Below are 56,938 nucleotides of genomic sequence, written 5' to 3'. Positions count from 1 at the left end.
CCCGCTGCGCGCCCGTGCTGCACCCGCCTTGGAGCCGCTCACGCCGCGACCGTAGTCGCAAGGCGCCGGTCGGTCCACGTCCGAGCGTCCTCGGGCGCCGCGGCGCGCCGAAACGCCGCTGCGTCCGAGAATTTATGGCGGGAGCGGTGCTAGGATCAGCGCCGTCGATGGAGCCGTCCCCCGCGAAGAGCTGCCCCTCGTGCGGCGAGCGCTACGACGCGGGCGTCCTCTACTGCCCGCGCGACGGCACCCCGCTCGCGAGCTCGCGCAAGAGCCCCACGTTCGGCGCCGCGGAGCGCGACCCGTACGTGGGCATCACGCTCGGGGGGCAGATCCAGACCCGCCACCTCATCGGCATCGGCTCGATGGGCCGCGTCTACCGCGCTTTCCAGGCCGGGATCGAGCGCGACGTGGCCGTGAAGATCCTCCACCGCGAGCTCAGCAGCAACGCCGAGCTCGTGAGCCGCTTCCACCGCGAGGCCAAGATCTCGAGCCGGCTCGTCCACCCGAACGTCGTCCAGGTCCTCATGACCGGGAGCGTGCCCCCCGCGGCCGACCCCCGGATCGGCGGGGAGCTCTACCTCGTCATGGAGCACCTCGACGGCATCTCGCTGCTCTCCGCGCTCGCCGCGGCAGGGGCAGGCGGCGAGAGCGAGGCGCTGCCGCTCCCGAGGGCGCTCCACATCGCCCTCCAGGTGTGCGACGCCGTCGGCGAGGCGCACGCGCAGGGGATCGTCCACCGGGATCTCAAGCCCGAGAACATCATGCTCGTCCGCCGCGGCGAGGACCCGGATTACGTGAAGGTGCTCGACTTCGGCATCGCCCGCCTCGACTGGGCCGACAAAGCGATGACCACCCAGGCGGGGCTCATCTTCGGCACCGCCAAGTACATCTCGCCCGAAGGCGCCGAAGGGCAACGGGTCGGTCCGCCGGCGGACGTCTACTCCATCGCGACGATGCTGTACCAGTGCCTCGCGGGGCGCGCCCCGTTCGAGGGCGACTCGCCCGTCGCGCTCCTGGTCCAGCACACGCACGCCCCGCCGGCGGACCTGCGCAGCATCGCGCGCTCCAGCTACGTGCCCGAGCCCATCGCGCGGATCGTGATGCAGAACCTCGCCAAGAAGCCGTCGGACCGGGCCCCCGACGCGCGCGCCCTCGGCCGCGACCTCGCCCTCGCCGTCCGGGCGAGCGGCCTCGACCCCGATGAGATCGCCGCCCAGCCCGGGCTCCTGCGCGCCAGCGCGGTCATGAAGCTGGCCTCGAAGTCGCGCACCAAATCGCTCGATCTCTCCCCCGCGCTCGCCGCCCAGATCGGCGGCATCGCCGCGCCGACGCTCGAGAGCGCCCACATCGGCGACCTCGATCCCCGCCTCCCGGGGGGCGAGGCAGCGCGCTACAGCGACCCCGCGTCGCACCGCCGCGAGAGCGACCCCGCGTCGCGCCGCCGCGAGGAGGAGCGCTCCTCCTCGAGCGGCGTCGAGCGCGCTTCGTCCAGCTCGATGAGCTCGGCGCCCTCCTGGACCACGCCGCTCGCAGCGCCGTCCCAGGCCGAGCGGCCTTCGAGCGGCGCGCGGTTCGGCGGCGCGTTCGCCGAACCGGTGGAGCGGCTCGACGCCGGAGCGCGCGCATCGTGGAGCGCCGCTCGCCACGGCGGCGCGGCGGACGAGCCCGCGCGCACGGCGATCGGCCTCGGCATCGATCCCATGCGCGACGCTGCGCCTGTCCCGTCGACCATGCAAGGCGTCGAGTCCGCGGCGCGGCCGCTCCCCCGCCGGGCGATGATCGCGCGCGCGACCGCCCTGCTCGCGTGCGCCAGCGCGGTGGCGTTCGTCGTGTTCCTCGGCGGGCGGCACCTCGGCGCCTTCGGGGGGCCGGCCGCGCGCGACACCCTCGAAGCACACATCGAGCGCGCGCGCGACTGCATGGGCAGGCACGCCTGGGACACCCCGCCCCGCGAGAACGTCAAGGAGATCGTCTCGCAGGCGGTCGCGCGGTGGCCAGGAGACGCGCGCCTCGCCGAGCTCCGCCGCGAGTCGTCCGAGCGCATCGTCGCCGACGCCCTCGGGCGGAAATATGCCGGCGACAGGGCCGGCGCCATCCGGCTCGCGAAGCTCGCGCTCGAGCTGCAGCCGGCGCTCACCACCGCCCAGCACCTCGTCGCCGAGCTCTCCGGCGGCCCGCCGGGCGCCGCCCCGGCGCCGCCCCCTCAGGTCGCCCCGCAGAGCGCGGGGCCGCAGGCCACAGGCGCCGACCGCAGGCCTGCGCCGCGCCGCCCCGCGCCGGCCGAGGTCCGCGGCGCTCCCCAGGGCCAGCCGCCGGCGCCCGTCCCCCGGGGCGCGCCGGCCCCGCCCCCGGCGCCGGGCGGCGCGGGTTCGCCCGACAGCACAGGCGCCGCCTCGCCGCCGGCCAGCGCCGCACCTGCGCCGGTCCTCCCGCCCTCGCCGCCGCCGCTGCCCACGGACGCCGCCTCGCCGCTCCCCTCGTCGACGGGTCCTTGGTTATAATCCAGAGAAGGTGAGTCCAGCCGGCCGGTACCCGATGTCGCAAGCGCCCGCCAACGCCCGCGCCGGGCAGGGCGGCCGGGCAGCGCCGGCGGGGCGTGGCAGCGCGCGATCGCCGAGCGCGCGCGCGCTCGGCGCCGCATGCGCCGCCGCGCTCGCCGCGCTCCTGATCTCCGCCCCCGGCCGGGCCGACGAGAGCAGGGCCGCCCGCCGCGCGGTCGCCGCGCGCGAGCGTGGTTTCCCCTACACCATGGTGGAGGTGAGCAGCGGCGTGATGACGCTCCCGGGCGCCGACGTCTGCCCCGTTTCGCTGTCTCCGGGCGCCTGCGAGCAGGGCGAGACGAGCGTCTCCCTCGGCATCCACAACCTCTACCGCTGGCGCGACATCGGCTTCGGCGCAGGCATCTTCTGGGCGGCGACGCTGACCTCCGACGCCGCGCGCGGCGCGCGCGGCCTCGAGCGCGATCACGCGCGCAGCTACTTCATGCTCGACGGGCTGTTTCGCTACTACGCCCTCCGCATCCGCAGCTCGGAGTGGTGGGCCGGCGTGACGGTCGGCGGCGTCATCGTCAACGACTCGTGGTCGGTCGAGGCCGATCGCAACCCGTACTCGGACACGGCGTATGTCGGGCCCAGGGCGGCGACGATCGGCACCGAAGGTGTCGCCGCGGGGCTCGCGATCGGCGGCGACTGGGCCTTCGCCGACAACTGGAGCGTCGGGAGCCACATCCGCTACTCGAGCTGGTTCCTCCCCGAGCAGCGCAAGGTCTCCCCGACCGGCGATCTCGCCTCGCTCTCCGAGCGCGTCGACATGTTCAACATCGGCGTCCTGATCGCGTACCGCCTCGCGCTCTGACGCCGCGCCAGGCGCCGCCTGCGGCGCCTCACGCCCTGACGCCGCGCTCCGCTCGGCGGGCGGCAGTTGACGCGACATCGCCAGGTCGGTACGCCTGCCCGGCCGTTTCCATCCTGCGAGGAGCCCCCGATGCCGCTGAATCTCTCGAAGGTCGGCTACACGACCCAGCCCAGCGCGTTCACCTTCAACTGGAAGACCCTGGCCACCTACGCGCTCGGGATCGGCGCCAAGCGCGAGGAGCTCGAGTACCTGTACGAGGGCACGCCGGGAGGCATGAAGGTCTACCCCACGTTCGGCGTGATCCCCTCCCAGGGGACCGTGTTCGAGGCGCTCGAGGTGGCCGGGGCCGAGCTGGCGCTCATCGTCCACGGAGGGCAGACGCTCCGGGTGCACCGCCCGCTCCCGACGAGCGGGACGCTGTTCACGACCGCCACGCTGGCGGCCATCTACGACCTCAAGAAGTTCGCGCAGGTGATCGTCGAGACGAAGACCACGCTCAACGACGAGCCGCTCTTCGACACCGTGTGGTCGATCATCGTGCGCGGCGTCGGTGGCTTCGGCGGGCCGCGCCCGCCGCACGCCGAGTCGGAGGCCCCCGTGCCGAAGGACCGCGAGCCCGACTGGGTCGTCGAGCAGGCGACGGCGCCCGAGCAGGCGCTGCTTTACCGGCTCTCGGGCGACGAGAACCCGCTGCACGCCGATCCGGAGGTCGCTGCGAAGGCGAGCTTCACGCAGGGCCCCATCCTGCATGGCCTCTGCACGTACGGCTTCGCGGCGCGCGCGATCATCCAGAAGGCGGCGGGCGGCGACGCGAGCCGGCTGCGGGCGTACGGCGCGCAGTTCCGCAAGCCGGTGTGGCCGGGCGATACCCTCATCACGCGGGGCTGGGCGCTGGCCGGCGGCAAGGTCGCGGTGGTCACCTCTGTCAAGGATCGCCCCGATCCGGTGCTCACGAGCGCGTGGGCGGAGATCGGCTGACGGCCGGCGTGGTCGCGTGCTAAGGGCCGAGGCCCGGATCAGGGAAGCGTTATGAGCAAGACGAGCGAGAAGGACAGGGCCAAGGACGACGAGGACCTCGACGAGGCCGGGTCGACCGACGAAGGCAACGACGACGGCGAGGAGGAAGAGGCGAAGGCCACCGCGGTCCGCGGCCGTGGCCACGGCCACGGCCACGCGCACGACGACGACGACGCTGAGGACGACGGCGCCGAGCCGGAAGATCCGTACTGGTGGGCGCCGCACGCCGTGCTCAGCGCGCTCGTGCTGATCGGGCTCCTCGGCTTCTTCGGCATGTTCAACAAGACGCCGCTCGCCCGCCTCGCGGCCCCCGTCGCCCCGGAGCCCGACGAGCACGAGCACGCGACCGCCGCCGCTCCGCCGCCCGCTCCCACGCCCCGCCCGGCGCAGTCGGCGCAGGCGCCGAGGGAGATGTTCGGCGCGAAGCACCTGCTCGTCATGTACAAGGGGAGCCGCCGAGCGCCCCCGACCATCGAGCGCACGAAGGACGAAGCCAAGGCCCGCGCGACCGAGGCCATGACGAAGGCCAAGGCCGATCCGAGCAAGTTCGCGGACGTCGTGAAGGAGTACTCGGACGAGCCGGGGGCGGACAGGCGCGGCGGGGACCTCGGCAAGTTCCCGAAGGGCGCGATGGTCCCGGAGTTCCAGGCGGGCCTCGAGAAGATCAAGGTCGGCCAGGTGAGCGACCTCGTCGAGACGGCGTTCGGCTACCACGTCATCCTCCGCACGCAGTGAGCGCGCGGCGCCGCCGGGGCCGCGGCGCCGCAGCGTCGCGAGCCCCGGGCGGCTCGACCCCTCCCGCTGCGGTCAGCGCGCCGGCGCGGTGACGAGCTTCTTCAGCCTCGCCGTCTTCTCTTCCTTGGTCAGCGTCAGCTTGGCGTGCTCGTCGGCCGTCATGCCGTTGCGGAGCACGCGGGCCTCGTCGCCGATGCCGTAGACGGTCTTGTCGGCGCGCGCGAAAACCCACTCGGTCGCGGAGCCCTCGCCGTCCTTGTTCATGAGGCGCACCGAGCCGTCGCCGATGCCCTTCTCCCTGGCCGCGCCCGGCAGCTTCGCCAGCGTCGACACCACGTCCTTGGCCTGGTCGACGTCGTCGCGCACGACCGCGACCACCCGATAGCGCTTGTCGACCTCCTTGTAGTAGCCGAACGCGCCGGGCCCAGCGCCATCCACCCCGAGCACGTCCTTGGTCTCGTAGCGGATCCCGAGCTGGATCATGTTGTCCCTGGGCAGCGCCGCCGCGGCAGGCGGCAGCGACGGCTCGCCGGGCAGCTTCGCGCCCATCTCCTTCACGAGCCCGGGCAGGACCTTCTCGCTCGACGACTTGAGCGCCGCCTCGGCCAGCGCCTCGTCGTTGTAGGTGATCTCGGCGAGGTACTGTCCGCGCCAGAGGTACGCGTTCCCGACCCCCATCGCGGCCGCGCCGCCCCCCTCGATCGCGCGGGGCGTCGCCTCGTCGGCGGGGTCACCGTCGCCCACGGTGCGCTTCGTGAACATCCCGTAAGCGCCCTCCGTGGATCCGAATTTCGAGAGGTGGACGTCGACGGTCGCGGAGCCGCCCTCGCCGCTCACGTACCGCGCCTCGACCACCCGCCGCACGCCGAATCCCTTGTAGATCTCGCACTCCCCGTCGAACATGTCGCAGATGCTGTCGAGCGGCAGGGGCGCCGATTCTCCGAACGTCTTCTCCCCGCCGTTCGGGTCGAGGCAGAACCCGCCCGTCGTGCGCGGGAAGAACGGCGCGCTCGCCGCGTCGCTGATCGTCCCTCCGCCGCCAGCGCAGGCGGCCGGCTTCGCGGCCGGCGGAGGCGGCGGCGGCGCGCCGAGGGGCTCTTCCTTCTTGCTGCAGCCCGAAGACAGCGCGGCCACGAGCGCGCCGGCGAGCAGCGCGCAGCGCCACGCACGGGAGCGCAACGGCCTCCCGGGGCACGCGCGCGTCGCGCGGGTCGCGCGAGTCGCAGCTGACACGCTGTGGTCCAATGGGCCTCTCGGTGAACACCTTTCGGGCGGGAATCGCATGGCCTGTTCGCCTTGCACCTTTTTTCATAGCGCCGCAATCGTTAGCGCCCGCGGCGAATCGCTTTGAGAGATTCACCATGAAGTTCCATGGCTTAGCGCCCCATGTCGAGGGCATGCAGCTTGCCTTTGCCGACCCTTTGGTGCGTCCTCCCTCCTGTTCGCGACCTCCTCCTCGTGATTCCGATCGACCGCGGGCTTGCGCTCCGGGGCAGCGCGCGCTGCGCCGCCGTGGCGCGCGCGGCTTCACCCTGCCGGAGCTGCTCGCGGTGGTGGTCCTCATCGGCATCCTGGCCGCAGCGGCGTCGCCGAGCTTCGTGAGCGGCATGCGCGACCGCCGCGTGAACCGCACCGCGATGGAGATCAGCGGCATCTACCGGCTCGCGCGCTACCAGGCGATCGGGCGCGGGGCGGCGGTCCTCGTGCGGTGGACCGCCTCGACAGGCGCGTTCCAGGTGCGGCAGGCGCAGGTCGATGACATCGCCGCCGGCTCTCTGATCGCGACGAGCTGCCTCAGCATCGCCGACTGGATGAACCCGGCCCAGACCCAGCCGGTCACGACGTTCCACACCGAGGGCATCGAGCTGGCGGCGATGCAGCTGCTCGATCCCACCGGCGTGGCGCACGACAACGCCGACGTCTGCTTCACGCCGCGGGGGCGGACGTTCGTCCGCTACGACCCCGCCGGGGCGTTCGCGCCGCTGCTCGGCGCGCTCCGGGTGGATGTGACCAACACCAGGACCGGCCTCCTGCGCTCGGTCTTCGTCCCGCCGAACGGCGTCGCGAGGCTCGGGCTGTGAGCGCGGCGCGTGCGAGGAGGGCGGCGAGCCGCGGCTACACGCTCATCGAGGTCATGGCGGCGCTCGGCGTGCTCGCGATCGGCGCCACCGGGGTGCTCGCGCTGCAGAAGGCGACGCTCATCAGCAACACGAACGCGCGCAACCTCGCGATCGCCAACAGCATCGCCATGACCTGGGCAGAGCGGCTGCGGGTGGACGCGCTCCAGTGGAACGATCCCATGCGGGTGCCCGACATCAACAGCGACACGGACTGGCTCGCGCTCAGCACCACCGCCCCGTTCACGAAGGTGACCCCCACGGAGATCACCGCGCTCGGGTCGCCGAGCGCCGACGTGCTCGGGGCCGACATCTACGCGGGCGACACGTCGGCGTCCGCGTTCTGCACGCACGTGCGCTTCCGCGAGTTCACCGATCCCGTGTCGGGCACGCGGATCTGGGACAGCCTCCTCCGCGCCGAGATCCGCGTCGTCTGGGAGCGCAACGGGGACCCGATCAACTGCGGGATCCTCCCGCTCGACGTCGACGCGGCCCCGGGGCGCTTCGGCGCCGTCTACCTGACGACGGGCGTGCTCCGGAACACGAGCGAGGACAGGCGATGACGACGAGCCGACGCACCACCCGCCCGCGCGCGCGGGCCTCAGGACAGCGAGGCTTCACGCTCGTGGAGCTGCTCGTGGCGATGGCGGCCGGCCTCGTCGTGTCGCTGGCGGCCTTCCTGCTCTCGAAGAACGCGACGCGCTTCTTCCAGAACGAGGCAAGGGCCTCCGCCTCGCACCTCGCGGCGACGCTCGGGATGAACCGGCTCACCGCGGACCTGCAGCGCGCCGCCTATCTCTCGTCGGCCAACATCCTCGATGACCCGGAGGTCTGCCAGGTCCCGGCCTCGCCCGTCGGCCTGCGGCGCCTCGCCGGGATTTCGATCCTGCGCCAAGGGTCGGAGTTCCTCCATGCGACGGAGCTCAACCAGAGCATCGCCAACGGGCTGCACCCTGACTCCATCATCATCGGCGGCAGCTTGAACAGCACCGAGCTGTTCGAGTTCAGGAAGATCAGCGATGAGTCGGGCGACTGGGTCGTCGAGCTCAACCCGAACAGCTCCGCCGTGCAGCGCACGCTCGCGCGCGCGCAGGGCGGCGGGCAGAGCCTGACCCAGATCTTCGCGCCTCACCGCTTCCTGCGCATCATGGTCCGCGGTCAGGAGAAGTTCCTGTATGGCGTCATCGACCAGGTCAACGTGATCGGCAACCCGCCCACCCAGATCGACATCACGCTGAGGGCGGATCCCGGCCTTCCGACGCTGGTCGGGCTCGCCGATTGCGGCGTGACCCCCGGCGGCTCCACCGGCGACGGAGGATGGGTGAACGTCGTCTCCCGCGTCCGCTACGACATCCGGAGCCTCGTCGGCAAGGGGACGGCCTACGACCCTCTCGTGGCGCCCATCACGACGGAGCTCGGGACGCTCATCGGCGACAACGGCCGCACAGAGCTCGTGCGGGTCGAGCTCGACGAAGAGGATCAGGAGATCCCGGGCACGCTCGAGCTCATCGCGGAGTACGCCGTCGATCTGAAGTTCGGGATCTCCACCGCAACGGAGGGCACCGTGCCCGGGGTGACCAATCCGCAGATCACGCGGTTTCCGATCACCGCGATCGACAACGCGTCCGTGTACACCAACGCCGCCGCAAACGACCAGCCAGGGGCCAATCCGGAGCGCGTGCGGTCGGTCCAGGTCCGGCTCTCGACCCGCACCCGCGCGCCCGATCGCGACGTCGGCCTCCCCGTCCCCGTGGGCCCGGATGGCCGCAGGCTCAGGTTCCTGATCCCCGGCATCGCCGCGGGCGCCAACACCTATGGGAACACGGCGCCCTCCGGATCGCCGCCAGTCTACGCCCGGATGCGCACGCTCTACGCCGACATCGCGCTCCCCAACCAGGCCTACGTCCCATGGTGAACACAAGCATCGCCCGGTCCCACCGGCGCTCCCGCGAGCGGGGCGCCGCCGTCTTCATCGTCGTGCTGGTCATCACGATGCTCACCGCGATCGGCCTGTTCGCGGCCCACGCGGCCACGCTGTCGACCATCGCCAGCGGCCACGAGCGCCGGATGACGCAGACCCACTATCTCACCGAGTACGCGATGCAGCTCGCGATCGCCGAGATCGAGCAGAAGGGCGGCCTCGAGATGATCCCCAGGTCGACGAGCTGCTCGGTCATCACCGACGCGTGCTGGCCGCTCCTGCCGCACACGTTCGACGCGGCAGAAGAGCTCCTGGAGCCGCCCGCGGCCGGCCCGCCGGAGACGCCCGGGAGCCTTGGTCGCGCCGACGTCCAGTGGATCGCCAAGGTGGAGATCACTGATAAGATAAGGCCTGCGATAGGGAACCGCGCCGGCAGCGACATGGGCGGCCCGAACCCGGTGAGCGTCGATTACTGCACGGTCACCATGAGCGCGCGTCTCATCGCCTGGCCCGGCGGCTCCGCCATCGCGACGGCGGGCAGCCAGGAATCCATGTCCGTCGTTGCCGATATCCTCTGCTCGAAGTGACGAACCGGAGCGCACGATGCGAAACCTGACGAAGGTCCTTGTCACCATGAGCTCCGCGGCGACGCTCGGCCTCGTCGCGGGGCGTGCACGCGCGCAGGCGATGGATGTGGAGCCGCCGCTGCCCAACGTGCTCTTGCTCGTCGACACGTCGGGCTCGATGGAGAAGACGGTGGCGGGCGGGGAGCCGGACTGCAACCCAGGCACTCCCCCCGCCTCCGAGGCCCTGAAGAGCCGCTGGACGAAGCTCGTCGAGTCGCTCACGGGCCCGATCCAGGACTTCAGCTGCGTCGCGCAGCCCCGCACGGGCACCGCGTTCGTCAACGAGTTCAGCCTCGGGGGAGAGCCGCCCTACGACAGGAACTACTACATCCCGTTCCATCGCATGATCTCGGGCCACTGCACGAAGGGCCCGGGGGCGACCTACGATCTGGTGGGAGAGCATCGCTGGGACAACGCGGCCACGCCTTGCACGACGCCGTTCACGCAGCTCAACTCCGGCCTGCTCGACGTCTATCAGGATCGGATCCGGTTCTCGCTCATGACGTTCGACACGCTCCCCGACGCGAGCACCGGGCTGCTCTCCGGCGCTCCCGATCCCGTGGGCGGCATGGCGGGGATGTGGAGCTACTTCCTCGGGTTCGAGCCCGGCCCAGGATACCCGGCGCGGGGCAACCCGCCCGCCTGCGCTGCCGCGGACATGGAGGTCGGCGCCAGGAACCCGTCCGCGCCGCTCTGGGAAGGGCCGCTCATCCCCTTCCCGACGTACACGGCGGATACCACCGAGGTCCGCAGCGTGAACGAGAGCATCCAGAACGCGCTCATCGCGATGCGCCCCTACGGCGCGACGCCGCTCGCCGGGATGCTGTCGGACGCACGCGACTACATCCTCAACGACGGCTCGCCCTGGAAGAGTCGGCCGCTCGGGCCGCGCGACGATCCGTTCATCAGCGGCGGCTGCCGCAAGACGTCGATCGTGCTCATCTCCGACGGCGAGCCGAACCTCGACCTGCGCCCGACCTGCGCGCAGGGCACCGGCCCCGGCCCCGAAGGGACGGGCTGTCCCTACGAGGAGCCGCAGGTCATCGCCCAGTCGCTCAACTCCCACACCAACCCGAACCGGCGTGTGCCGACCTATACTGTCGGGTTCGGCCTTACCACCCAGGCGCGGCAGGAGCTCAGCGATCCGACGTTCAATTGCGAGACGATCTCCAGCGCTGATTTCCTGCCCGCCGGGCGCTGCGACAACGCCGCTGGCGCGGTCAAGGCGTGCTGCACGCTCTCGCGCATCGCCATCGAGGGCGGGACCGATCGCGGCTATTTCCCGGACGACGCCAACGAGCTCTCCGCGGTGATGTCGAGGATCTTCGCGCAGATCGCCGCGAACTCGACGAGCCGCACCCTCCCCGTCTTCGCCAATGCGACCACGACCGCGAACAACGGCAGCACCGACGAGGGGGTCGCCTACCAGTTCGCCTCCTCGTTCAGCCCGCCGCCGGACGGCTCGCTCTGGAGCGGCAACCTCGAGCGCAAGCGCTTCGTCTGCGAGCCCGTGAGCGGCGTCATGACGACGCAGCTGAAGGACATCGACCCCGGCAAGGGCGATGACTTCGCGGCCAACGTCAACTCGAACACCGGGCAGCCGCGGCAGTTCTTCACCGTGATCGGCGAGCTGGACACCACCGCGCAGCGCATCTGGTCGAGCCGAAGCATCCGCCCCGCCACCGTCGCCACGGACGGGCTGGGCAGCTACACGGGCACGGTGACCGGCAGCGGCGCGCCCGCGCAGGCGACGGCGTTCGCGACCGATCTCTCCAGCGCGTCCCGCGCGCTCGACCTCGATCCCAGCGCGGCCGTCCCGCCGCAGTGCTCGGGCGGGCTGCAGGCGACCAACGCCGCGGACTGCGCCCGGCGCCTCATCGAGTGGGAGGTCGGCCAGCCGATGCCCTCGGGCGTCGCCTCCCGCGACGGCAACGAGCTCGGCAGCATCTATCACTCCACGCCGGTCGTCGTGGGGCCGCCGAACGACTACATCCCCGACGAGTCCTACCGGGCCTTCGCGGAGCACCCCGATCAGGCGACCCGGCCGCTCGTGCTCTACACGGCGACGACCGACGGGCAGCTGCACGCCTTCCAGGTGACCGCGGCGACCGCGTCGGACGCGCTCAAGGTGGACAAGGTCGAGAACAACGAGCTCTGGTCGTTCCTGCCGCCCCACGTGCTCCCCCGGCTGCTCGCGACGTTCAACCAGCAATCGCTGCTGCTCGACGGCGCGCCCGTCGTGAAGAACGTCGTCTTCGAGCGCACGTCGGCGCAGGTGAGCAGCGCCAACGCGACCTGGAACACCGTGCTCCTCGCCAGCGGCGGCGCGGGCGGCAGCTTCTACTACGCGCTCGACGTGACGAACCCGAAGGCGCCGCGGTTCCTCTGGCAGCTGTCCACCGACGACGCCGGCACCCCGCTGTTCGGCGAGGCGACGCCGACGCCGGCGATCGGCATGGTGGAGATGGAGTCCGGCGGCCAGATCAAGGAGATCGCGGTCGCCATCCTGCCCGGCGGCTCCGCCCCGCTCGATACGAGCCAACCCGCGTGCAACCGGAAGAACACGGCGCACCCGCTCTTCTATCCGACGGGCACCCTGGCGGTCCGCGACTCGGTCCGGTGCTGGGGCAGCGCGGGCACCGGCGGCCCCGTCGGGCCGTCGCGCTCGCTCACGATCGTCCGGCTGGACACGGGCGAGATCCTCCGCACGTTCCGCGGCCTCCCCTCCGAGGCCCCGGCCGGGATCGCCTCGCGGACCACCGAGGTCGACTTCGACTCGCCGATCACCGGCATCCCCGTGCCGTTCCCGGCGGGCGTCGGTGAGGTCGCCGAGCGCATCTACGTCGGCGACGCCGACGGGACGCTCTGGCGCGTCAGCCTGACGAGCACCAACCCGGACAACTGGACCGTGGACCTCGCCTGGGACGCGTACTCGTTCCCGACCGACAGCGCGGCGAGCAGCCAGCCGATCCAGACGACGCCGATCGTGAGCACCGATCCGCTCGGCAACAAGGTCATCCTGTTCTCCACCGGCGATCAGGAGGCGTTCACGGCGAGCGGCGCCATCGAGACGCGGGTCTGGTCGATCACCGAGCGACCGCACAACACCAGCCTCCGCTTCAGCGAGAACTGGGTCGTCCCCTTCACGGGCGGCCAGCGCGTGACCGGGCCCATCTCCCTCTTCAACGGCTGCGCGTACTTCGCGACGTTCACGCCCGTCGCGCCCGGGACCTACGCGTGCGCGGACGGGCGCGGCGCGATCTGGGGCGTCGACTACCTGCTCGGCAACACGGACACGCCGGCGTACCCGCACGCTTGCCTCATCGTCGATCCGGCCGCTCCTCCGGAGCACTTCGAGCTGCAGTCGCCGGGCACGATCGTCTTCGGCGTGGCCGTGACCCAGAAGCCGACGTGCGTGGATACGACGGACTACATCGATGAGTACTTCGGCCCGCAGACGATCGTCCGGCACTCCACCCCGCCCGAGTACCAGCTCGTGTTCCACACCGGCGCCGCCGGCGACGCGGACGCCCAGGGGGGCGCGACGCGAACGAGCACGAGGACGCTGCAGCGGCCGCGCAAGGTCGTTAAGATCGACTCGTGGGCCACCCTCATCGAATGACGCGAGCCAGCCTGTCGCGCGCCGGCGGCGCGCTCGCCGCGCTCGTCGCGTGCGCTTCGGCCGCGCCCGCCTGCCGTAGCGACGTCAGCGCGCCGGCGCCGGCGCCGCAGGCGAGCGAGGCCGCGGCGCCGAAGCCGCCGGTCGACCAGGCGCTGCCGGGCGAGCTCGCCGAGGGGACCGAGCAGGCGTTCGGCCTGCCCATCCCGCGCCGCATGAAGGTGCGCGCGCGCTTCGCCGATGCCGTCTTCGCCATCGGGGAAATCCCTGCCGAGCGGGTGGCGAACTACGTGCGCACGCGCGTCCTCGCCGGAAATGTCGAGACCGGGCCTGCGAAGACGATCTTCTCGCGCGCCACGGTGAAGAGCGCGCCGCAGCGGATGATCCGGATCGAGGTGGTCTCGCGCGCGCACATCTCGGAGCTCGTCATCCGCGACGAGACCCGGGCGCCCGCGGAGCAGGGCCTGTCGGTCGAGGAGCGCTGGCGTCGCAGCGGGCTCACGCCGGACGGCAGGGTGATCGATCCCACCCGCCTCGAGTGAGCGCGGCGGCGGCGGCCTCGACCTCCAGCGCCGCGGGGCCGCTGCGCCAGTCGGCGCCAGTCGACATCTTCGACCTTTCGAAGTAGATCGCGGCCGTGTCGACCAAGCCGCTCCCCACCGCTCCGCTCCGAAGGACGCCGCTCTACGACGAGCACATCAAGCTCGGCGGCCGCATGGTCCCGTTCGCCGGCTGGGAGATGCCGGTCCAGTACAAAGGCGTCACCGAAGAGCACAAGGCGGTGCGCTCCGCCGCCGGGCTGTTCGACGTCTCGCACATGGGCGAGATCATCCTGAGCGGCGAGCACTCCGGACAGGTGGTCGACTACCTCGTCACGAACGACGTGAAGAAGCTGGAGGACGGACACGCGCTCTACACGTGCGCGTGCAACGAGGCCGGAACGATCCTCGACGACCTCATCGTGTACCGGATCGACGCGCGGCAGTGGCTCATCGTCTGCAACGCCTCGAACCGCGACAAGATCGCCGCCCACATCCGGGGCGCGGCGCAGGGCCACTGCAGCTTCGAGGACGCGTCGGATCGCACGGCGATGATGGCGCTCCAGGGGCCGAAGGCGCTCGACATCGTCGCGCTCGCGGGCGGCGACGGCCCCGCGCTGCGCGAGCTCGCGCCGTTCCACTTCCGCGACGCGACGCTCGCCAACGTGCGCTGCACCGTGGCCCGCACCGGCTACACCGGCGAGGACGGCATCGAGATCTTCTGCTCGCCGTCCGACGCGCAGCGGCTCTGGCGCGCGCTCGTCGAGCTCGGCGGTCCGCTCGGCCTCGAGGCGACGGGCCTCGGCGCGCGCGACACGCTCCGCCTGGAGGCGCGCCTGTCGCTGTACGGCAACGACATCGACGAGACGACGAACCCCATCGAGGCGGGCCTCGGCTGGGTGGTGAAGCTCGACAAGGGCGATTTCGTGGGGCGCGCCGCGCTCCAGCGCATCAAGGACGAGGGCCCCGCGCGCAAGCTGGTCGGCTTCGAGATGACGGGGCGCGGCATCGCGCGCCACGGCTACCCGCTGCTCGACCAGAGCGGCGCGAAGGTCGGCGTCTGCACGAGCGGCAGCCCGGGGCCGACCGTCGGCAAGAACATCGGGCTCGGCTACCTGCCGGCGCCGATGGCGGCGGTAGGGACCGCCTTCCAGGTGGACTGCCGCGGGCGCACGGTCGAGGCGGTCGTGGTCAAGACCCCGTTCTACAAGCGGGCCTGACCCGCGCCGAGGCGCGCCGCGGCGCGCCGATCCGAGCGACCGCACGCGGCGACCAGAGATCCAGGTTGGCAAAGGGAGAAGAAGTCACATGGCGAGCGACAATGTCCGAACGGACCGGCGGTACACGAAGGACCACGAGTGGGCCAAGCAGGAGAACGATCTCGTCGTGATCGGGATCACCGCCTTCGCGGTCGAGCAGCTCGGCGACATCACGCTGGTCAACCTCGACGTGAAGCCGGGCGACACGATCACCGCGGGCACGGCGTTCGGCACGATCGAGAGCGTCAAGACGCTGAGCGATCTGTTCGCGCCGGTGAGCGGCAAGATCCAGCGCGTGAACTCGGATCTCGAGAGCCGCCCCGAGCTCGTCAACGACGACTGCTACGGCAAGGCGTGGATGATCGAGGTCGTCCCCTCGGACCAGGGCGAGCTCGGCACGCTCATGGATCCCGACACGTACAGCGAGCTCCTGAAGACCGCGGCGCACTGAGCGCCGCGCCCCTCCGCGTTCCGCATCACCCTTCCCGTTTCCCGCTGCACAAGACCATGCGCTACCTGCCCCACACGCCCGAGGAAATCAGCGAGATGCTGCAGGCCGTCGGCCTGTCGTCGCTCGAGGAGCTCTACAGCGCGATCCCGAAGGAGGCGCGCCTCACGCGCCCCCTCTCGATGGAGCCTTCGCTCGACGAGGCCTCGCTCATGCGGCACCTCGAGGAGCTCGCCCAGAAGAACCGCGCAGGGCGCATGCTCTCGTTCCTGGGGGCCGGCGCCTACGAGCACCATTTCCCGCCGGCCGCCGATCAGCTGCTGCTCCGCAGCGAGTTCTACACCGCGTACACGCCGTACCAGCCCGAGGTCTCCCAGGGCACGCTCCAGGTGATCTTCGAGTTCCAGACGATCGTGAGCGAGATCCTCGGGCTGCCGATCGCCAACGCGTCGATGTACGACGGCGCGAGCGCGCTCGCGGAGGCCGTGCTGATGGCCCGCCGGCTGACGGGGCGCGAGCGCACGGTCCTGTCCGGGGGCGTGCACCCCGACTACGTCGGCACGGTCGAGACGTACGTGCACGGCATCGGGACCGGCAAGGCGTCGCTGGTCGGGGTCGACGTGGGCCGCGACGGCACGGCGGACGTCGAGGCGCTGACGCGGGCGATCGACGAGACGACCGCCTGCGTGGTGGTCGGCTATCCGAATTTCTTCGGCGTCGTGGGCGATATCCGGAAGGTGGCCGAGGTGTGCCACCAGAAGGGCGCGCTGCTGATCACGGTCACCCTGGACCCGTACGCGCTCGCGCTGCTCGAGTCGCCGGGCGCGCTCGGCGCCGACATCGCGGTGGCGGAGGGCCAGCCGCTCGGGCTGCCGCCGCAGTACGGCGGCCCCAACGTCGGTCTGTTCGCGTGCCGGAACGACCGCAAGTACCTCCAGCAGGTGCCCGGCCGGCTGGTCGGCGAGACGGTCGACAAGCACGGGACCCGCGGGTACGTGCTGACGCTCGCGACGCGCGAGCAGCACATCCGCCGCGAGCGGGCGACGAGCAACATCTGCACGAACAGCGGCCTCTGCGCGACGGCGGTCACGATGCGGATGTGCATGCTCGGCAAGCGCGGCTTCGTGGAGGCGGCGAAGCAGTGCCTCGCGAAGGCCGAGCACCTGAAGCGGGAGATCGCGCGGCTCGACGGGTACTCGCTGCCGATGTCGGCGCCGACGTTCCACGAGTTCGTCGTGAAGGTCCGCGGCGGGGACGCGGGGAGGCTCACGCGGGCGCTGGCCGAGCAGGGGATCATCGCGGGGCTGGATCTCCGGCGGATCGACGCGCGGCGGCGGGACGAGCTGCTCGTCGCCGTGACCGAGCGGCACAGCCGCGCGGATCTCGATCGGCTCGTGGAAGGGCTCGCGGGGTTCACGGGCTGAAGCGGCAGGCGGGGGCGGGTCGGGGAGTGCCGAGCTGCCCCGCCCCGGCCGAGCCCGGAACGCACCGGCGTCGCTGCGTTCAGAGCACGTCAGGCGCAGGCGGCGCGGCGGGGCTCGGCTTGACCTTCGCCTTCGTCTTGCGGTGCGCCAAGCCGAGCCGGACCAGGAAGTCGCGCCGGGGGCGGGAGCGCCTCATCGGGCCGATGCGCCGGGGATCCGCCCGGCTCGCTCCACTCGGTCACCTGCTCGAGCACCGGCTTCGCCGTCGCGATCTCGTCGACCGGGAACTCAAGCGTCCGCCCCCCAAGGGGCTGTCGTAGGCGACGCACACCTTGAGCTCCGGCATGCCGGTTAGCACGTCGAGCTTGGTGAGCGCGATCCCGTCGAGGCCGTTCACCCGCGCCGCGTAGCGCGGCGCCGGCAGATCCAGCCACCCGGTCCGCCGCGGCCGGCCCGTCACCGAGCCGTACTCGCCGCCCACCGACCAGAGCCGCTCGCCGAGCGGGCCGTCGAGCTCGGTCGGGAACGGCCCCTCGCCCACGCGCGTGCAGTACGCCTTCGCCAGGCCGAGCACGCGGCGGATGCGCGTCGGGCCGACCCCGGCGCCGACGCACGCGCCGCCCGCGATCGCCGAGGACGACGTCACGAACGGGGACGTGCCGTGATCGAGGCGATGGCTCGGAGGCGGCGCGCCTGCGGATGCACTGAAATCGTGCTGGGGAGCGGGCGGATCTGGCGGCTTTTGTGGCGGGGTCGCGCTGTCTGTTATCGGCTGTAATTGCTATTTACTCGTCGCTCTGGTCCCTTCGCGCCCGCGGAGGAAAGCAATGACGCCGGGATGGGTGAAGTGGAGAGCGCTCGCGTGCTGCGCACAGATGCTCCTCGTAGGGGGGCATGTAGCTCCGGATCGTCGGACGATGAGGGGCTGCGCGGTACGGCGAAGCTCGCGGCGGGCGCCGAGGACGCGACCTGCGTGACGATCCAGCGCGGTACGGCCGGCGCGGTGGAGGACGGGACGATCTGGGAGACGTTCACGACATGGATCGACTCGACCGTGCTCCTCCGGACGGGCGCACTAGCCGGCTTTGGCGTGCGGCACGCCCGTCTCCTTCTCGACCAGCTCCACATCGTGCCGCGCCGCTGCGGGCAGCTCCATCACGGAGCGGGCGCTGTCGATCGGCTCGCTCCACTCGGCCACAATTCCAGCGCCGGCTTCGCGGTCGTGATCTCGTCGCTCTGGAGCTCCCGTGCGCGCCCCGATGGCGGGATCAGGCGCGCGCGATCCGACACAAACAGGCGCCCCCTCGTTAGCATTCGCAGGCGACTCCACCCGGCTTGGCTGCCTGTCGCGACGCACATCAAATATCATCACCGGACTTATGCTCAGACAAATTCGATGACGCCTGTGGATGCGGCACCAAGACACTCGGATTCGCTTCGCATGACAAAACGTGGAGTTCAGTTTTTGAATGTGGAGCTCCCAGGTGGCCCCTAAGGTGCGCCATCAGTCCTGCTCGGCGCAATGCCGTTCAGTATAAAAAATCAATAACAAGGCACAGGGCGACAGCGCTTGGTTGGTAATGCTTTGCGGTTCAACGCGTCCGCCATCCAGCGGTGACGCGCAGCAGTTCTCTTTTCTCTTCTTCAATAATGATCTATTGAGTGAGACATCATGAGCCATCATCCCTTCGACCACTAGAACGGCAAACATGTTGAAAGCTGCATGATTTCAAACATTTACGCCGCCTCCTGGATCAGCCGCTGCGCCGCCTCGAGATTCTGGATCGCTGCTGCGCGCCGGAGGTCGAACAGATTTCTCCTTGCGCCGATGTAGCGCGCATTGTGTCCTTTGCGCGCCGCGATGTGTGCGAGGGCATGCTCCACAGCTACCCGCTTCCGTAGCACGGCGCGTCCTGGGCCGGTCTGCTGCAGCTTCCGGAATTTGCGCTGCAAAGCTTCGTCCTCGGCGATAGACACGGTCCGCCCTCGTCCCGAGGCGGCTCGGGTGCATTTCGCTCGGAGGGGACACGCACCACACTCCTCGGGATCAAACTCGACCGTGTCGCCCGGCTCGAACAGTTCGACCTGTCCTGCGGGACACGTGATTGTCTTGGCGCGCAGGTCGATCTTGAAGTCGCGCTTGCTGAACAAATCGGGGCTACGAGCCCGCTGCCCCCAAGGCGTCGAGAACACCCGGCCGCCCGCGCCGATCACGTCGCCAACGACGGGACTGTTCACGTAGGCGCGATCGATGTGCAGCTCGACGAGGCGTAGCCCCTGATGCTGGACGTCCTTGGCGATCGGCGCGGCCCCCTCTTCTTCGGGCCGATTCGCTGGCGTGACCGCACAGGCGACGATGACGGGAAGATCAAGGTCGCGCGCGATATGTTCTTTGTACCCGTCGAACCGCTTCGAGCGACTCTTGCGGCCATGGCGCATCTCGGCGTCCTCGATCGATACACGGCGCTCAGGCGCAACGCCTTGCCGGATGCGAACGGTCCCGTCGTCGGCGGTTTCCAGGTCCTGGTCTCGAACCTGCGTGAGCGCATCCAAATAGGTGCGCAGCGGCTGCTCGACGACGTCGTCCAGATGGCGGTCGACCCATTGCTGCAGCGACGAGACCTGCCGCTCCAGGATCTGAATCGCCGCCGCCTTCTGTTTCGGGTCGCTCCAGTCCAGGTCGAGCCCGGCCTTGATGCTGGGAGCCAGAAGCAACGGGATGCCCGCCTTGCGGCAGATCTCCTCGGGCCGACGCTCGGTGATCTTCGACATGACGCGGACGATGCTGCGGGCAGCATGGCCGAGCAGGTTGATCGTGTCTTCAACCCGCCCGGCCCCCGCTAAAGGGCGGCTATCGATCGCCACGCGCAGCGCTTTGGACACCGCGCGCCTCTCGCCCTCCGTCATCGCGCCGGACCGAACGAGCGCCACGGTCCGCTCCAGCAGCACCCGATCCATCTCGTGCGCAACCATCCGCTCCCGAAACGCTTGCAGCGCGCCCTGCGAGAACGCGGGCGTGGCCGCACCCAGGCAGCCGAGCACCATTTGCCAGCGCAGGTCGACGACGGACAGTTCCACCGCCTCGGCATCCGATGCGCCGACGTAGCCTGCAGCAGTGTGACCATGCACATCAGCGCCGGCGAATGCGGCGGCTCGCCTGCGCCCGTCGTCCGGTACATGCCCTCAAGCTGCTCCTGGAAGGTCTCATCGAATAGCTCGTGTCGGTGTAGCCTGAGAAATCCGAACAGTGCTCTCACGCGTGTCAACCGCTTCATGAGCGCCTGTTCGTGCCGCGACAGCTCCACCGGCGGCAACCATCGTTCCATCCGTGCACCTCCGGACGCGCACGAGATCATGACCCGGCGAGTCCGTCGAGCGTTGCATCGAAGCGCCCGAAATTCTCACAAAATCAACCTGATAGATGGGATGAGGCAGCCCAAGCGGCGCCTGGACCCACGATGCCGACCGCACCGACGCGACCTTCTGCTCGACGCGTTCGCGCGGCGGGGCCTGCGAAGACAGCCCGCAGCACCGTGGAGGTCGGCCCATCGGCAGCAGCAGAGCGTGCTGGAGTGCTCGGGGGCGTCAAGGGTTCGCGAGCGGAGCTCGACCTACCGAATCCTGACCGATCACCTCGGCAGCCCGCGGCTGGTCGTGAACACCGCGACGGGCGCCGTGATGCAGCGGATGGATTTCGACGAATTCGGCCGCGTGCTCCTCGACACCAATCCGGGCTTCACGCCGTTCGGGTTCGCCGGCGGGCTCTACGACCGCGACACGGGGCTCGTGCGCCTCGGGTCGAGGGATTACGACGCGGAGGCGGGGAGGTGGACGGGGAAGGACCCGATCCGGTTCGGCGGCAGGGACAACAACCTCTACGCCTACGCGAGCAACGATCCGGTGAACTGGACCGACGTCACCGGTCACTCGAAGTTCGACAAGCTGTACGGGCTATCCAAGAAATTCTGGAACTGGTACCATAGGCAGGTCAAGCGCAATGGCGACGCGGATCTCAGCAAGGAGGAGGCGGAAGACCTCTACAGGGAATGGAAGGAGCTCGGCGAGCCTGGTCCGGACAGGAAGAAGGGCAGCAGGGGTGACGGCGACGGCGGTCTCGGCGGCCTCGGCGACCTCTTCGACTGGCTGATCCCGTTCCCGCCCGTGCCGATCTGCCTGCTCAATCCTGAATCGTGCGGATGCCCGCTCGAAGCTTAGGTGCCAGTATGACCACGGTCGTGCTCAGAGTTCAGGGTGAACATGTCGATGTGGATCAGTGCCTGACGTGGATTCCAGAGACCGCGCTCGAGAAGGTCTGGCGCGCGGGCGAAAGGCGACACGGCGGCGAGATCAGCGCGACATCCGGATGCAACATCCTGCTGTCGGAGAACGAGGACACGTCGCTCGCCGTCGAAGAGGCGATGCGGGTGTTTCTCTCGCTTGCGCCACGGATTGCCGCCCTGGTGCAGTCCGGGGCGACGGCCGTGGTCGACTTCGCGCTGTTCATCGAGGAGATGGGCGCCAGAACCATCCAGCTCGATCCGGGCGTGCTGCGCTCGGTAGGACAACACGGCGTGAGCATCGTGGTCAGCGCGTATCCCTGCGACGACCCATGAAGACCCTCCGACGCGCCTTGCCTGGGCGCGCGCCCGCCAGCCCGGCACCGTAACGCGCCGACCGCTCCTATCCAATTCCGACCACAGAGCCCCCACGGAATCGATCCGCCTGCCGCCGCGCCCGTGACGTGACGCGGCGGCGGTCGTCGCTCCTCCCGGTCTTTCAGCTGGGAAGCCAGCCCCGACCCCCTTTTCCCTCAGTGCTCGCCTGCGATCGCTGGCGAACACTGTTCAGGCCGGCGTTCCGGCGGTCGAGGCTGCGGGTTATCGCGCGCGATCCGGTGAGCCTAGATCCCGCCCCCTCACGCAAACGCGTTGCGCCGCACGATGGTCGCGTCGCGGTCCGCGCCGACCGACACCACGTTGACCGGCACGCCGGTCTCCTTCCCGACCAGCTCCACGTAGTGCCGCGCCGTCGCGGGCAGCTCGGTCATCGACCGCGCGCCGTCGATCGGCTCGCTCCACTCGGCCACCGACTTCAGCACCGACTTCGCCGTCGCGATCTCGTCGACCCTCCGCGCGTGACATCCGATCCGGCGAGGCGCCACGGGAATGAACGCGAGGAGGAGGATGGCGAGCGCGGCGACGACATCCCTGACGCCTTCCTGGCCGCACCCTACCGGGGCACGACTTCGCCGGTCAACCGGCGTCAGCGGCGCCAATGCGCGTCGCGCGCCCGATCCTCGACCGCCCACTTCCCGGCTCGATGGCTCCCCATCGTGTCCGGAGAGACGCTCGCGCGCCCTTCAGCGCGAGGCCACGTCCTGCCCGCGCTGCTGCGCGGGGAACGGGTTCGGCCACAGCGGCAGGAGCGACTGCCGGTAGACGGTGAGACGCAGCAGGTCGATGCCCGCGATGGCGGCGAACGCCATCGCATTGTCGGTCCCGTAGCTCCCCTGGAGCGAGAGGCTGATGCCGAGCGGCGCGCCCAGCGTGAGCGCGCCGGCCACGCCCGTGGAACCTGCGCCCCAGAAGCGGCGGTAGCCGCCCGCGTCGAGGGCAAGGCCCAGCTGGCCAGCCTGGAAGCCGCGCGTCGCGACCCGGGCGAGCAGCGCGAGATCGATGCCGCTGTCGAGGATCGGCGTCGCGCGCATCAGGCCGCCGACGATGACGGGCGCGTCGGGCGTGGTCCCGACGCCGACGTCGCACGACAGCGCGCCGTCGAAGACGAGATCGCTTTCGCCCTGCTTCCAGCCGACCGCGCCGGCGCCAACGAAGGTCCACGCGGAGGCGTCCGCGCGCGAAGGCGAGGACCAGGCGAGCGGGGCGATCAAGGCCCCGAGGGCGGCGAGGCAGGCGATGGGCGAGCGCACGCGAGCGAGCTACCACGAAGCGCCGAGCGGGGATAGGTCAGCGCGCGGGGCCGCGCCGCTCGACGATGCGCCGCGCCACGAGCGCGGCCACCTCGGGATCGAAGAGGAGCGTGTTGTGCCCCCGCCCCTCCATCACCCGCACCTCGCCGCCCGGCAGCGCGTGCGCGATGGGCGAGCGGACCAGCGTGTCGGCCCCCGCGACGATCGACAGGTGCGGGATGCTCGACCGCGCCGTCCCGAGGAGGACGCGCCGGAGGACCGGGCTCGACGCGTCGAGATCGCGCGCGCCGCCGAAGCCGAGCAGCGCTGCGCGCGGGATGCCGCCGAACGGGCTCGCCATGGAGATGGTCTGCACGATGCGTGGATCGACGACCTCCTGCGCGAAGAAGCGGCACACGATGCCGCCCATGCTGTGGCCGACGAGGTGCAAGCGCGCCCCCTCCGGGAGCGCCGCGACGAGCGCCGCGAGGCGCGCCGACAGCACCTCGACGCCGGGCCCCGGCGCGTAGGACATCGTCGCCGTGTGGACCGACCACGGCGGCTCGGCGCGCGCCGGGTCCGTCCGACCGCGCGCCCGCGAGGCGCGCGACAGGGCAGCGTGGCGCTCGATCGCCGTGCGCAACGGCCGGAGGACGCCGGCGGAGGCGAAGAGCCCGTGAAGGATGACCACCACCTCGTCGCCGTCGCGCGCCCCGTCAGGGATCACCGGCGCGAGGGTGTCGTACGGCAGGAGGACCGCCTGCCTCGCGAACGAGGCCACCTCCCTGCCAGCTGTCGCCGCGAAGGCCGACGCACGGAACCACCTCGCCACGTGGTGGCTCTTACCATGGATCCGTCGCGCGACGTCCTCGTGGCTCGCGACGCGCTGTGTCGCGGGCGCGCGCCACGAGGACGCCGCGCGGGCGGCAAGGAGGCCGATCACGGCCGCAGCAGCCAGACATGGAAGCTGCGGAACGTCCCCCGGAGCGCGCGGATCCGGACAAGGTCCCCCGGCGCGACGTCGCGCAGCGGCACCCGGATCTCGGACCAGCGGTCCGGAGGGCGCTCTGACACCTCGACGCGCGCCTCGTCCGCGGCGCGCTCGATCGCCACGCCGATCGCGATCGGGCCACCCCCGTCGGTGCGCAGCGCGAGCACCGCGGGCCCGCGGGCGCTCGCGGCGGCCGCGGCGGCCGCGGCGGCCGCTCCGATTGCGAACGACTGCTCGCGCCCCTCGGGGATGATCCTGCCGGCGTCGAACCGCGGCGCACCGCCGCCGTCGCTCCCGTCCCGCAGCACGGCGCCGACGACCCAGCCGCCACGCGGCGACGGGAACGCGTAGCCGTGCGCCCGCTCGTCGACCAGGTCGGCGATGTCCACCTCGTCGATGGCCCCGTCGCGGCGCTCCCCCGGCGGCGCGAGCGCCGACCAGTCCGCCTCGTAGATCACCTTCTCGTCCGCGGCGCACATCACGTTGTCCTCGATCTTCACCGCGTCGACGCGCCGGCCGAAGACGTCCGCGAGCCCGCCCCACCACGAGGGGTACAGGGCGAAGACGTCGGGCCGCTCGGCGGCGTCGAGCCGCTCGATGAGCTCGACAACGGCCGGGACCCCGTGCACCGAGGCCCGCGCGAACGGCATCCCCCGGTACCCGCCGAGCCCGAGCCCGTCGATGGCGGGGATCCCCGACAGGTACGGGATCGCGCCCGCGTCGCCGAGCAGCACCCGCCGCGGCCGCGGCTCGCGCGCGGCGAGGCGCCGCGCGACCTCGACCTGCTGCCCGGCGATGTTGGCCGAGGAGCGGGCGAAGTGGTCGATCTGCCGCCCGAACCACGCGGAGGGCGCCGCGAGGGCCGCGAGCGCGAGCGCGGCGGCGACGCCGGCCGCGAGCCGCCCCCGCCGCGCGAGCGCCTCGGTCCCGAGGGCCGCGGCGACGAGCAGCATCGCGAGCGCCGGGGCGGCGTAGCGGAGGTTCTGGTAGCGCGCCGTGGCGTTGAGCGCGACGAGGAGCAGCGAGCCGTAGGCGCCGATCAGGAGCGGCACGGCGAGGCGCCGCGCGCGCCGGTCGAGCGCCGCGATCGCGCCGAGCAGCGGCAAGAGGAGGGCGTAGGACGGGCCGCCCAGCGCGCTCTCCAGCGCCTGCACCCGCAGCGCGGCGAGGTTCTTGATCACCTCCAGCGCCTTCTCGAGCGGCGCCGGGTACGGGTTCGAGAGGATGAGCTTGCGCACCGCCCCCGCCGCGCTCCACTCCCCCGTGAGCGCGCGGTTCGCGGCGGCCTGCGCGGCGAGGAGCAGCGCGGTCGGCAGGGACGCGCGCGCGAGCGACGCCGCCGCGCCCAGCGAGCCCGCCGCGTGGGCCACGGCGACCGCGAGCGGCGCCGCGAGCGCGACGGCCTCGGGCCGCGTCGCGACGAGCAGCGCGGCGAGGAGCCCTGCCCGGAGCTGCTCGGCCGGGCGCTGCGCCGGCGGGGCGAGCTCGGCGCGCCGCACCGCGACGAGCGCCCGGCCCATCACCGCGCCGAGCAGCGCGACCTCCATCCCGGAGAACCAGCTCCAGTCGAGCAGCGGCACGGCCACGACGAAGAGCGGCGCGACCCAGGCGACCCAGCGGGAGGAGGCGGCGCCGGGCCCGCCGCGCGGATCGAGCAGCCACCGGAGCGATCGGCAGAGGTCGAGCAGCGCGGCGCACGCGAGGAGCGCGGCGAAGAGGCCGAGCCACGCGCCGCGAAACCCGAGCAGGTACCCGGGCGCCAGGGCGAGGGGGTACGCCAGGCTGGTCCCGCCCGAGGAGTAGCCGTTGCCCGGGATCCACGAGAACGGGTGGCCCAGGGCCGCGGCGCGGGCGAACCCGAAGTGGATGTAGACGTCGTCGAGGGGCGCCGGCCAGACGCCGCCCGTCCTGGCGAGCGCGGGCCCGTAGAACGCCGCGGCGGCGCCGAGCACCGGGATCGCGGCGCTCGCGTGCCACAAGAGCGGCCGGATCCACGGCGGGCGCCTCACCGCCCGGCCGGTACCACGAAGGAGCCCAGGACGGCGCGCCGAATCTGGCTAGACTGCGGGCCATGGTGCTCAGAGCCGTGGTGGACGAATCGGTCGACGCCGCCCACTGGGAGGCCGTCGAGGAGGCGGCCGAGCTCCTGCAAGAGGAGCAAGTCCAGGAGGCGCTCGTCGCGCTGCGCGACGTGATCAAGGCCTCCCCGTCGAACCCGTACGCGTACAACCTGCTCGGGCACGCGCTCTACGAGCTCGGCCAGCTCGATCCGGCGCGCGACGCTTACCGCGCCGCCGTGCGGCTCGCGCCGAGCTTCCTCGGGGCGCGGGTCGGCCTGTCGCACGCGCTCCGTCGCCTCGGCGACACGGACGGCGCGATCGCGCAGGCGAAGGAGGCGCTCCGCCGGTTCCCGAAGGACGGCGAGGCGATGCACGCGATGGGGCTGGCGTACGCGGCCCGCGGCAACCGCGCGCTCGCGCGGAAGCACCTCCAGGGCTTCCTGGACGCGGGCCCGGAGGTCGAGGCCGCGATGGAGGTGCGGCAGATCCTCGAGATGCTCGGCGTCGGGGGCGACGACGAGCCGCTCCAGTTCGAGTAGCCTTCTCCCGGCGCACGCGCGCGCTCGGCGCGCCGGAGGCAAGGAACTCGATGGTGACCACCCCGCACTTCGATCTCATCATCCTCGGCACGGGGCCGGGCGGCGAAGGCGCCGCCATGACGGCCGCGAAGCACGGCAAATCGGTCGCGGCGATCGAGCGCTACGCGCGGGTCGGCGGGGGCTGCACCCACTGGGGGACGATCCCCAGCAAGGCGCTGCGCCGCGCGATTTACCACATGAACCTGATCAACCAGAGCCCCATCTACAAGCGGATGGATGTGGTTCCGGAGTACCCGTTCGCCGAGCTCCTCGCGACCGCGAACCGCGTCATCGACGAGCAGGTCGATCTGCGCGAGAGCTTCTACGACCGGAACCGCGTCCAGCTCGTTCCGGGGCAGGCCAGGTTCGTCGATCCGCACACGATCGAGGTGGAGAGCGACGGCGGCCAGCGCCGACGGTACACGGCCGACAGCTTCGTCATCGCGACCGGCTCGCGCCCGTACCGGCCGGCCGACATCGACTTCAGCCACCCGCGCGTCTTCGACAGCGACACGCTGCTGCGCATGGATCACACCCCCCGGAGCATCACCATCTTCGGGGCGGGCGTCATCGGCTGCGAGTACGCGTCGATGCTGCGCAACATGCAGATCGCCGTGAACCTCGTGAACACGCGCTCCCACCTCCTGGAGTTCCTCGACGACGAGATCACCGACGCGCTCGGGTACCACTTCTGCGACAAGGGGATCCGCGTCCTGAACGGCGAGGAGCACGAGGCGGTCGAGGCCACGAAGGAGGGCGTCGTGCTCTCCCTGAAGAGCGGGAAGAAGCTCCGGAGCGAGGTCTTCCTCTGGGCCAACGGGAGGTCGGGCAACACGGCCGATCTCGGCCTGGAGAGCGTCGGCATCACGCCGAACAAGCGCGGTCAGCTCGAGGTGAGCGAGACCTTCCAGACGAGCCAGCCGCACATCTACGCGGTCGGCGACGTGGTCGGCTTCCCGGCGCTCGCGAGCGCGAGCTACGACCAGGGCCGGTACGCGGCCAGCCACATCTGCGGCCACGCCGACGACAAGCTGGTCCGGGACATCCCCACGGGCATCTACACGACGCCCGAGATCTCGTCGCTGGGCAAGAGCGAGCGGGAGCTCACGGCGGAGAAGGTGCCCTACGAGGTGGGAAAGTCGACGTTCAAGACGCTCGCGCGCGCGCAGATCACGGGCCAGCAGGTCGGGATGCTGAAGCTGATCTTCCACCGCGAGACGCTCGCGCTGCTCGGGATCCACTGCTTCGGCGAGAACGCCGCGGAGATCATCCACATCGGGCAGGCGATCATGTCGCAACCTGCGCCGCACAACACGATCCGGTACTTCGTGAACACGACGTTCAACTACCCCACCATGGCCGAGGCCTACCGCGTCGCGGCGCTCGACGGGCTGGGGCGCGTGTTCTGAGGGCGCGCGGCACCCGAGCGCCCCCGGGCCGCCCCTGGCAGCGTCCGGCGAGTCCGTGGCGTGCGTCAGGGCTGTCGAGGAGGGCAGCGGCGCGCGGGCGCTCGGATCGGCGGTTGCCAGCGCGCGGCGCGGGGGTGATACTCCCCGGAGGAGCACGCTGTCATGGCCGCCGCTGCACCCCTCCTCGTCCCCCCTGCCGGCGCCGCCGACGCGGGCGCGGCGAACGGCTCGGAAGACCAGCTCTTCGTCGTTCATGACGTCTCGTGGGAGGAGTACGAGGCCATCCTGGCTGCCCTCGGCGACCGAGCGGGCGTGCGGGTGACGTACTGCGAGGGAGTGCTGGAGCTGATGAGCCCGGGCGGACCGCACGAGGGGCGGAAGACGATCCTTGCCCGCCTCGTCGAGGCCTACGCAGAGGAGGCGGAGCTGCCTCTCAGCGGGTACGGCAGCATGACCGTCCGCAAGAGGCTCGCGGAGCGGGGCGTAGAGCCGGATGAGTGTTACGTGCTCGGGACGGTCGAGGACGGCGAGATCCCGGAGCTCGCGATCGAGATCATCGAGAAGAGCGGGACAATCAACAAGCTCTCCGTCTATGCGGGGCTCGGCGTGCCCGAGGTCTGGTTCCTGAAGAAGGGAAAGCTCTCCATCCACCTCCTCGGCCCGGACGGCTACGCGGAGGTGGGGCAGAGCCGGCTCCTGCCGGGGCTCGACGTCGTGGGGCTGACGGAGTTCATGCTGCGCAAGGGGGATCAGACGACCGTGGTGCGCGCGTGGCGCGCGAGGCTCCGGGAGCGGGGCGCCAGGTGAGCTCGGTCCGCTGAGCGACGAAGCGCCGTCCACCGAGGCGCTTCGCGACCAGCCTCCTACCCCCCGCCGCTCGCCCGCGCCGCGCACGCCGCGGCGATCGCCTCCGACCCCGCCTCTCGCGCCACGATCTCGCACGCGCGCCACGCCGCGAGCCGCTCCGGCCCCGCGGCGCCCCGCGGCGCCGCCGCGACCCGCGCCTCGACCGAGCGCGCGAAGGCGTCCAGCGCCGCCTCGTCCCCGCGCTCCGACAGGAGCGCGCCCAGCGTGAGCGCCGCGTGCGCGACCTGCCGCTCCGCGCCCGGGTACATCGCCTCCGCGAGCGCCTCGACGAGCGCCGGGAGGTCGCGGCGCGCCGCGGCCTCGCGCGCCCGCACCTCGGGCGCCGCGGCCTCGGCCCCTGCGACGCCGAGGCGCCGCTCCAGGTAGCCGACCACCGAGCGGGCGACGCGCTGGAACGAGGCGAGCCCGTCGGTCGGCGCCTCGAGCACGCCGCCCCCGGCGCGCGCGCCCGCGACGTCGAGGTCGAGCACGATGACGAGATCCTCCCGCTCCCCGATGACCAGGAGGTCGCGCGCCCAGTCGAGCGAGCGCTCCTCCGCGAGCCACGCCGTCGCCCGCGCGACGTCGCCGCGCGGCAGGATCAGCGTGCCGTCCGGGAGCGCGATGCCGTCCGCCGCCGCGTAGAGCGCCGCGAGATCCGGCGGCTCGGTCAGCGCGAGGGACCACGCGCCCGCCCCTGCCGCCGGGGGCCGCGCCTCCACGCCAGCGCATGCGAGCAGCGCGGCGACGCGCGACGCGAGCGCGCCGGCCGCGCTCACGGGGCCCGCCGGCAGCTGCAGCGGCAAGCCCATCGCCAGGGCGTGCATCTCGGTGCCGCGAGGCTGCGCGAACGTGTCGCCGGTGCCATCCGGTTGATGCTCTCGGTCATGTAGATGCTCTTCGGCGCGAAGCCGTCGCGGGGCGCGACGAACAGGCGCGCAGCGTAGTAGATCGGATCGACAACGTCGACGATCGACTGCGCGAGCGAGATCGCGGGGTGGAGCTCGTGCTCCGCGCTCCGGCGAGCCCGGAAGAAGCCGTCGAGGACCGAGTCCATCTCGTGGATGTACTCGTCCAGGATCCTGAGGCGCCGCGGGTTGTGGTGGCCGTCGAGCCGGACCATGCCGCCCTCGCGGCGCAGATCGTTCGGCCACGCCCGCTCTGGCCTTCGTCCATGCTCTCCACCCACTACGTTCCAGACGAGCGAGGAGAGCGAGGAGAGCGAGGCCGAGCCGCGCGTTCCGTCGCGAGGTGGCCGACTCCGACCTCAGCGAGCGGGCGCCGCAGCGCGCGCCGACGAGGGTGACTTCGGCTTGTGCTTCATATATATATGATTTAGGTGCTCCGGATGTCCCTGGAAGGCAGGATCGCGCTCGTCACGGGTGGGGGTCGCGGCATCGGCCGGGCGATCGCCGAGCGGCTCGCGCAGGGCGGCGCGCGCGTCGCCGTCGCAGGCCGCACGCAGGCCGAGATCGAGGAGACGGCGGCGGCCATCGGGGGCGTCGCCGTCCGGCTCGACGTCGGCGATCGCGAGGGCGCGCCGCCGGCGATCGCCGCGCTCGAAGCCCAGCTCGGGCGCATCGACGTGCTCGTCAACAACGCGGGCGTCGCCGAGAGCGCGCCGTTCGACAGGACCAGCGACGCGCTCTGGGACCGCATGCTCGCGGTCAACGTGACCGGCGCCTTCGCGCTCTGCCGCGCCCTGATCCCGAAGATGATCGCGCGCGGGTTCGGGCGCGTCGTCAACGTCGCCTCGACCGCCGGGCTCGTCGGGTGCGCTTACTCGACCGCGTACTGCGCGTCGAAGCACGCCATGGTCGGAATGACCCGCGCCATCGCGCTGGAGATCGCCCGGACGCCGGTGACCATCAACTGCGTCTGCCCCGGGTGGGTGAACACGAGGATGGCGGACGAGGCGATCTCCCGCATCGCCGAGAAGACCGGGCGGGGCGAGGACGCGGCGCGGCGGTCGCTCGAGTCGATGTCGCCTCAGGGCCGGATGGTCGAGCCCGGCGAGGTCGCGCTCGTCGTGGCGATGCTCTGCAGCGACGAGGCGCGCAGCATCCATGGCCAGGCGATCCCGGTCGACGGGGGGCAGGTGATGCGGTGAACGGCGATCTCGAGATCGTGCAGCCGGCCGGGTGGCCTGCGCCGCGAGGCTACGCCAACGGCGTCGTGACGAGCGGCAGGACGCTTCACATCGCGGGGCAGATCGGGTGGGACCCCGCGTCCGGACGGTTCCGGAGCGACGATCTGGCCGAGCAGTTCGCCCAGGCGCTCGACAACGTGCTCGCGGTCGTCGCGGCCGCCGGCGGGGAGCCGGGCGACGTCGCGCGCATGACCGTCTACGTGACCGATCTCGAGGCGTACAGGGGCTCGCTCCGCGCGATCGGCGCCGCGTGGCGGGCGCGGTTCGGCAAGCATTTCCCGGCGATGGCCCTCCTCGGCGTCGCGGGGCTCGTCGAGCGGCGCGCGCTCGTGGAGATCGAGGCCGTCGCGGCGCTCGACGCGCGCGGCGGGGGCGGCCCGTGAGGCGCGGGGCGCCGGCGAGGCGGCCGCTCGCCGTGGTCCCCCCGCCGGAGAGCGCGCGCGGCGACCAGACCGCCGTGCGCGCCTGGGTGCGCATCCTCGCGGTCCACAAGCGCGCGCTCGCGGCCATCCGGGAGGACCTGGAGCACGAGATGACCCTCCCGCGCTTCGACCTCCTGGCGAACCTCGTGCGCAGCGACGGGCAGACGCTCGCGTCGCTCTCCCGCAGCATGCTCGTCACGGCGGGCAACCTCACCGGGCTCGTCGATCGCGCGGCGCGCGACGGCATGGTCGAGCGGCGGGCCGACCCGAGCGACCGCCGCGCGTGGCGGGTGCACCTGACCGCCAAGGGGCAGCGCGCGTTCCGCGACGCCGAGCGGCGGCACGCCGCGCGCGTGGCGAAGGTGTTCTCCGGGCTGAGCCCGGCCGAGCTCTCCACGCTGACGCGGCTGCTCGACAAGCTGCGCACCACGCTCCGCGAGCCGGACATGCCCGTCCCGTCGCGCCCCGGCAGCGCCCGCGCGCACGCCGAGCGAAGCGCGCGGAGCCCCCCGCGGCGCACGCGGACGAAGCCCTGATCGCGCGAGGCTCGCGTCCGGCGCGCGCCGGACCCAGGAGATGCCCATGACCCTCACACCCCGCTCCTTCCAGCTCGAGCTCAGCCGCGGCGTCGCGGAGATCACGCTGAGCCGCCCCGACCGCCTGAACGCCCTCACCTTCGAGGTCTACGGCGAGCTCACGGCCACGTTCCGCTCGCTCGAGCGCTCGGCCGCGCGCGCGGTCGTGCTCACCGGAGCGGGGCGCGGCTTCTGCTCGGGCGGCGACGTCGAGGGGATCATCGCCGAGCTGTTCGCGCGCGACGCGCGGGGGATGCTCGAGTTCACCCGCGCGACCGGCGCGCTGATCCAGAGCATCTGCGAGCTCCGGCGCCCGGTCATCGCCGCCGTCAACGGGGTCGCCGTCGGCGCGGGCGCGGTGATCGCCGCCGCCTGCGACCTGCGCATCGCCGCGGCGAGCGCCCGCTTCGGGTTCATCTTCCCCAAGGTCGGCCTGTCCGGCGCCGACATGGGCGCCTCGTACCTCCTGCCGCGCATCGTCGGCCAGGGGCGCGCCGCCGAGCTGCTCTTCTTCGGCGATCTCATCGGCGCCGACGAGGCGCTCCGCATCGGCCTCGTGAACCGCGTCGTCGCCGACAGCGACGCGCTGGGCGTGGCGCGCGGCTGGGCCGAGCGCCTCGCGCGCGGGCCGGCGTTCGCGCACGCGATCACCAAGCAGATGCTCGAGAGCGAGCGCACGATGCCCCTCGCCGCCGCGATCGAGGCCGAGGCGCAGGCGCAGGCCATCTGCATGGCCCACCCCGACTTCCGCGAGGCCCACGAGGCGAACAGGGCGAAGCGCCCGCCGCGCTTCGAGGGCGCCGACCGGGGCGACGCGCCGGCCGCGCCCGGCGACGCCGACGCACCCCCCACCCCGCGGTCCACCGGGCAGGAGACGCCCCGCGTATGAGCGGGCTCGCGCTCTCCTCCGCCGAGCTCCCCGTCTTCTTCGAGGAGCGCCACGCCGCGCTCGCCGCGCGGCTGACGCCCGAGGCGCTCGCGCCGCTCGCGCTACTCGCCAAGACGCACGACGCCGCCGCCGTGGCGCGCAGCATGGGCGAGCCGCTCGGGCTCTACGCGCACCTCGTCCCCGAGGCGCTCGGCGGCGCGCCGAGCGGCGGCGGCCTCCCCGCGGACGCGACCGCCATCGACGTGCGCTCGCTGGTCCTCATCCGCGAGGCGCTCGGCCAGGTCGCCCCGCTCGCCGACGCGATCTTCGCGGTGCAAGGGCTCGGCTCGTACCCGATCGTGCTGGCCGGCAGCGACGCGCAGCGCCGCGCGATCCTGCCCGACGTGCTCTCGGGGCGGCGCATCGGGGCCTTCGCGCTGACCGAGCCCGAGGCGGGCAGCGACGTCGCCTCGCTGAGGACCGAGGCCCGCCGCGAGGGCGACGGGTGGGTCCTCGACGGCGAGAAGGTGCTGATCTCGAACGTGCCGCTCGCGCACCACCTCGTGGTCTTCGCCCGCACGGGCGCGCCGCCGCGCGAGGGCGGCGGCGCGGCGGGCGAGCGCGGCGGCGGGCGCGCCGCGATCACGGCGTTCCTCGTCGACAGCGGCGCGCAGGGCGTCGCCTCGGAGCCGCTCCCGATGTCGGTCCCGCACCCGATCGGCCGGCTCCGCTTCGAGCGCTGCCGCGTTCCGGACAGCGCGCGGCTCGGCGAGGTGGGCGGCGGCTTCAAGCTCGCGATGCAGACGCTCGACGCCTTCCGGATCTCGGTCGGCGCGGCGGCGAACGGGATGGCGGCGCGCGCGCTCCGCGAGGCGATCGCGCACGTCACGCGGCGGAGGCAGTTCGGGGCGCCCCTGTCCGAGCAGCAGATGGTGCGCGCCTACCTCGCCGAGATGGCGACCGAGCTCGACGCCGCCCGCCTGCTCGTCGCCCGCGCGGCCCACAAGCGCGACACGGCTGCGGCGGGCGCGGCGGCGCGCGTCTCGACCGAGGCGGCCATGGCGAAGATGTTCGCCACCGAGGCGGCGCAGCGGATCATCGACCGCGCGGTCCAGCTCCACGGCGGCATGGGGGTCATCGAGGGGACCGAGGTCGAGCGGCTGTACCGCGAGATCCGGCCGCTGCGCATCTACGAGGGGACGACGGAGATCCAGAAGCTCATCATCGCGAAGGGCATCCTCGAGCGCGCCGCCGCGGAGCCCCCTGCCGACGAGCGCGCTCGCGACGGGGCGCGGTAGCCATGTGGAGGCCGCCGGAGAGGATCCGCCACGCGCTGCCCCGCGAGGAGCCTAAGGCCGCGGGCGAGGCGGCGCGCGCGCGCCTCTTCTCGCCGCTCCGCCTCGCCTCGGGCCTCGAGCTCGCCGAGCGCTCGTGGGTGCCCGCGATGGTCCCGTGGCGCGCGACGGAGGAGGGCGTCGTCACGCAGGACGTGCTCGACTGGTACGGCCGCTTCGCCGAAGGCCAGCCCGGCGCCCTCGTGGTCGAGGCGACCGGGATCCGCGACGTGCCGAGCGGCCCGCTGCTCCGCGCCGGGCACGATCGGTTCGTCCCGGGGCTCCGGGAGCTCGTCCGGACGGTCCGCGCGCGGAGCGCCGGCAGGACGCGCGTGTTCCTGCAGCTCATCGACTTCCTCCGCATCCGCAGGCGCCCGGCGAAGGACAGGTTCCTGCGGGAGTTCCTCGAGATCACCGGCGCGCACCGGCGCGCCCTGTCCGAGGCGCTCGGGGAGCCGCCGCTCCGGGACGCGCCGGAGCTCGAGGTGCGCGAGCGGCTGCTCGCGCTCGACGACGCGCGGCTCGAGGCCGTGCTCGCGCCCCGCGAGCTCGAGGCGCTGCGCTTCGGCGAGCGCGAGCGCGTCACCGACGTCGCGCTCCCTCACATCCGCGATCTGCCGCGGACGCTGCCGGGCCTCTTCGCCGCGGCCGCCGTGAGGGCGCGCGAGGCGGGCTTCGACGGGGTCGAGCTCCACTACGCGCACGCCTACACCATGGCCTCGTTCCTGTCCGCGCTGAACACCCGCCCGGACGGCTACGGCGGCGATCGCGAGCGCCGCGCGCGCCTCCCGCTCGAGGTCTACGCGGCGGTGCGCGCCGCCGTCTCCGCTCGCTTCACGGTGGGCTGCCGCTTCCTCTGCGACGATGTCATCGCGGGGGGCAGCCGGGTCGACGACGCGGCGTTCTTCGCGCTCGCGTTCGCGCGCGCCGGCATGGACTTCCTTTCGCTGTCGACCGGCGGCAAGTTCGAGGACGCGAAGCAGCCCAAGGTCGGCGAGGCCGCGTACCCCTACACCGGCCCGAGCGGGTACGAGTGCATGCCGACCGCGCTCTCGGACGCGGCGGGGCCGTTCGGGCGGCAGGTGCCGAAGCAGGCGCAGATCCGGCGCGCCCTGCGCGAGGCCGGCCTCGGCACGCCGGTCGTCGTGGCGGGGGGGATCTGCACGTTCGCCCAGGCCGAGGCGATCCTCGCGCGCGGCGAGGCCGATCTCATCGGGGCTGCACGGCAGACGCTCGCGGATCCCGACTGGTTCCTGAAGGTGCGGCTCGGGCGCAGCGGTGAGGTCCGACGCTGCATCTATTCCAATTACTGCGAGGCGCTCGATCAGCGCCACCGACCCGTGACGTGCCAGCTCTGGGATCGCGAGGGGCTCGACGAGCCGGGGGTCGCGACCACGGAGGGCGGAAAGCGGCGGCTCACGGCGCCGCGATGGAGGCGAGAGGAGGCGTGACGATGACCGCACCGACGTTCCCTGACGAGCTCAACCTCGCCGACTACTTCCTGTTCGATCGGCTGCGCGAGGGGCTCGGCGACAAGGTCGCGCTGCTCTTCGGCGATCAGCGGCACACCTACGCCGACGTCGCCGAGAAGGTCCGGATGCTCCAGGCGCACCTCGCCGTCGAGGGCGTCGCGCTCGAGCAGCGGGTGCTCATCGTCCTGCACGACTCGCCCGCGTTCGTCTGGGCCTTCTTCGCGGCGCTGAGCCACGGCGCCGTCGTGGCGATGGGCAACCCCGAGGCGCCCGCGCCCGACCTCGCGCACCTCGTCGAGTACACGCGGGCCGCCGCGGTCGTCACGATCCCGCGCGTGGCCGAGGCGCTCCAGGGCGCGCTCGCGGCCACGAACATCCGCACCGTCGTGCTCGTGCCCGAGGTCCCGACCGGCGGCGATCTCGAGGCCGATCTCCCGGTCTCGCCGGCCCTCGCGGCGCTGCGGGGCACCTCGCTCCGCGGCGCCCTCGCGCAGGGGCGCGCAGCGCTCGCGGCGGAGCGCGCCCCGGCAGGCCCCCGCCCCACCCGGCGCGACGACATCGCCATCTGGCTCTTCACGTCCGGCTCCACCGGCAGGAGCAAGGCGGCCATGCACACGCACCGCGACTTCGCCTTCAACACCGAGCGCTACGCCAAGGCGACCGTGGGCTACCGCGAGGACGACATCACCGTCTCGGTGCCGCGCCTCTTCTTCGGCTACGCCACGGGCACCAACCTGATGTTCCCCTTCGCCGTCGGCGCGACGTCGGGCCTCTTCGTCGAGCGGCCGACGCCGGAGTCGCTCGCGCGGTACATCGAGCGCTATCGCCCGACGGTCGTCACCAACGTCCCGACGATGATGGGCAAGCTGCTCGACGACGACGACGCCCGCGCGGCGCGCGGCGAGCCGCGCCTCGACCTCTCCAGCGTCCGCTTCCACCTGTCCGCGGGCGAGGCGCTGCCGCCGGCGCTCCTCGAGCGCTTCCGCGCGCGGTTCCACGCCGACGTCTATGACGGCATCGGCTCCGCGGAGATGTTCCACATCTACTGCACGAACCGCCCCGGCGACGTGCGCCCGGGGTCGCTCGGCCGCGTCGTGGAGGGGTACACGATCAAGATCCTCCCCTCGGACGCGGCCGGGCCGGGCGCGCCCGAGCTCCCGCCCGGCGAGACCGGCGTCATGTGGGTGAAGGGCGACTCGGTCGCGCTCGGCTACTTCCAGGATCGCGAGAAGAGCTGGGGCACCTTCCATGGCCACTGGTGCCGCACCGGAGATCTCTTCCGCATGGATGCCGAGGGCTACCTCTGGTTCAGCGGGCGCGCCGACGAGCTGCTCAAGGTGGGCGGCGTCTGGGTCGCGCCGGTCGAGGTGGAGGAGTGCCTGACCGAGCACCCGGCCGTCAGCCTCGCCGCCGTGATCGGCGCCGAGGAGGCGGGCCTCGTGAAGCCGAAGGCGTTCATCGTGGTCCGCGACGACGCGCGCGGCCGCGTCGCCACCGACGAGGGGAGGGCCGAGCTCGCCCAGGAGCTCAAGGCCTTCGTGAAGGACCGGCTGAGCAAGCACAAGTACCCGCGCTGGGTCGCCTTCGTCGATGACGTCCCCAGGAACGACCGCGGCAAGGTCGATCGCAAGGCGCTCCGGCAGCGCGAGGTCGCCGGCGAGAACCCGGCGGGCCTTTAGCCCATGCAGGCCGCGCCGCGCCTCGCGGAGCTCACGACGGAGGAGCTCGCCGCGCTCCTGTCGGGCGGCGCGCCGTGCGTCGCGCTCGTGCCGGTCGGGTCGGTCGAGCCGCACGGCCCGCACCTGCCGCTCGGTACGGACACGCTCATCGGCGAGGCCGCGGCCGAGCAGGCCGGCCGCCGGCTGTGGGCGCGCGGCGTCGCTGCGCTCCTCGCCCCGTCCATCGGTTATGGCGTGACCGACTTCGCGGCGGGCTTCGCCGGCGCGATCTCGATCCCGGCGCCCGCGCTCACCGCCTTTCTGCGCGCCGTCGCCGAGGCCTACCTGTCGGCCGGCCTGTCGCATGTCTGCTTCATCAACAACCACCTCGAGCCGGAGCACGACAGCGCCGTGCGCGCCGCCACCAGCGACCTGCCCCTGGGCCGCGCCTCGGTCGCGTGCCCGCTCGCGCGCCGCTGGGCGCGGACGCTCTCCGCGGAGTTCCGGAGCGGCGCCTGCCACGCGGGCCGTTACGAGACATCGCTCGTCCTCGCCGCGGCCTCCGCGCTCGTCCGGAAAGACATCGCCCAGGACCTGCCGGACCTCGGCCTGAGCCTGTCGGAGGGCATCAAGGCAGGAGCGAAGAGCTTCCGCGCGCTGGGCATGGACGCCGCCTACACTGGATCTCCGCGCGAGGCGTCCGAGGACGAAGGCCGCGCGCTGCTCGATCTGCTCGCGACGATGATTGTCACCGAGGTCGAAGAAGGCCTCTCCAGCGCTTCCGCCCACGAACCCGCGCGGGGAAAAAGCACCAGGTAAGCCGACGAGCGCTCAGGTAGACAAAAGCAGGCATCTCTGCCCCAGCACCACCACCCCTCACGCTCGCCTGAACGGCAGAATCCGCCATCGACTCGCGCGCCCCGGCAAGCTGATCACCGGCGGTTCAGGCGGATGTAGCTGCTCATGTTGCGCGGCACGCGCAGAACGCGAGCGAAACGCGAGCGAAATGTGAGCGGCATCGCAAATGTGTCTCGCGGCGCTCGACACTTACCAAGGATTCGAGCAATAATGCTTAGTTTTGCTCCGACATCACAAGCAACATCAACAGATTTTTGACAGCAAACCTCTATTCCCAATTGACGCATTCAAATCAAAGCCGTAAAACGGTATCGTTTTCCTCGCGCGCTGTTTGACGCCAGAACGATCCGACGGCTGACCTGATGAAGGTGATGCTTTACGGCGCGCAGGCAGATGGTGGTTTTGGCGGGGGCGCTCTCTGGCGTTCCTGCGCGACGGCATCACACGAAGCCTCGCGGGCGGAGCTGGCCCGACGACGCGGATCGGAGAGCATCATGAGGAATCGAACGATCATGAGAGGGTCTCGGCATCTGCTCCTGGCCTCTTTCGCCGCCGCCTCCGGCGCGGCGCTCGCCGGGTGCGTCGGCGCACAAGACGAAGGTGGCGAGCTGCTCGGTGAGGCGCAGCAGGCCGCGACCGTCTGTGTGACTCTCCAGCGCACCGGGGCGACGGGCGTGGTCCAGGATGCCCTCATCAATTCGGCCTATCCCACTTACACGCCCACCGGGGCCGACATGTACGCCGGCAGGACCGGCACTGCCGAGACCGGCTTTACCTACATGCGTGGGCTGATCGCGTTCGATCTCTCGTCGATCCCTGCCGGCGCCTCCATCGTCTCGGCGTATCTCTACCTCAACATCGGCGCCTTGACCCCCGACGTGATGCGGGTGCACCGGATCACGACGCCCTGGGACGAGAACACCGTGACGTGGAACTCGCACTCGGGCGCCTGGGATCCCACGGTCCTGGGAACCCTCACGGCGAGCTCGGGATACATATACGCTTACCACACGGTCAGCCTCACCAGCACCGTGCAGAGCTGGGTGAACGACCCCACCACGAACAACGGTGTGTTCTTCGAGCAAACCATGAATCGCACCCACATCCGAACGAGCGAGAGCTCGGTGGATCGGCGGCCGTATCTCCGCGTCTGCTACGACAGCGAGACGGGGGGCTCGACGGCGACGTCGAGCAGCTCCAGCTCCTCGACGACCTCCGCCACGACGTCGAGCTCCAGCTCCTCGACGAGCTCCGCCACGACGTCGAGCTCCAGCTCCTCGACGACCTCCACCACGACGTCGAGCTCCAGCTCCTCGACGACCTCCACCACGACGTCGAGCTCCAGCAGCGCGGGCGGCGCCGGGGGCGCGGGTGGTGCCGGCGGCGCGGGCGGTGCGGGGGGCGCGGGTGGTGCCGGCGGCGGAGGCGGGGGCGGCGTGCCTGGCCTGCCGATCAGCTGCAACAGCAGCACTCCTGGCGCAGGTGCCAATTGCGGCGTCGAGGGGGGCGATAACTGCTGCTCGACCCTTCCGGTCCCGGGCGGCACGTTCAACCGGCTCAACAACGCGGGTCTGCCGGCGACGGTCAGCAGCTTCTACCTCGACAAGTACACGGTCACGGTGGGGCGCTTCCGGCAGTACCTCGAGCAGACCGGCGGCCCGACCCAGGCCAACCCGCCGGCCGCCGGCGCGGGTGCACACCCGAAGATCCCGAACAGCGGCTGGGACCCGTCGTGGAACACGTATCTCGCGGCCAACACGAGCGCGCTCAAGACGGCGCTCATCTGCGATCCCTATGGATGGCCGTCCTGGAGCGACATCCCGGGAGCCAAGGAGAAGAAGCCGATCGTCTGCGCGACGTGGTACGAGCTGTTCGGATTCTGCGCGTGGGACGGCGGCCGGCTGCCGACCCAGGCGGAGATCAACTACGCCTCTGCCGGCGGCAACGAGCAGCGCATCTTCCCGTGGGGCGGCTCGAGCGTCGAGAGCATCATCGGCGTCAACCAGGACGGCTCCACGGATGTCACACGGTATGCCTCCTGGTGCTGCCAGGGTGACGGCACGGTCGCGGGTGATGGAACGAACCGCTGCCTGGGTGAGCCGTACCCGAGCAACTATCCTTGCGCGCACACGGATCTCACGGACGTCGGCAAGTTCCCCCAGGGCGCCGGGCGGTGGGGGCAGCTCGACCTGGCCGGCAACGCGTACAAGGCCACCCGTGACGGTTCGGATAACTATCAGCTGCTGATGCCCTGCAACGACTGCTCGCGGCTCGACAACACCTCGAGCGCACGCTTCATGCATGGCGGCAGCTTCCTGGCCGCCGGGTACAAGCAGACGACGGACTTTCGGGCTTCCTACGCGGGCACCTCGCGGCGCTACTACGTCACGGCGACGTGCGCGCGCGATCTCCCCACGCCGTGACGCCGCTCCAGCCGGCGGCCCGGCGAGGCGACCGCGCGCCGCCCTGGTGAAGCCGGCGGGCGAGAATCCGCCGCACGCCGCGCCAAGGCGCCCGCCGGCCCTGCTGGGCCTCCAGGCGGGCGCCTCCTGCCGGCGAGCCGCTCGCTCCCGTGCCCTCCCGCTCTCCTGAACCCCCCTTGAACTTGGCCCTCGCCGGCGCCTCCTGATACGCGCGCTCCATGCGCGTGAGAGGTGTTTTCCTCCTGCCGGCGATAGCGCTCGCGACGCTGAGCGTGAGCTGCCCGCGCCCTGCCTCCGAGCCCGCCGCGACCTCCCCGGCCCCGGCGCCCGCCTCCGCCGTCACCGCGCCGCTCGCCGCAGCCGCGCCCGCCGTCGCTGCCCCGGCGCCCGCCGCCGCCCGCGCGGAGGACGCCGCGCCGCCCAGCGCGGAGGCCGCGAGGACGCCGGGCGCTGTCGCCGCGGGGCCGGGCGGCGACCCGCTCGCGTTGCCGGCGCTGCCGCCGGAGCTCGTCGATGACGGATCCGACAAGCTGCCCGAGATCGATCCTCCCCCGGCCACCTCGCCGACGGCGGCCGAGGAGGAGGTCCACGAGCTCGCGAGCATCGCCAGGGAGACGTGGATCTTCGCCGAACCGCGCTGGACCAGCCGGCGCATCGGGTACCTGCGCGCCGGCGCCGTGGTCGCGCGCAGGCCGGAGCCCTCCGGCAGGACGTCGTGCGCCGAGGGCTGGTACCGCATCGAGCCGAACGGCTACGTCTGCATCGGCGCCAGTGCGACGCTCAACATTCACGACCTGGCGGTCGAGGCATCGTCTCGCCGCCCGGTCCGTCGGTCCGCTTCGCCCAGCTTGCCGGTCGTTCGTGGCGAGGCCGCGCCTGCCACGACACAGGCGGGCGAGACAACACTTGCCGCGGCGCCGTCGGGCGAGGTCACGCTTGCCGCGACGCAGCCGGGCGCAAACGCACTTGCTGCGACGCAGCCGGGCGCAAACGCACTTGCCGCAACGCAGGCAGGCGCAAACGCACTTGCCGCGACGCAGCCGGGCGCAAACGCACTTGCCGCGACGCAGGCAGGCGACGCGACAACCCTGCTCGGCGGCCTGCCCTACACGTACGCGATGTCTCGCTCCCCCACCCCGCCGCTCTATGCGCGCCTTCCGGACGAGGACGAGCAACGCGGCGCCGAGCCCGACCTCGCCGGGCACCTGCTCCGCGCCGCGACCGCCGCGCGCGCGCCCGACTTCGTCGCGCCGCCGCCTCCGGACGCGACGCCCTCGGTCCTGCTCTACGGGCGGCCGGCGCCCGGGCTCGCCGGCGATCGCCGCTCTCCCGACGCGCTCGTCCTGGGCCGCGCCCGGACGCGCTCCGGCTTCGCCCTGCTCTCGACGTTCGATCACGACGGGCGCCGCTTCGGCCTGACGACCGACCTCGCCGTCCTGCCGCTCGACCGCACCCGCGTCATCCGGCCGAGCGCCTTCGCCGGGCTGGCGCTCCCTGAGGGCGTCACCTTGCCCGTGGCCTTCGCCAGGCGCCGCCACGCCGCGCGCCTCGTCCCGGGCGAGCGCGGGGGCGTCACCCGCGCCCCGCTCCGCTTCCGCGAGGCGATCCCGCTGTCCGGCGCCTCGCGGCGCCTCGGCGGCATCGACTACCTCGAGGCGCGGGACGGCTCGCTCGTCCGCGCCGACGAGGTCGTGCGCGTCGACCCGCTCCCCCGGACCCCTGCGTGGGCGGTGCGCGGGCGGAAGTGGATCGACGTCTCGATCGACAAGCAGAGCCTCGTCGCCTACGAGGGCGCCCGCCCCGTCTACGTGACGCTCGTCTCGACGGGGGCGGACGGCCTCGGCGATCCCAAGACGACGCGCTCTACCGTCCAGGGGCTGTTCCGCATCCACACGAAGCACGTCACGGTCACGATGGACGGCGACGAGGAGGACGAGGATCCGTTCGACTTCCGCGACGTGCCTTTCGTCCAGTACTTCACGGAGGGCTTCGCGTTCCACGCGGCCTACTGGCACGACGATTTCGGCACCCCGCGCAGCCACGGTTGTGTGAACCTCTCTCCGCTCGACGCCGCCTGGCTGTTCGAGTGGACGACGCCCGAGGTCCCGGCCGAATGGCACGGCGCGCTCTCGCTACGGAAGGGCACGCTCGTCTCCATCCGCCCCTGAGCCGGCGGCCCGCCGGCGCTGCCCCTTCCGCGCCGCGCGAAGGCACGCTACACGCTCGCTCCATGGCCATCCAGGAGCCCCTCTCGCTCGATCAGCTCATGGCGATCGATCCGCTGCTCTCCGAGGAAGAGCGCATGATCCGCGACGCCGTCCGTCGCTTCGTGCGCGAGCGGTACCTGCCGCGCGCCGCGGACCTGTTCGCGCGCGAGGAGTTCGCGACCGACCTGATCCCCGAGATCGCCGCGCTCGGCCTGCTCGGGGGCTCGCTGACCGGCTACGGCTGCGCCGGCATGAACTCGGTCGCTTACGGCCTCGCGCTGCAGGAGCTGGAGTATGGCGACAGCGGCCTGCGCAGCTTCGTGAGCGTCCAGGGCTCGCTGGCGATGTATCCGATCTGGAAGTACGGCTCCGAGGCGCAGAAGCAGCGGTGGCTTCCGAAGATGGCCGCCGCCGAGCTGATCGGGTGCTTCGGCCTGACGGAGCCCGACAGCGGGTCGGATCCGAGCTCGATGAAGACCCGCGCCCGGAAGGACGGGAGCGCGTACGTGCTGACGGGCACGAAGATGTGGATCACGAGCGCGCCGATCGCGGACCTCTGCGTTGTGTGGGCCAAGGTCGATGACGGAGGGGCCGAGTCCATCCGCGGCTTCGTGGTGGAGCGCGGGATGAAGGGGCTGGAGACGCCGCTCATCCACGGCAAGATGAGCCTGCGCGCGAGCCCGACCGGCGAGATCGTGCTGAACGAGGTGCGCGTGCCGGAGGAGAACGTGCTGCCAGGCGTGGTCGGCCTGAAGGGCCCGCTCGGCTGCCTGACCCAGGCGCGCTTCGGCATCGCGTGGGGCGCGCTGGGCGCCGCGCGCGCCTGCTACGAGACGGCGGTCTCCTATGCGCGCGAGCGCGTCCAGTTCGGCCAGCCGATCGCGTCGCGGCAGCTCATCCAGTCGGAGCTCGTCGAGATGGCGACGGAGATCGCGAAGGGGCAGCTCATGGCGCTGCACTTCGGGCGGCTGAAGGACACGACCGGCATCAGCCCGGTGCAGGTCTCGCTGTGCAAGCGGAACAACGTGGGCTGGGCGCTCAAGATCGCGCGGACCGCGCGGAGCGTGCTCGGCGCGAACGGGATCTTGCTCGATTACCCGGTCATCCGGCACATGCTCAACCTGGAGAGCGTGTACACGTACGAGGGCACCGACGAGGTGCATTGCCTGATCCTCGGCAACGCGATCACGGGACACAGCGCGTTCTGAGGGGATGCCGGCGGGTATTCAGCGCGGATTGACGGCCAAGGACGCCAAGAGAAGAGAGGAAGCTCAGGATACCTCTCTTATCGGCTTTTCCTGAACAGTGACAGGCGTCTACCCCGTCTTCCCCGCCGCCTTCCGCTTCAGCCCGACCAGGAAGATCTCCACGCTGCTCGCCCGCGTCCCCTCGGGCCGGATGCTCCGGACCTCCTCGCAGAGGTTCCGCAGCGCGTCCCGGGCCTTCACGAAGTCCTCGCTCATGAAGATCTTGCCGACGAACGCCCCGCCCGGCGCGAGCAGCGCCTCGGCCACGGCCACGGCGCGCATGAACAGCTCGTAGCTCCGGGCCTGGTCGGCGATCTTGCTGCCGCTCGTCGCGGGCGCCATGTCCGACAGCACCACGTCGTACGGCGCGAACTGCGCGAGCGCCTCGTTCGTGAGCGACAGCGCGTCCCCCTGCACTACCGTCGCCTGCGGGCCGAACGCCGCCGTGATCGGCGACAGATCCACCGCGAGCAGCTTGCCCCCCGCGCCGATCCGCTGCGCCGCGTACATCGACCACGACCCCGGCGCGGCGCCCAGGTCGAGCACCCGCTGGCCAGGGCGGAGCAGCCGCACCCGGCGATCGATCTCCTCGAGCTTGAAGACGCTGCGCGCAGGATAGCCCTGCGCCTTCGCCGCCTTCGTGAAGGCGTCAGGCCGCTTGTACGGGTTCTTCGGCTTCTGCGACACGGAGGGACACTCGGCGGGCACGACCGGCGGGGCGCTCGCTCATGGGAGCTGCCCCGCCGGCGGCCGGGATCAGCCGCCCTTCTTCTTGCCGGTCGGCTGCTGCACCGGCACGATCCCCTTGCCGCCGCGCTTCTTCACGGCGCCGCGGATCGTCACCACCTGGTTCTTCGGGCCGGGGACCGGACCCTCGATGAGGATCAGGTTGTCCTCGGGGAGGAGCTTCACGATCTTGAGGTTGAGCGCGCTCACCGTCTCGTCGCCGTAGTGGCCGGGCATCTTCAGGCCGGGCAGCGTGCGGCCGGGGGTCATGTTCGTACCGATCGAGCCGCCGTGGCGGAAGTACTCGTGCGTACCGTGCGAGCTGACCGCGCCGGCGAAGCTCCACCGGCGGATGACGCCGCTGAAGCCGCGGCCGCGCGAGCGGCCCTGCGCGTCCACCCGCTGGCCCACCTCGAAGATCTCGTCGACCTTGAGCGCGGTCCCGATCTCGTACTTCGCCGCGTGCTCCGGGCTGCAGCGCAGCTCGCGCACGATCCGCTTCGGCGTCTGCCCCGACTTCTTGTACGCGCCGGCGACCGGCTTCGTCGTGTGCTTCTCCGCCCGCTCGCCGAGGCCGAGGATGAGGGCGCTGTAGCCGTCCTTCTCGAGCGTGCGCTTGCCGATGACGACGCAGCCCGCCTGCACGACCGTGCAGCGCAGGACCTCGCCCGTCTCGTTGAAGATCTGCGTCATGCCGATCTTCTTGCCGATGATGCCGGGATGCTGATTCATGATGGGATCGCCTTGCTCGCTCCGTCTGGGGTGGCTGAAACAGGCTCCGCGCGGCGCGCCGCGAGAGCGATCCCCTCGGCGCGCCTCGTCACGAGCCGGTTCGGAGCGAAGAACCGGGGCGGCTTCCCGCCGGGCACGTTGGGGGGCGCAGAGCTTACTCACGGGGCCCCTAAAGGGAAGCGAAAACCACCGCCACAACGGTAATACAGACCACATCCAACCGAGACGCGTCGCGTCGCGTCGCGTCGCGTCGCGTCGCGTCGCGTCGCGTCCGCTCGGACATTGTCCTTCCGAGCAGACATTTCCTGTCTCTCCCTGCCATCGAAGTTCGAAGGAGCGGGCCTCACATTGGGTCGTTGGAGGTCAGGGATGACAGACATCATCGCTCACGGTGAGCCGCGCGACGTCGAGCGCCTCATGGGTCGTTACTGGTTCCTGCTGAGAGGCGAGGCGCACGGCGCCGGCGAGGACAGCGCGAGCGCGGCCCGGACCCGGGTGGTCCGCGACGGCGAGTTCGTCGTGGTGAGCATCGAGGCGTCGGCGCTCGGGTGGCCCGAGGGGACGCTGCTCTTCAGGTTCCGATCGGAGGTGGCCCCCTGCGCCGAGTGCGTCGAGCGCGCGGCCGCGATCGCGCGCCACCGGACGCGCGGCATGCTCCGCTCGGGCGACGTGCGCGAGATGCTCCGCTTCGCCGTCGCCCGCTGCGCCGCCTCCGGCATCGACCTGGCCCACGCCGGCGCGCGCGCTCGAGGCGACGGGGCGCGCCGGGACGACGCGCCGGGCAGCGCGGGGGAGCCCGCCTCGGGGAGGCGCCGCGCGGCGCAGGACGCGGGCGGCGGCGCGAAGCGCTACGACGCCGAGCTCTGGCTCATGCTCTGACAGCGCGCGCGTCTCGCAACGGGCGCGGCCGCGTCACGAGCCGACCACGTTGATGGTCGCCTTGACCATCGCCATCCAGCACTGAAGCACCATCTTCCCCTCCTTCTGCGGGGTGATGGCCACCTCGACCTGCGTGTTCAGCGGCAGGTCCTTCTCGATCTTCAGATCGGGAATCGCGATCGCCTTCAGACACTCGCTCTTCGTCGTCCGCGTGAAGCGCAGCACCACGGGCTCTCCCTTCTTCAGCTCGATCGTCGACGGGGAGAACCCGCTGTCGTTCACCGCGATGTCGACGCGCTTGACGTTCGCCGGCGCGGCGAGCTCGGCGGCCGCCACCACCGGCGCCTCCTCGGCGGGCTTGTTGCAAGCGAGCAAGGAGAGCGATGAGAGGGAGAGGGCAAGCGTGGCGACGAGGAGCTGCAGGCTCATGGTCAGCGCGTTCTTACCCGGCCCAAATGGCGCGTCAAGCCGCCCTCCAGCCGTCCGCCCCGGGCGCGAGACCCAAGGGAGGTCGGGCGCAGACGGGCGCGCGCCGCGACGTGAACGCAACGCGGCCGGCTCAAACGTGGCGGCCCGAGAGGATCTGCAGAATCGACGAGAAGAGGTTGATGAAGTTGAGGTAGAGGTCGAGCGCGCCGCCGACCGGGTCCTCTTCGCTCGAGTGGAGCAGGCGCGACGTGTTGTAGAGGACGTATCCCCCGAACACGAGGACGGACACGCTGGCGATCGCGAGGCCGAGGAGCGTGCTCCCGAGCAGGGCGTTCAGCAGCATCGCGCCGAGGACGACCATCGCGCCCATCACCAGCCCGCTGGCCATGAACGACAGGTCCTCCCTCGAGAGGAAGACCCCCAGCGTGAGGCTCCCGAACGTGAGGACCGTCAGGATGAAGGTGTCCCGCACCGGGGCCGACGACAGGGTGCCGCCGAGGCCCGCCGCCGCCTGGGCCATGTAGAGCGCAGGCGCTGCGGTGACGCCCAGGACGGCCGCCATCCCGAAGAGCGCGAGGACGTTGACCCCGGGGATCTTGCGCACCGCCCGCGCGCCGAACATCACGCCGAACACGACGCCCATCGAGAGGATCGGGTGCTGCGCGAAGAGCTCGACAAGCGGCGGCATCTCGCGCCCCAGTGTCCCCTCCTCCACGTCCGGCGCCCCGATGTACAGCGCGCACATGGCGCCCAGGGAGGAGACGACCAGGCTCGCCGTGAAGAGCCCGTACACCTTCTTGAGAAAGTCGATCCGCAGCGCCAGCTTCGGGCTGGCCGATACGCTCGCCCCGAGGGGACTCGCCTGGCGTGAGTTCATCTGCTGCGCCCCTCCTTCAGGGCGTTTCGCCGCGGCTGCACGAGCGCCTAGTCGTGCACCATTCACCACGGACATGCAACACCGCCATGGCGAAGCCCTCGGGCATCTGCCGCCCGCAAAAAAATCACGTTCCAGCGGCATCGCGCGCGCACGGAGGGGCCGGCGCGGCGTGAACCGGCGTGAACGGCGCGCCGACATCGTGTAGCTTCCGGCGAAGAGCAGCCCGGATCCAGAGAAAATCCTCTCGATTCCGGCCATGGTAAGCCCATATCCAGAGAATCATCTCTCGGTTCAGGCTAAAAGCAGCCTGCATCCAGAGAATCATCTCTCGATTCCGGTTAAATACGGCCTGGATCTAGAGAAATGTTTCTCGGCTACGGCGAAGAGCAGCCCGGATCCAGAGAAAACGCTCGGCTGCGACGACAACCCGCTCGGCTGCAACGCCGGCGCCGAGCGACAGCGCCGTCGACCTGGCTGCGCGCGCTGTGGGAAGGAAAGCAGGAGAACGAACTCCTGTCTTCTCGGAGGTCCGGAAGAACGACCGCGCACGCCTCCCAGCGGACCCGGAGCACGACCATCACGACCCATCACCAATCGATGCCTCGGAACAAGCACCTTGCCGGGCCCCAGCGCTCACGCCGGGCAGCAGAAATGTGCCGCGCCCGGGCGCGCTCCGTCCCATGCAGCGACGCCGCGGTGGGCGCCTGCGCGCGGCCCGTTGTCGCGCGCCGCACGCTCGTGTACGAAGGACAGCGAAGGATCACGAGCGCGCCGCGCAGGCTTGGGGAGGACGAGGTTTCATGAACGTCACGACGATCGCCGTTGCCGACGTCGAGCCCGCAACGGCGCCGTTGCCGGGATTCGATAGCGAAGCTGCGGTGCAGAGCCTGCTCGTCTCGAAGATCGAGGCCTCCTACCGCCACCGCCTGCCCCTCGTGGGACGCACGGACCTCCACCCGCTCGTCCAGGCCGCCTATACCGCCTTCACCCAGCGCTATCCCCTCGTGCTCTCGCCCGACGTGGTCTGGCTCTGCCTGGCGCGCGGCTTCACGTTCCACCTCGCCGCGAACGACGAGCATCGACGCCGCTTCCTCCCCGACGATCACGAGTTCTCGCTCGTCGTCGATCGCCCGGACTTCACCCTCGGCGAGGTGAACCCGTGGCCAGCTTTGTTTCCGGACTTTTCCAGGCAGGTTTCGGCGCGGGTCGGCTCGCTGCGGGACCTCGTGACCTCCAATTTCTCCACCACGGGGCCTGTCGAGCGGGTGTCGTCGGAGCTCACGGTCGCGACCCCGCTCGCGCCGCACTACGCGTGGGAGCCGCCGTTCCCGGGCGACATGGTGTTCCCGCAGCGCGGGATCCCGCGCGTGTACCTGCTCGGCACGTCCGACGACTGGCGCTGGGTGCGCCAGCGCGTGGCGATGCTCGGCTCCGTCGGGCAAGATCGGTGGACCCGCGCGCTCCTGCCCGTGCTCGACCAGATCGCCGCCTCGGCGGAGGGGCGCGCCGACACGATGTTCTGGCGCGCGTTCTTCAGGTACGAGAGCTCGGCCGACGAGCTGACCGGGTGGATCCACGTGCTGTTTCCCTACCTGCGCGCGTGGCCCAACGACTACTTCGCCCCGAATCCCTATCTCGAGAGCTGGCACGAGCGATGGCTGACGGCGGAGGCCCGGAGCGACGCGCTCGGGGGCCTCGGGAACCCGCAGGGACCGGGGCTCTCCGAGCTGCCGCCCGGCCTGACCAGCGCCCAGCTGCGCTTCATCGACGGGAGCAGGCGCGAGCACCCCATGGAGTTCATCAGCGGTCTCATCGGCGTGACGCAGGATCCGCACTCCCTCGCGCTGCTGCCGGAGTTCGTCTGGGCCATCGCGCACCAAGCCCCCGAGTCGGCGGCGCAGCGCCCCGCCGAGGCCTCGTGAGCCACGCGGCCCCGTGAGCCGCGCGCTCGATCACGACGATCGCGGCGAGCGGTTCGGCGTGGACGGGCGGCTCCCCCTGACATAGGATTGTGCGGTCCGCGACACGGCGACGCCATGCGTCGTCGATCACGCTCGGAGGCTCCAGTGTCCGGAGGCAAGTTCGCGCTCCTCGAAGTACCGGATCTGAATGGTGGGGAACCGTCCTACCTGCGCCTCGGGGCCGCCGCGCCGCTCGGCGAGAGCGCGGGCGACGATCTCGCCGAGCGGATTCAGACGTTCACCGACGACGACCGCAAGCGGGACGGCTCGCCCAATTTCGTGCCTGTGGGCGAGCGAAAGGCCGAGACCGCGAAGCTGCACACGAAGGGCGGCTGGCGCGATCACACCGACGGCAACCGCATCTCGACCACCAAGGGCGACAAGGTCGAGGTGATCGGGGGGAACTACCGCCTGCTCATCCTCGGCCGCGGGGAGCACCAGGCGGGCTGGGACGTGTCGGGAGGGCACGTCACCGAGGTCAGCGAGACCTTCGGCGGCGGCACCACGATCGAGTGGGTGCAGAACTACGGCGGGACGTGGAAGGTGGTCGAGACGACCATCAAGGGCGAGGTGCACACCCTCTACCACGGCGACGTCTACGACTATTACTTCGGGAAGATCAAGGAGAGCCAGACCGGCACGGACACCTTCCCCACGCTGAATGTCACCGACGATTTCATCGATGACAAGAACCCGCCCTCGCCCCAGGCGATCCCGACGGAGAACCCCACGATCGTCGACAGGACGTGGGCCAAGAGCATCTCGTCCTATACCGGCTCGGAGAAGCTGCCGGTGCCGTCGATCACCGACGAGACCTGGGCGGAAGTGATGGTGTCGAAGACGAACGCCACCTCGATGACCGACGAGACGACGGTCAAGGCGGAGTCGAAATCCACCATGAAGGCCGCGTCGATCACGTCGTCCACCAAGGTCGATGGGACCATGGATGACCACACCGAGGCCGACATCATCAAGAGCTACACGAAGGCGAGCAAGATCATCTCCGAGACCCACGCCGACACCGAGGACGATATGTACGGCGACGCGGACTCCTACACGAAGGGCGACAGCAAGACCGTCGTCGAGGGGATCGAGACGACGATCAACCTCGGCATGGTCAACGAGGTCGTCCTGGGGGGGATGATCGAGGCGACGCTCGGCGCGGAGGTGACCTTCACGGCCGGCGGCATCGTCGACGTGACCGTCGGGCTCAAGGCGGATTTCAGCTTGACCGGGAGCATCGACGTCTCCGCCGGCCCCACGCTCGAGATCAGCCCGGCGGGCGTGGAGCTCCACATGAGCAAGACGGAGATCGCGCTCGCCAACAAGATCGTCTCGGCGTTCAACCTCTTCGTTTGAGGGCGCGAGCACCACGCTCCACGCGCCACCGGATACGGAGCTCCCATGGCCGGCGATGGCAAGTACGGTATCCTCCATGTGCCTGATTTCGGCGACGGCATGTCGTCGTACCTGCGCATCGGCGCGGCCGAGGGCGACGAGTACACCTGGCGAGATCACACCGACGGCAACCGGGTCATCACCACGCGGGGCGACAAGGTCGAGGTCATCGGGGGCACCTACAAGATGACCGTCCTCGGTCGCCGCGAGTTCGAGGGCGGCTGGAAGGCGGAGGACGGGCAGATCAACGAGAAGAGCATCACCTTCTACGGGTCGGGCGAGTTCGACTTCATCCAGGGCCCCCGCGGCGAGAAGCGCCTGCGCGAGAAGACCGTGAAGGGCGAGGTGCACACCACCTACCACGGCGATGCCTTCGAGTTCCATTACAGCAGCAAGATGGAGAGCGTCACCGGACACGACAGCCCGCCGCGCAACCTGGACGAGATCACGGACCCCTGGGGTCTCCCCCGATCAGGCGTCCTCGGGGAGAACCCCACGATCGTCGACAGGACGTGGGCCAAGAGCATCTCGTCCTATACCGGCTCGGCGAAGCTGCCGGTGCCCTCGATCTCCAACGAGACCTGGGCGGACACGATGGTGTCGAAGACCCACGCCACGTCGATGACCGACGAGACGACCGTCGAGGGACCGTCGAAGTCGACGATGAAGGCGGGGTCGATCACGACCTCGACCACGGTCACCGGGACCGTGGATGACCACACCGAGGCCGACATCATCAAGAGCTATACAAAGGCGAGCAAGATCATCTCCGAGACCCACGCCGACACCAAGGACGAGAAGTACGGCGACTCGGACTCCTACACGCAGGGCGACAGCAAGACCGTCGTCGACGGGATCGAGACGACGATCAACCTCGGCATGGTCAACGAGGTCGTCCTGGGGGCGATGATCGAGGCGACGCTCGGCGCGGAGGTGAGCTTCACAGGCGGCATCTCGGCCAGCGCCACGATCGGCCTGGAGGCGTCCGTCACCGTCGCCGCGTCCCTCGATGCCAGCATCGGGCCCACGCTCTCGATGGGGACGGAGAAGCTGAAGGTCACCCTGGACCGGGGCAAGGTCGTGCCCGTCCGCACGAACATCGCGGCAGTCCACCTCATGACGTGACGCGCACGCGCGACGACCCTCACGGATGGCGAACAAGAACCTCACCCCGTTCCTCTTCGGCAGCAAGGTCACCTCGCGGAGGCCGCCCCAGCCGGAGATGACCCTGATCGTCCGGGCGAAGTTCACCCTCACGCCCGGAGCGCCGCTCTCCCTGCCCGAGGGCCACCCGGCGCTCGCGCAGGAGACGCTGCGCGGCGACGTGTTCCACGACGACGATCACGAGCAGACCGGCGAGTGCCTGTACCCGAGCGATCTGGCGGACTTCAAGCCCCACGCCGACGTGCTCCTGATCGGCACGTGCCACACGCCGGGCAAGGCGCGCATGACCGAGTGTCCGGTGCGGTTCGGCGTCGGGTCCTGGTCGAAGATCCTGCGCGTGGTCGGCGAGCGCGTGTGGATGGATGGCCTGCTCGGGCCCGCCATGAGCGATCCCGTGCCGTTCGACCGGATGCCGCTCGGCGATCGGCGCAGCTTCGGAGGGCCGGGGCACCCGCTCAACCCGGTGGGCAGGGGCCACGGGACGCGCGAGCTCCCCAACGTCGAGGGCGCGGACGATCTGCTGCTGTCGCGCTCGGATCGGCCGGCGCCCGCGGGGTTCGGGCCCCTGTCGCCGAACCGGCCCGATCGGCGCGCCCGGGTCGGGAAGAACTACGGCAAGGCGTACCGCGAGAAGCGAGCGCCCTACTTCGCCGACGACTTCGACTGGACCTATTTCAACGCGGCCCGGCCCGATCAGTGGCTCCCGTACCTGCGCGGGGACGAGGAGCTCCTGTTCCAGAACCTCCACCCGGACGCGGAGGTCTTCCGGTCGCGGCTGCCGGGCCTCCGGATCCGCGTGTTCGCGAACGACGCGGAGCGCGGGTTCCGGGAGGTGCCGATGCACCTCGACACGCTGCTCGCCAACCTGGACGAGGGGGCCCTGTTCCTCACGTGGCGCGGCCTCACGGAGGTGACCGACGACGACCTCTCGCGCGTCACCACGCTCGTCGCCTCCGAGCCGCTCGACGGGCCGGCGCTGCCCGAGGAGCATTACCGCGAGATCCTCGCGCGCTTCGAGGCCGATCCGCTCGAGATCGAGGAGCAGCTCGCGCCGGAGCTCAAGGAGGAGTGGGGGGCGCTGCAGGCGCTGCAGAAGAAGGGCGACGGCGCGGCGCCGCGCGACGGCGGCGGCGCGGCGGGGCTCGACCCGCTGTCGGCGCTGCTCAAGGCGCGGCTCGGCGACGTCGCGAAGCCGCAGCAGGAGAGGATCGGCCGGGCGATGGCGGCGCTCGCGGGCATCGCGTTGCCGGGGGGCAAGGTCCTCGGCAGCGTCATCGCGGAGGCGCTGCGCAACCTGCCGAAGGCCTCGCAGGCCCTGCCGCCGATGAGCTCCGAGGCGTCGCCCGTGCTGATGGACGCGGCGCTCCGGACGGCCTTCCGGCGCGTCGCGCGGGCGGTGGAGGAGGCGAAGGCGCTCGCGGCCGCGCGCGGGACCCAGGTCCCGGCGCTCGCGGCGTGGGACAAGCTCGCCGGCGATCCGAAGCTCGCGTCGATGGGCCTCTCCATGGCCCCGCCGCGGCCGCCCGGGCAGATCGGGCCGGGGAGCGACCTCCGCGACCAGGACCTGAGCGAGCAGGACCTGAGCGGCCGCGACCTGACCGGCGCGGACCTCACGGGCGCCCTCCTCACGGGCGCCAACCTCCGGGGCGCGAGGCTCACGCGCGCCCTCCTCAAGCAGGCCGTGCTGTTCGACGCCGACGTGAGGGAGGCCGATTTCACGGGCGCGGACCTGAGCCTCGCCACCCTGCAGAGCGCCTGGGCAGAGCGCGCCGTCTTCCGCGGCGCCACGCTGGAGGGCACCACGTTCGACGGCGCGCGGCTCATGGAGGCCGATCTCTCGGGCACGCAAGGGTCGCAGCTCGTCTTCTCGAGGGCGGACATGACGGGGGCCGTCGCGCGCGGGGCGGCGTGGGCCGTTGCCTTCCTGGAAAGCACCGTGCTCGAGCGCGCGGACCTGTCGCAGGCCTCGCTCACGCGGTGTTTCGTGTCCAAGGTCAAGGGCGCCTCCGCCACGTTCGCGGGCGCCACCCTGACCGGCACGAGCTTCTCCGGCTCCGACCTCACCGGCGCGGTCTTCACGGGCGCGCGGGGCGACGGGAGCGTGTGGATGAGCGCGACCCTCACCGGCGCGGATCTCAGCCTCGCCGTGCTGACGGGCGCCCTCTTCAGCGAGGCCACGGCCGACGGGGCGAGCTTCTTCGGGGCCAACGTGCGGGGCGCCCGGTTCGACCGGGCAAACCTCACGCGCGCCGACTTCACGCGGGCGAACCTCTTCGAGGCGGACCTGCTCAAGGCGCGGGTCCCGGAGGCGAAGTTCGTCGACGCGAACCTCTACGATGCAAAATTCTACGAGACCTCGGGATCCGGCTGTGATTTCAGGGGGGCGAACCTGAAGAAGTCGACGCTGGAGCGAGATCGATGACCCCGGACGAGCTGAGGGCGCTGCTCCAGGCGGGCGAGGCGCTCGAGGGCAGGACGCTCGGCGACATGGATCTGCGGGGGGCCGACCTCCGCAAGGCGCGGCTGCGCGGCGTGAAGCTCGGGCGGGTGCAGCTGGAGGGCGCGGACCTCTCGGGGGCCGATCTCCGCGGCATCAAGATGGCCTGGTGCGCGCTCCGCGGCGCGGACCTGTCGGGCGCCGATCTCCAGGGCGCGGCCATCGCCCAGAGCGACCTCTCGGGCGCGAACCTCGCCGGGGCGAACCTCACGGGGGCGAGCCTGGTCCGCGGGCAGCTGACCGGGGCGAACCTGCGCGGCGCGCGGCTCCAGGAGGCGAACCTGGCCGAGTCGAAGCTCGCGGGGGCAGAGCTGTCCGGCGCGACCCTGAAGGGCACGCGGCTCGACCTCGCCGACCTGTCGGGCGCGGCGCTCGACGGGGTGACCGTCTCGCAGTCGTCGTTCACGCGGGCGGATCTCTCGGGCGCCTCGCTGTCGCAGGCGCGGATCGAGGGCTCGTCGTTCGCCGAGGCGAACCTGACGCGGGCCGATCTCTCGGGCGCCGAGCTCGACACGGTGGTGTTCCTGAAGGCCGATCTCCGGGAGGCCGTGCTCCCGAAGAAGCTCACGAAGACGGTGTTCGACGGCGCGCGCCTCGGCCGGCTCGACCTCTCCGGGGCGGACCTCGCGGGCGCGGCGCTGGAGGGGATGGACTTCGCGGGGGTGAGCTTCGAGAACGCGAACCTCACGCTGTCGTCGCTCCAGGGAACGGACCTCCGGGGCGCGAGCTTCCGGGGCGCGACGCTCGACCAGACGGTGCTCGCGAGCTGCGACCTCACCGGCGCGGACTTCCGGGGCGCGACGCTGAGGTCGTGCATGCTGTACCGGGCGCGGCTGCCGGGCGCGGATCTCTCGGGCAAGGACCTCGAGATGGTGGTCTTCAAGGAGGCCGATCTCTCGGGCGCCGACCTGTCCGGGTCGCGGCTCGTGCGCTGCATGCTGGAGGGGGCCAACCTGACGGGCGCGAACCTGACGCGCGCGCTCGTCTCGCAGACCACGCTGCGGACCGCGGTCGTGGAGGGCATCACCTTCGAGAAGGCGATCTTCGACTGCGTGGACTTCTCCGGCGTGGACCTGACGCGGGTGTCGCTCTCCGGGCTGACCCTCTCGCGGTGCTTCTTCGCGCTCGGGAACCTCTCGGGGATGGACCTCTCGGGGTGCAACCTGTCGAACTGCGACTTCACCTCGTGCAACCTGGAGCGGACCCGGCTCGACGGCGCCATCCTGGCGAACGCGAACTTCAAGGGGGCGAACCTGCGGCAGGCCTCGCTGGCGGGCGCGATGGCGAAGGCCGCCTTCTTCGGCGAGGGCGTGCTCGCCGGCGCCGGGCTGACGCAGGCGATGCTCCGCAATGCGATCTTCGTGAAGGCCGATCTCTCGGGGGCGAACCTCGCGGGGGCCGACATCCGGGAGACGGTGATGCACGAGGTCCGCGCGGCCGGGGCGCTGTTCGTGGGGGTCAAGGCGCACCACGCCGATCTCTCGCACGCGGACATCTCGGGCGCCGACTTCACCGGCGCGGACCTGCACTGGGCGAACCTGCACCACGTCCGCGACGAGAAGACACGTTATCTCGATGCCAACCTCGCCACGGCGAGGCGCACGGACGTCGATCGCCTGGAGGCCGAAGCATGGATGCCGCCCGAGCGGCGCTCGCAATGAAGGAGGAGCGATGTCGATGGGAGCCATGAAGGAGAGCGATCGCGCGGCGGCCGTGCGGGTGGATGCGGCGGCGGGCGAGGAGCACGCGCCTCGGGCGTACGGCGCGCACGGCTCGCGCGGCGCGGACGTGCTTCGGATCGGCCTCCCGCGGGCCGGGGGCGCGGCGGCCGACGACGCGGGCCAGGACGGCGCCGCGGCGCTCCCGAGGGAGTACCTGGGCCCGGGCCGGGTCACGGCGGCGGAGGGGGGCGCGATCGCGGTGGAGCTGCCGGGCGGCCAGCCGGTCGCCGTCGAGATGGCGCTCGCGCTGCCCTACGAGCCCGCCGTGGGCGACACGCTGCTCGTCATCGGCAGGGAGGAGCGCTACTACGCCATCGGCGTGCTCCACGGCGCGGGTCGGACGGTGCTGTCGCTCCAGGGGGACGTGGCGGTGCACGCGAGGGACGGGGAGCTCTCGCTGTCCGGGGACAAGGGCGTCGCGATCCGGGGGCCGGAGATCGAGGTGCAGGCGGGCAAGATCCGGATGGTGGCCGACGCCGTGGTCCAGAGG

Annotated in this window: 49 protein-coding genes and 5 pseudogenes (2 of these 54 running past the window's edge); 37 read left to right on the top strand and 17 right to left on the bottom strand. The window is 71.5% G+C overall.

Annotated features, from left to right (window positions below; translation table 11 throughout):
- Positions 1-42, bottom strand: partial view of a segregation/condensation protein A gene (locus WMF39_RS10950; RefSeq protein ID WP_437745476.1) — the beginning only. 1,689 nt of this gene lie to the left of the window's left edge; only the first 42 of its 1,731 coding nucleotides appear in the window; its start codon is at positions 40-42; its stop codon lies off the left edge, out of view.
- Positions 43-167: 125 nt separating this feature from the next.
- Here WMF39_RS10950 and WMF39_RS10945 point away from each other — a divergent pair, with 125 nt between their 5' ends.
- From WMF39_RS10945 to WMF39_RS10930, 4 genes are all read left to right on the top strand, one after another.
- The gene (locus WMF39_RS10945) at positions 168-2,504 is read left to right on the top strand and encodes a serine/threonine-protein kinase (RefSeq protein WP_437745475.1); all 2,337 of its coding nucleotides are present in this window, start codon (positions 168-170) and stop codon (positions 2,502-2,504) included.
- 34 nt (positions 2,505-2,538) lie between these two features.
- Complete coding sequence (locus WMF39_RS10940; RefSeq protein WP_437745474.1) at positions 2,539-3,357, top strand: hypothetical protein; 819 nt, start codon at positions 2,539-2,541, stop codon at positions 3,355-3,357.
- A 129-nt stretch (positions 3,358-3,486) separates the two neighbouring features.
- Positions 3,487-4,335, top strand: a complete 849-nt coding sequence (locus WMF39_RS10935; protein ID WP_437745473.1) for a MaoC/PaaZ C-terminal domain-containing protein — start codon at positions 3,487-3,489, stop codon at positions 4,333-4,335.
- A gap of 51 nt (positions 4,336-4,386) precedes the next feature.
- Positions 4,387-5,109, top strand: coding sequence for a peptidylprolyl isomerase (locus WMF39_RS10930; RefSeq protein ID WP_437745472.1), 723 nt, complete (start codon positions 4,387-4,389; stop codon positions 5,107-5,109).
- 72 nt (positions 5,110-5,181) lie between these two features.
- Here WMF39_RS10930 and WMF39_RS10925 read toward each other — a convergent pair whose 3' ends face one another.
- A complete protein-coding gene (locus tag WMF39_RS10925) occupies positions 5,182-6,288 on the bottom strand; it encodes a DUF6599 family protein (protein WP_437745471.1) in 1,107 nt (368 codons plus the stop codon).
- A gap of 65 nt (positions 6,289-6,353) precedes the next feature.
- Between WMF39_RS10925 and WMF39_RS10920 the strand changes: the two genes are divergently transcribed.
- From WMF39_RS10920 to gcvPA, 9 genes are all read left to right on the top strand, one after another.
- Positions 6,354-7,190, top strand: coding sequence for a pilus assembly FimT family protein (locus WMF39_RS10920; RefSeq protein ID WP_437745470.1), 837 nt, complete (start codon positions 6,354-6,356; stop codon positions 7,188-7,190).
- Positions 7,187-7,789, top strand: coding sequence for a type IV pilus modification PilV family protein (locus tag WMF39_RS10915; protein ID WP_437745469.1), 603 nt, complete (start codon positions 7,187-7,189; stop codon positions 7,787-7,789). Before WMF39_RS10920 ends, WMF39_RS10915 begins: the two co-directional genes overlap by 4 nt.
- A complete protein-coding gene (locus tag WMF39_RS10910) occupies positions 7,786-9,141 on the top strand; it encodes a PilW family protein (protein WP_437745468.1) in 1,356 nt (451 codons plus the stop codon). Before WMF39_RS10915 ends, WMF39_RS10910 begins: the two co-directional genes overlap by 4 nt.
- Positions 9,135-9,734, top strand: coding sequence for a hypothetical protein (locus WMF39_RS10905; RefSeq protein WP_437745467.1), 600 nt, complete (start codon positions 9,135-9,137; stop codon positions 9,732-9,734). Before WMF39_RS10910 ends, WMF39_RS10905 begins: the two co-directional genes overlap by 7 nt.
- A gap of 16 nt (positions 9,735-9,750) precedes the next feature.
- Positions 9,751-13,395, top strand: coding sequence for a hypothetical protein (locus WMF39_RS10900; RefSeq protein WP_437745466.1), 3,645 nt, complete (start codon positions 9,751-9,753; stop codon positions 13,393-13,395).
- The gene (locus WMF39_RS10895; protein WP_437745465.1) at positions 13,392-13,934 is read left to right on the top strand and encodes a hypothetical protein; all 543 of its coding nucleotides are present in this window, start codon (positions 13,392-13,394) and stop codon (positions 13,932-13,934) included. Before WMF39_RS10900 ends, WMF39_RS10895 begins: the two co-directional genes overlap by 4 nt.
- Before the next feature lie 95 nt (positions 13,935-14,029).
- Positions 14,030-15,151, top strand: a complete 1,122-nt coding sequence (gcvT, locus tag WMF39_RS10890) for a glycine cleavage system aminomethyltransferase GcvT (protein ID WP_437745464.1) — start codon at positions 14,030-14,032, stop codon at positions 15,149-15,151.
- 88 nt (positions 15,152-15,239) lie between these two features.
- On the top strand, positions 15,240-15,641 hold the full coding sequence (gcvH, locus tag WMF39_RS10885; protein WP_437745463.1) for a glycine cleavage system protein GcvH: 402 nt from the start codon (positions 15,240-15,242) through the stop codon (positions 15,639-15,641).
- Positions 15,642-15,697: 56 nt separating this feature from the next.
- On the top strand, positions 15,698-17,062 hold the full coding sequence (gcvPA, locus tag WMF39_RS10880; RefSeq protein WP_437745462.1) for an aminomethyl-transferring glycine dehydrogenase subunit GcvPA: 1,365 nt from the start codon (positions 15,698-15,700) through the stop codon (positions 17,060-17,062).
- Between the two features lie 250 nt (positions 17,063-17,312).
- Here the strand turns inward: gcvPA and WMF39_RS10875 are convergent.
- From WMF39_RS10875 to WMF39_RS10860, 4 genes and pseudogenes are all read right to left on the bottom strand, one after another.
- Positions 17,313-17,732: pseudogene (locus tag WMF39_RS10875) on the bottom strand (adenylosuccinate synthetase); the annotation flags it as partial.
- A 423-nt stretch (positions 17,733-18,155) separates the two neighbouring features.
- Positions 18,156-18,325 (bottom strand): annotated as a pseudogene (locus tag WMF39_RS10870) (adenylosuccinate synthase); the annotation flags it as partial.
- Between the two features lie 241 nt (positions 18,326-18,566).
- Entirely contained in the window at positions 18,567-18,773 is a 207-nt protein-coding gene (locus WMF39_RS10865) for a hypothetical protein (protein ID WP_437745461.1), read from the bottom strand.
- 26 nt (positions 18,774-18,799) lie between these two features.
- Positions 18,800-20,388, bottom strand: a pseudogene (locus WMF39_RS10860) (IS1182 family transposase).
- Positions 20,389-20,626: 238 nt separating this feature from the next.
- Here WMF39_RS10860 and WMF39_RS10855 point away from each other — a divergent pair.
- The gene (locus WMF39_RS10855) at positions 20,627-21,277 is read left to right on the top strand and encodes an RHS repeat domain-containing protein (protein ID WP_437745460.1); all 651 of its coding nucleotides are present in this window, start codon (positions 20,627-20,629) and stop codon (positions 21,275-21,277) included.
- 8 nt (positions 21,278-21,285) lie between these two features.
- On the top strand, positions 21,286-21,675 hold the full coding sequence (locus tag WMF39_RS10850) for a hypothetical protein (RefSeq protein WP_437745459.1): 390 nt from the start codon (positions 21,286-21,288) through the stop codon (positions 21,673-21,675).
- A 302-nt stretch (positions 21,676-21,977) separates the two neighbouring features.
- Here WMF39_RS10850 and WMF39_RS10845 read toward each other — a convergent pair.
- From WMF39_RS10845 to WMF39_RS10830, 4 genes and pseudogenes are all read right to left on the bottom strand, one after another.
- Positions 21,978-22,187: pseudogene (locus tag WMF39_RS10845) on the bottom strand (adenylosuccinate synthetase); the annotation flags it as partial.
- Between the two features lie 234 nt (positions 22,188-22,421).
- Complete coding sequence (locus WMF39_RS10840) at positions 22,422-22,988, bottom strand: hypothetical protein (RefSeq protein ID WP_437745458.1); 567 nt, start codon at positions 22,986-22,988, stop codon at positions 22,422-22,424.
- Between the two features lie 37 nt (positions 22,989-23,025).
- Positions 23,026-23,799, bottom strand: coding sequence for a lipase/acyltransferase domain-containing protein (locus tag WMF39_RS10835; protein WP_437745457.1), 774 nt, complete (start codon positions 23,797-23,799; stop codon positions 23,026-23,028).
- Positions 23,800-23,906: 107 nt separating this feature from the next.
- Entirely contained in the window at positions 23,907-25,967 is a 2,061-nt protein-coding gene (locus tag WMF39_RS10830; protein ID WP_437745456.1) for a hypothetical protein, read from the bottom strand.
- A gap of 62 nt (positions 25,968-26,029) precedes the next feature.
- Here WMF39_RS10830 and WMF39_RS10825 point away from each other — a divergent pair, with 62 nt between their 5' ends.
- The 3 genes from WMF39_RS10825 to WMF39_RS10815 all read left to right on the top strand — a co-directional run bounded on the left by WMF39_RS10825 (position 26,030) and on the right by WMF39_RS10815 (position 28,812).
- Positions 26,030-26,557, top strand: coding sequence for a tetratricopeptide repeat protein (locus WMF39_RS10825; RefSeq protein WP_437745455.1), 528 nt, complete (start codon positions 26,030-26,032; stop codon positions 26,555-26,557).
- A gap of 50 nt (positions 26,558-26,607) precedes the next feature.
- On the top strand, positions 26,608-28,005 hold the full coding sequence (gene sthA / locus WMF39_RS10820) for a Si-specific NAD(P)(+) transhydrogenase (protein ID WP_437745454.1): 1,398 nt from the start codon (positions 26,608-26,610) through the stop codon (positions 28,003-28,005).
- Between the two features lie 162 nt (positions 28,006-28,167).
- The gene (locus tag WMF39_RS10815; RefSeq protein WP_437745453.1) at positions 28,168-28,812 is read left to right on the top strand and encodes a Uma2 family endonuclease; all 645 of its coding nucleotides are present in this window, start codon (positions 28,168-28,170) and stop codon (positions 28,810-28,812) included.
- Between the two features lie 56 nt (positions 28,813-28,868).
- On the opposite strand, the gene WMF39_RS10810 is transcribed toward WMF39_RS10815, so the two are convergent.
- A complete protein-coding gene (locus WMF39_RS10810) occupies positions 28,869-29,663 on the bottom strand; it encodes a hypothetical protein (protein ID WP_437745452.1) in 795 nt (264 codons plus the stop codon).
- The gene (locus WMF39_RS10805; protein WP_437745451.1) at positions 29,627-29,974 is read right to left on the bottom strand and encodes a hypothetical protein; all 348 of its coding nucleotides are present in this window, start codon (positions 29,972-29,974) and stop codon (positions 29,627-29,629) included. The genes WMF39_RS10810 and WMF39_RS10805 overlap by 37 nt, the downstream gene beginning before the upstream one ends.
- Positions 29,975-30,199: 225 nt before the next feature.
- Between WMF39_RS10805 and WMF39_RS10800 the strand changes: the two genes are divergently transcribed.
- The 9 genes and pseudogenes from WMF39_RS10800 to WMF39_RS10760 all read left to right on the top strand — a co-directional run.
- Positions 30,200-30,961: an SDR family NAD(P)-dependent oxidoreductase gene (locus tag WMF39_RS10800; protein ID WP_437555358.1), complete on the top strand. Its 762-nt coding sequence runs from the start codon at positions 30,200-30,202 to the stop codon at positions 30,959-30,961.
- Entirely contained in the window at positions 30,958-31,383 is a 426-nt protein-coding gene (locus WMF39_RS10795; protein ID WP_437745450.1) for a RidA family protein, read from the top strand. Before WMF39_RS10800 ends, WMF39_RS10795 begins: the two co-directional genes overlap by 4 nt.
- Positions 31,384-31,415: 32 nt before the next feature.
- Positions 31,416-31,958, top strand: coding sequence for a MarR family winged helix-turn-helix transcriptional regulator (locus WMF39_RS10790; protein ID WP_437745449.1), 543 nt, complete (start codon positions 31,416-31,418; stop codon positions 31,956-31,958).
- 40 nt (positions 31,959-31,998) lie between these two features.
- The gene (locus WMF39_RS10785) at positions 31,999-32,886 is read left to right on the top strand and encodes an enoyl-CoA hydratase family protein (RefSeq protein WP_437745448.1); all 888 of its coding nucleotides are present in this window, start codon (positions 31,999-32,001) and stop codon (positions 32,884-32,886) included.
- On the top strand, positions 32,883-34,163 hold the full coding sequence (locus tag WMF39_RS10780; protein WP_437745447.1) for an acyl-CoA dehydrogenase family protein: 1,281 nt from the start codon (positions 32,883-32,885) through the stop codon (positions 34,161-34,163). Before WMF39_RS10785 ends, WMF39_RS10780 begins: the two co-directional genes overlap by 4 nt.
- A gap of 2 nt (positions 34,164-34,165) precedes the next feature.
- Positions 34,166-35,650, top strand: a complete 1,485-nt coding sequence (locus WMF39_RS10775) for an NADH:flavin oxidoreductase (protein ID WP_437745446.1) — start codon at positions 34,166-34,168, stop codon at positions 35,648-35,650.
- A gap of 2 nt (positions 35,651-35,652) precedes the next feature.
- Entirely contained in the window at positions 35,653-37,350 is a 1,698-nt protein-coding gene (locus WMF39_RS10770) for a benzoate-CoA ligase family protein (RefSeq protein WP_437745445.1), read from the top strand.
- Positions 37,351-37,353: 3 nt separating this feature from the next.
- Positions 37,354-38,148, top strand: a complete 795-nt coding sequence (locus WMF39_RS10765; RefSeq protein WP_437745444.1) for a creatininase family protein — start codon at positions 37,354-37,356, stop codon at positions 38,146-38,148.
- Positions 38,149-38,549: 401 nt separating this feature from the next.
- Positions 38,550-39,281, top strand: a pseudogene (locus tag WMF39_RS10760) (DNRLRE domain-containing protein); the annotation flags it as partial.
- 59 nt (positions 39,282-39,340) lie between these two features.
- Here WMF39_RS10760 and WMF39_RS10755 read toward each other — a convergent pair.
- Complete coding sequence (locus WMF39_RS10755) at positions 39,341-39,649, bottom strand: hypothetical protein (protein ID WP_437748164.1); 309 nt, start codon at positions 39,647-39,649, stop codon at positions 39,341-39,343.
- On the opposite strand from WMF39_RS10755, the gene WMF39_RS10750 reads away from it, so the two are divergent.
- The 3 genes from WMF39_RS10750 (at position 39,624) to WMF39_RS10740 (ending at position 44,025) form a co-directional block, all read left to right on the top strand.
- A complete protein-coding gene (locus tag WMF39_RS10750) occupies positions 39,624-40,610 on the top strand; it encodes a formylglycine-generating enzyme family protein (RefSeq protein ID WP_437747963.1) in 987 nt (328 codons plus the stop codon). The two genes, WMF39_RS10755 and WMF39_RS10750, sit on opposite strands and share 26 nt — an antisense overlap.
- Before the next feature lie 218 nt (positions 40,611-40,828).
- Positions 40,829-42,778 (top strand): L,D-transpeptidase family protein, encoded by a 1,950-nt coding sequence (locus WMF39_RS10745; protein ID WP_437745443.1) that lies wholly within the window; start codon positions 40,829-40,831, stop codon positions 42,776-42,778.
- A gap of 62 nt (positions 42,779-42,840) precedes the next feature.
- Positions 42,841-44,025, top strand: a complete 1,185-nt coding sequence (locus WMF39_RS10740) for an acyl-CoA dehydrogenase family protein (RefSeq protein WP_437745442.1) — start codon at positions 42,841-42,843, stop codon at positions 44,023-44,025.
- Between the two features lie 108 nt (positions 44,026-44,133).
- Here WMF39_RS10740 and WMF39_RS10735 read toward each other — a convergent pair whose 3' ends face one another.
- Both WMF39_RS10735 and rplC read right to left on the bottom strand, forming a co-directional pair.
- Entirely contained in the window at positions 44,134-44,751 is a 618-nt protein-coding gene (locus WMF39_RS10735) for an SAM-dependent methyltransferase (protein ID WP_044968202.1), read from the bottom strand.
- A 69-nt stretch (positions 44,752-44,820) separates the two neighbouring features.
- Positions 44,821-45,522, bottom strand: coding sequence for a 50S ribosomal protein L3 (gene rplC / locus WMF39_RS10730; protein WP_437745441.1), 702 nt, complete (start codon positions 45,520-45,522; stop codon positions 44,821-44,823).
- Between the two features lie 369 nt (positions 45,523-45,891).
- Here rplC and WMF39_RS10725 point away from each other — a divergent pair, with 369 nt between their 5' ends.
- Positions 45,892-46,401 (top strand): hypothetical protein, encoded by a 510-nt coding sequence (locus WMF39_RS10725; RefSeq protein ID WP_437745440.1) that lies wholly within the window; start codon positions 45,892-45,894, stop codon positions 46,399-46,401.
- A gap of 33 nt (positions 46,402-46,434) precedes the next feature.
- Here WMF39_RS10725 and WMF39_RS10720 read toward each other — a convergent pair whose 3' ends face one another.
- Positions 46,435-46,830 (bottom strand): cupredoxin domain-containing protein, encoded by a 396-nt coding sequence (locus tag WMF39_RS10720; RefSeq protein ID WP_437745439.1) that lies wholly within the window; start codon positions 46,828-46,830, stop codon positions 46,435-46,437.
- 130 nt (positions 46,831-46,960) lie between these two features.
- Positions 46,961-47,707, bottom strand: a complete 747-nt coding sequence (locus tag WMF39_RS10715; protein WP_437745438.1) for a Bax inhibitor-1/YccA family protein — start codon at positions 47,705-47,707, stop codon at positions 46,961-46,963.
- A gap of 800 nt (positions 47,708-48,507) precedes the next feature.
- On the opposite strand from WMF39_RS10715, the gene WMF39_RS10710 reads away from it, so the two are divergent.
- The 6 genes from WMF39_RS10710 to WMF39_RS10685 form a co-directional block, all read left to right on the top strand.
- The gene (locus WMF39_RS10710; protein ID WP_437745437.1) at positions 48,508-49,629 is read left to right on the top strand and encodes a DUF4419 domain-containing protein; all 1,122 of its coding nucleotides are present in this window, start codon (positions 48,508-48,510) and stop codon (positions 49,627-49,629) included.
- Between the two features lie 144 nt (positions 49,630-49,773).
- Positions 49,774-51,027, top strand: coding sequence for a hypothetical protein (locus tag WMF39_RS10705; RefSeq protein ID WP_437745436.1), 1,254 nt, complete (start codon positions 49,774-49,776; stop codon positions 51,025-51,027).
- A gap of 45 nt (positions 51,028-51,072) precedes the next feature.
- Positions 51,073-52,191 carry a hypothetical protein gene (locus WMF39_RS10700; RefSeq protein ID WP_437745435.1) on the top strand — a complete coding sequence of 373 codons (1,119 nt, stop codon included), beginning with the start codon at positions 51,073-51,075 and terminating at the stop codon, positions 52,189-52,191.
- Between the two features lie 25 nt (positions 52,192-52,216).
- Positions 52,217-54,652 carry a DUF2169 family type VI secretion system accessory protein gene (locus WMF39_RS10695; RefSeq protein ID WP_437745434.1) on the top strand — a complete coding sequence of 812 codons (2,436 nt, stop codon included), beginning with the start codon at positions 52,217-52,219 and terminating at the stop codon, positions 54,650-54,652.
- The gene (locus WMF39_RS10690) at positions 54,649-56,388 is read left to right on the top strand and encodes a pentapeptide repeat-containing protein (protein WP_437745433.1); all 1,740 of its coding nucleotides are present in this window, start codon (positions 54,649-54,651) and stop codon (positions 56,386-56,388) included. Before WMF39_RS10695 ends, WMF39_RS10690 begins: the two co-directional genes overlap by 4 nt.
- A gap of 16 nt (positions 56,389-56,404) precedes the next feature.
- On the top strand, positions 56,405-56,938 hold the 5' portion of the coding sequence (locus WMF39_RS10685; protein ID WP_437745432.1) for a DUF3540 domain-containing protein. 159 nt of this gene lie beyond the right edge of the window; 534 of the gene's 693 nt are visible here — the first part of the coding sequence; it begins with the start codon at positions 56,405-56,407; its stop codon lies beyond the right edge, outside the window.

This window comes from Sorangium sp. So ce1504 (assembly GCF_051521635.1).
Taxonomy (GTDB): Bacteria; Myxococcota_A; Polyangia; order Polyangiales; family Polyangiaceae; genus Sorangium; species Sorangium cellulosum_B.
Note: the sequence above shows the minus strand (reverse complement) of the source record. Positions and strands in the feature narration are given on the sequence as shown.

What these genes read in the sequence shown, in the direction of transcription:
- WMF39_RS10745 (WP_437745443.1), top strand. Translation starts at nt 40,829, where the DNA reads ATGCGCGTGAGAGGTGTTTTCCTCCTGCCGGCGATAGCGCTCGCGACG.
- WMF39_RS10800 (WP_437555358.1), top strand. Translation starts at nt 30,200, where the DNA reads ATGTCCCTGGAAGGCAGGATCGCGCTCGTCACGGGTGGGGGTCGCGGC.
- WMF39_RS10930 (WP_437745472.1), top strand. Translation starts at nt 4,387, where the DNA reads ATGAGCAAGACGAGCGAGAAGGACAGGGCCAAGGACGACGAGGACCTC.
- WMF39_RS10770 (WP_437745445.1), top strand. Translation starts at nt 35,653, where the DNA reads ATGACCGCACCGACGTTCCCTGACGAGCTCAACCTCGCCGACTACTTC.
- WMF39_RS10785 (WP_437745448.1), top strand. Translation starts at nt 31,999, where the DNA reads ATGCCCATGACCCTCACACCCCGCTCCTTCCAGCTCGAGCTCAGCCGC.
- WMF39_RS10700 (WP_437745435.1), top strand. Translation starts at nt 51,073, where the DNA reads ATGGCCGGCGATGGCAAGTACGGTATCCTCCATGTGCCTGATTTCGGC.
- WMF39_RS10865 (WP_437745461.1), bottom strand. Translation starts at nt 18,773, where the DNA reads ATGTTTGCCGTTCTAGTGGTCGAAGGGATGATGGCTCATGATGTCTCA.
- WMF39_RS10805 (WP_437745451.1), bottom strand. Translation starts at nt 29,974, where the DNA reads ATGGTCCGGCTCGACGGCCACCACAACCCGCGGCGCCTCAGGATCCTG.
- WMF39_RS10910 (WP_437745468.1), top strand. Translation starts at nt 7,786, where the DNA reads ATGACGACGAGCCGACGCACCACCCGCCCGCGCGCGCGGGCCTCAGGA.
- WMF39_RS10905 (WP_437745467.1), top strand. Translation starts at nt 9,135, where the DNA reads ATGGTGAACACAAGCATCGCCCGGTCCCACCGGCGCTCCCGCGAGCGG.
- sthA (WP_437745454.1), top strand. Translation starts at nt 26,608, where the DNA reads ATGGTGACCACCCCGCACTTCGATCTCATCATCCTCGGCACGGGGCCG.
- WMF39_RS10765 (WP_437745444.1), top strand. Translation starts at nt 37,354, where the DNA reads ATGCAGGCCGCGCCGCGCCTCGCGGAGCTCACGACGGAGGAGCTCGCC.
- WMF39_RS10850 (WP_437745459.1), top strand. Translation starts at nt 21,286, where the DNA reads ATGACCACGGTCGTGCTCAGAGTTCAGGGTGAACATGTCGATGTGGAT.
- WMF39_RS10775 (WP_437745446.1), top strand. Translation starts at nt 34,166, where the DNA reads ATGTGGAGGCCGCCGGAGAGGATCCGCCACGCGCTGCCCCGCGAGGAG.
- WMF39_RS10825 (WP_437745455.1), top strand. Translation starts at nt 26,030, where the DNA reads ATGGTGCTCAGAGCCGTGGTGGACGAATCGGTCGACGCCGCCCACTGG.
- WMF39_RS10725 (WP_437745440.1), top strand. Translation starts at nt 45,892, where the DNA reads ATGACAGACATCATCGCTCACGGTGAGCCGCGCGACGTCGAGCGCCTC.
- WMF39_RS10920 (WP_437745470.1), top strand. Translation starts at nt 6,354, where the DNA reads ATGGGCCTCTCGGTGAACACCTTTCGGGCGGGAATCGCATGGCCTGTT.
- WMF39_RS10720 (WP_437745439.1), bottom strand. Translation starts at nt 46,830, where the DNA reads ATGAGCCTGCAGCTCCTCGTCGCCACGCTTGCCCTCTCCCTCTCATCG.
- gcvPA (WP_437745462.1), top strand. Translation starts at nt 15,698, where the DNA reads ATGCGCTACCTGCCCCACACGCCCGAGGAAATCAGCGAGATGCTGCAG.
- WMF39_RS10900 (WP_437745466.1), top strand. Translation starts at nt 9,751, where the DNA reads ATGCGAAACCTGACGAAGGTCCTTGTCACCATGAGCTCCGCGGCGACG.
- WMF39_RS10780 (WP_437745447.1), top strand. Translation starts at nt 32,883, where the DNA reads ATGAGCGGGCTCGCGCTCTCCTCCGCCGAGCTCCCCGTCTTCTTCGAG.
- WMF39_RS10710 (WP_437745437.1), top strand. Translation starts at nt 48,508, where the DNA reads ATGAACGTCACGACGATCGCCGTTGCCGACGTCGAGCCCGCAACGGCG.
- WMF39_RS10935 (WP_437745473.1), top strand. Translation starts at nt 3,487, where the DNA reads ATGCCGCTGAATCTCTCGAAGGTCGGCTACACGACCCAGCCCAGCGCG.
- WMF39_RS10810 (WP_437745452.1), bottom strand. Translation starts at nt 29,663, where the DNA reads ATGGGCTTGCCGCTGCAGCTGCCGGCGGGCCCCGTGAGCGCGGCCGGC.
- WMF39_RS10715 (WP_437745438.1), bottom strand. Translation starts at nt 47,707, where the DNA reads ATGAACTCACGCCAGGCGAGTCCCCTCGGGGCGAGCGTATCGGCCAGC.
- rplC (WP_437745441.1), bottom strand. Translation starts at nt 45,522, where the DNA reads ATGAATCAGCATCCCGGCATCATCGGCAAGAAGATCGGCATGACGCAG.
- WMF39_RS10815 (WP_437745453.1), top strand. Translation starts at nt 28,168, where the DNA reads ATGGCCGCCGCTGCACCCCTCCTCGTCCCCCCTGCCGGCGCCGCCGAC.
- WMF39_RS10945 (WP_437745475.1), top strand. Translation starts at nt 168, where the DNA reads ATGGAGCCGTCCCCCGCGAAGAGCTGCCCCTCGTGCGGCGAGCGCTAC.
- WMF39_RS10690 (WP_437745433.1), top strand. Translation starts at nt 54,649, where the DNA reads ATGACCCCGGACGAGCTGAGGGCGCTGCTCCAGGCGGGCGAGGCGCTC.
- WMF39_RS10895 (WP_437745465.1), top strand. Translation starts at nt 13,392, where the DNA reads ATGACGCGAGCCAGCCTGTCGCGCGCCGGCGGCGCGCTCGCCGCGCTC.
- WMF39_RS10740 (WP_437745442.1), top strand. Translation starts at nt 42,841, where the DNA reads ATGGCCATCCAGGAGCCCCTCTCGCTCGATCAGCTCATGGCGATCGAT.
- WMF39_RS10940 (WP_437745474.1), top strand. Translation starts at nt 2,539, where the DNA reads ATGTCGCAAGCGCCCGCCAACGCCCGCGCCGGGCAGGGCGGCCGGGCA.
- gcvH (WP_437745463.1), top strand. Translation starts at nt 15,240, where the DNA reads ATGGCGAGCGACAATGTCCGAACGGACCGGCGGTACACGAAGGACCAC.
- WMF39_RS10695 (WP_437745434.1), top strand. Translation starts at nt 52,217, where the DNA reads ATGGCGAACAAGAACCTCACCCCGTTCCTCTTCGGCAGCAAGGTCACC.